At 39.4% G+C, this 57,671-nt stretch carries 46 protein-coding genes, 40 tRNA genes and 3 rRNA genes (2 of these 89 only partly in view); 68 read left to right on the top strand and 21 right to left on the bottom strand.

Annotated features, from left to right (window positions below):
- A protein-coding gene (locus MHI10_RS16765; RefSeq protein ID WP_340787375.1) for an NAD(P)/FAD-dependent oxidoreductase crosses the window boundary here: on the top strand, positions 1-427 show its end. The gene continues 641 nt to the left of window position 1, outside the view; only the last 427 of its 1,068 coding nucleotides appear in the window; its start codon lies off the left edge, out of view; the stop codon is at positions 425-427.
- A 517-nt stretch (positions 428-944) separates the two neighbouring features.
- The gene (locus tag MHI10_RS16760) at positions 945-2,654 is read left to right on the top strand and encodes a methyl-accepting chemotaxis protein (RefSeq protein ID WP_340787374.1); all 1,710 of its coding nucleotides are present in this window, start codon (positions 945-947) and stop codon (positions 2,652-2,654) included.
- A 136-nt stretch (positions 2,655-2,790) separates the two neighbouring features.
- Here the strand turns inward: MHI10_RS16760 and MHI10_RS16755 are convergent, their stop codons facing one another.
- Positions 2,791-3,120: a YuzD family protein gene (locus MHI10_RS16755; RefSeq protein ID WP_340787372.1), complete on the bottom strand. Its 330-nt coding sequence runs from the start codon at positions 3,118-3,120 to the stop codon at positions 2,791-2,793.
- Between the two features lie 84 nt (positions 3,121-3,204).
- Here MHI10_RS16755 and MHI10_RS16750 point away from each other — a divergent pair, with 84 nt between their 5' ends.
- Positions 3,205-3,432, top strand: a complete 228-nt coding sequence (locus MHI10_RS16750; protein ID WP_340787370.1) for a NifU family protein — start codon at positions 3,205-3,207, stop codon at positions 3,430-3,432.
- 90 nt (positions 3,433-3,522) lie between these two features.
- On the opposite strand, the gene MHI10_RS16745 is transcribed toward MHI10_RS16750, so the two are convergent.
- Positions 3,523-4,215 (bottom strand): DUF2225 domain-containing protein, encoded by a 693-nt coding sequence (locus MHI10_RS16745; protein WP_340787368.1) that lies wholly within the window; start codon positions 4,213-4,215, stop codon positions 3,523-3,525.
- Positions 4,216-4,427: 212 nt separating this feature from the next.
- On the opposite strand from MHI10_RS16745, the gene MHI10_RS16740 reads away from it, so the two are divergent.
- Positions 4,428-4,802 carry a HesB/IscA family protein gene (locus MHI10_RS16740; RefSeq protein WP_340787367.1) on the top strand — a complete coding sequence of 125 codons (375 nt, stop codon included), beginning with the start codon at positions 4,428-4,430 and terminating at the stop codon, positions 4,800-4,802.
- Positions 4,803-5,158: 356 nt separating this feature from the next.
- On the opposite strand, the gene MHI10_RS16735 is transcribed toward MHI10_RS16740, so the two are convergent.
- Positions 5,159-5,650: a CarD family transcriptional regulator gene (locus MHI10_RS16735; protein ID WP_340787365.1), complete on the bottom strand. Its 492-nt coding sequence runs from the start codon at positions 5,648-5,650 to the stop codon at positions 5,159-5,161.
- A 155-nt stretch (positions 5,651-5,805) separates the two neighbouring features.
- Here MHI10_RS16735 and MHI10_RS16730 point away from each other — a divergent pair, with 155 nt between their 5' ends.
- Complete coding sequence (locus MHI10_RS16730; protein ID WP_340787364.1) at positions 5,806-6,237, top strand: MarR family winged helix-turn-helix transcriptional regulator; 432 nt, start codon at positions 5,806-5,808, stop codon at positions 6,235-6,237.
- 100 nt (positions 6,238-6,337) lie between these two features.
- Here MHI10_RS16730 and MHI10_RS16725 read toward each other — a convergent pair whose 3' ends face one another.
- A complete protein-coding gene (locus tag MHI10_RS16725) occupies positions 6,338-6,577 on the bottom strand; it encodes a hypothetical protein (RefSeq protein WP_340787363.1) in 240 nt (79 codons plus the stop codon).
- A 196-nt stretch (positions 6,578-6,773) separates the two neighbouring features.
- Here MHI10_RS16725 and MHI10_RS16720 point away from each other — a divergent pair, with 196 nt between their 5' ends.
- Positions 6,774-7,979: an EAL-associated domain-containing protein gene (locus MHI10_RS16720; protein ID WP_340787362.1), complete on the top strand. Its 1,206-nt coding sequence runs from the start codon at positions 6,774-6,776 to the stop codon at positions 7,977-7,979.
- Between the two features lie 350 nt (positions 7,980-8,329).
- Complete coding sequence (locus tag MHI10_RS16715; protein WP_340787360.1) at positions 8,330-9,541, top strand: NAD(P)/FAD-dependent oxidoreductase; 1,212 nt, start codon at positions 8,330-8,332, stop codon at positions 9,539-9,541.
- Positions 9,542-9,748: 207 nt separating this feature from the next.
- Here MHI10_RS16715 and MHI10_RS16710 read toward each other — a convergent pair whose 3' ends face one another.
- From MHI10_RS16710 to MHI10_RS16700, 3 genes are read right to left on the bottom strand one after another with little or no spacing between them, the layout of a single operon-like run.
- On the bottom strand, positions 9,749-11,398 hold the full coding sequence (locus MHI10_RS16710; protein WP_340787358.1) for an acyl-CoA dehydrogenase family protein: 1,650 nt from the start codon (positions 11,396-11,398) through the stop codon (positions 9,749-9,751).
- Positions 11,382-12,893 carry a class I adenylate-forming enzyme family protein gene (locus MHI10_RS16705; RefSeq protein ID WP_340787357.1) on the bottom strand — a complete coding sequence of 504 codons (1,512 nt, stop codon included), beginning with the start codon at positions 12,891-12,893 and terminating at the stop codon, positions 11,382-11,384. Before MHI10_RS16705 ends, MHI10_RS16710 begins: the two co-directional genes overlap by 17 nt.
- Positions 12,890-13,270, bottom strand: coding sequence for a MerR family transcriptional regulator (locus MHI10_RS16700; protein ID WP_340787356.1), 381 nt, complete (start codon positions 13,268-13,270; stop codon positions 12,890-12,892). The genes MHI10_RS16705 and MHI10_RS16700 overlap by 4 nt, the downstream gene beginning before the upstream one ends.
- 225 nt (positions 13,271-13,495) lie before the next feature.
- Here MHI10_RS16700 and MHI10_RS16695 point away from each other — a divergent pair, with 225 nt between their 5' ends.
- Positions 13,496-13,993 (top strand): NUDIX hydrolase, encoded by a 498-nt coding sequence (locus tag MHI10_RS16695; RefSeq protein ID WP_340787354.1) that lies wholly within the window; start codon positions 13,496-13,498, stop codon positions 13,991-13,993.
- Positions 13,994-14,381: 388 nt separating this feature from the next.
- Complete coding sequence (locus tag MHI10_RS16690; protein ID WP_340787352.1) at positions 14,382-14,708, top strand: YuiB family protein; 327 nt, start codon at positions 14,382-14,384, stop codon at positions 14,706-14,708.
- A gap of 58 nt (positions 14,709-14,766) precedes the next feature.
- Here the strand turns inward: MHI10_RS16690 and MHI10_RS16685 are convergent, their stop codons facing one another.
- Positions 14,767-15,252, bottom strand: coding sequence for a divergent PAP2 family protein (locus MHI10_RS16685; RefSeq protein ID WP_340787350.1), 486 nt, complete (start codon positions 15,250-15,252; stop codon positions 14,767-14,769).
- A 177-nt stretch (positions 15,253-15,429) separates the two neighbouring features.
- Here MHI10_RS16685 and MHI10_RS16680 point away from each other — a divergent pair, with 177 nt between their 5' ends.
- From MHI10_RS16680 to MHI10_RS16670, 3 genes are all read left to right on the top strand, one after another.
- The gene (locus MHI10_RS16680) at positions 15,430-16,932 is read left to right on the top strand and encodes a leucyl aminopeptidase (RefSeq protein WP_340787349.1); all 1,503 of its coding nucleotides are present in this window, start codon (positions 15,430-15,432) and stop codon (positions 16,930-16,932) included.
- A gap of 157 nt (positions 16,933-17,089) precedes the next feature.
- Complete coding sequence (locus MHI10_RS16675) at positions 17,090-17,383, top strand: hypothetical protein (protein ID WP_340787347.1); 294 nt, start codon at positions 17,090-17,092, stop codon at positions 17,381-17,383.
- A 189-nt stretch (positions 17,384-17,572) separates the two neighbouring features.
- Positions 17,573-18,136 (top strand): DUF5366 family protein, encoded by a 564-nt coding sequence (locus tag MHI10_RS16670; RefSeq protein WP_340787344.1) that lies wholly within the window; start codon positions 17,573-17,575, stop codon positions 18,134-18,136.
- A gap of 40 nt (positions 18,137-18,176) precedes the next feature.
- Here the strand turns inward: MHI10_RS16670 and MHI10_RS16665 are convergent, their stop codons facing one another.
- Positions 18,177-20,027 carry a transglycosylase domain-containing protein gene (locus MHI10_RS16665; protein WP_340787342.1) on the bottom strand — a complete coding sequence of 617 codons (1,851 nt, stop codon included), beginning with the start codon at positions 20,025-20,027 and terminating at the stop codon, positions 18,177-18,179.
- A gap of 99 nt (positions 20,028-20,126) precedes the next feature.
- A complete protein-coding gene (locus MHI10_RS16660) occupies positions 20,127-21,356 on the bottom strand; it encodes an MFS transporter (protein WP_340787341.1) in 1,230 nt (409 codons plus the stop codon).
- 432 nt (positions 21,357-21,788) lie between these two features.
- Here MHI10_RS16660 and MHI10_RS16655 point away from each other — a divergent pair, with 432 nt between their 5' ends.
- Both MHI10_RS16655 and MHI10_RS16650 read left to right on the top strand, forming a co-directional pair.
- Positions 21,789-22,376, top strand: a complete 588-nt coding sequence (locus MHI10_RS16655; RefSeq protein ID WP_340787339.1) for a peptidylprolyl isomerase — start codon at positions 21,789-21,791, stop codon at positions 22,374-22,376.
- A 21-nt stretch (positions 22,377-22,397) separates the two neighbouring features.
- Positions 22,398-22,628: a hypothetical protein gene (locus MHI10_RS16650; protein ID WP_340787337.1), complete on the top strand. Its 231-nt coding sequence runs from the start codon at positions 22,398-22,400 to the stop codon at positions 22,626-22,628.
- A 61-nt stretch (positions 22,629-22,689) separates the two neighbouring features.
- On the opposite strand, the gene MHI10_RS16645 is transcribed toward MHI10_RS16650, so the two are convergent.
- From MHI10_RS16645 to MHI10_RS16615, 7 genes are all read right to left on the bottom strand, one after another.
- On the bottom strand, positions 22,690-23,961 hold the full coding sequence (locus tag MHI10_RS16645; RefSeq protein WP_445683193.1) for a TRAP transporter large permease: 1,272 nt from the start codon (positions 23,959-23,961) through the stop codon (positions 22,690-22,692).
- Positions 23,942-24,439, bottom strand: coding sequence for a TRAP transporter small permease (locus MHI10_RS16640; protein WP_340787333.1), 498 nt, complete (start codon positions 24,437-24,439; stop codon positions 23,942-23,944). Before MHI10_RS16640 ends, MHI10_RS16645 begins: the two co-directional genes overlap by 20 nt.
- 116 nt (positions 24,440-24,555) lie before the next feature.
- On the bottom strand, positions 24,556-25,584 hold the full coding sequence (locus MHI10_RS16635) for a DctP family TRAP transporter solute-binding subunit (protein WP_340787331.1): 1,029 nt from the start codon (positions 25,582-25,584) through the stop codon (positions 24,556-24,558).
- 286 nt (positions 25,585-25,870) lie between these two features.
- Positions 25,871-26,911, bottom strand: coding sequence for a DctP family TRAP transporter solute-binding subunit (locus MHI10_RS16630; protein WP_340787329.1), 1,041 nt, complete (start codon positions 26,909-26,911; stop codon positions 25,871-25,873).
- A gap of 184 nt (positions 26,912-27,095) precedes the next feature.
- Positions 27,096-27,764, bottom strand: coding sequence for a response regulator (locus MHI10_RS16625; RefSeq protein ID WP_340787327.1), 669 nt, complete (start codon positions 27,762-27,764; stop codon positions 27,096-27,098).
- Positions 27,761-29,329 carry a sensor histidine kinase gene (locus MHI10_RS16620; RefSeq protein WP_340787326.1) on the bottom strand — a complete coding sequence of 523 codons (1,569 nt, stop codon included), beginning with the start codon at positions 29,327-29,329 and terminating at the stop codon, positions 27,761-27,763. The genes MHI10_RS16625 and MHI10_RS16620 overlap by 4 nt, the downstream gene beginning before the upstream one ends.
- A gap of 80 nt (positions 29,330-29,409) precedes the next feature.
- Positions 29,410-30,582 (bottom strand): MalY/PatB family protein, encoded by a 1,173-nt coding sequence (locus MHI10_RS16615; RefSeq protein WP_340787324.1) that lies wholly within the window; start codon positions 30,580-30,582, stop codon positions 29,410-29,412.
- A gap of 80 nt (positions 30,583-30,662) precedes the next feature.
- Between MHI10_RS16615 and MHI10_RS16610 the strand changes: the two genes are divergently transcribed.
- The 4 genes from MHI10_RS16610 (at position 30,663) to MHI10_RS16595 (ending at position 34,601) form a co-directional block, all read left to right on the top strand.
- Positions 30,663-30,923, top strand: coding sequence for a DUF1871 family protein (locus MHI10_RS16610; protein ID WP_340787323.1), 261 nt, complete (start codon positions 30,663-30,665; stop codon positions 30,921-30,923).
- A 242-nt stretch (positions 30,924-31,165) separates the two neighbouring features.
- Positions 31,166-31,540 (top strand): S1 domain-containing post-transcriptional regulator GSP13, encoded by a 375-nt coding sequence (yugI, locus tag MHI10_RS16605; protein ID WP_340787321.1) that lies wholly within the window; start codon positions 31,166-31,168, stop codon positions 31,538-31,540.
- 227 nt (positions 31,541-31,767) lie between these two features.
- The gene (locus MHI10_RS16600) at positions 31,768-33,012 is read left to right on the top strand and encodes a Glu/Leu/Phe/Val family dehydrogenase (protein WP_340787320.1); all 1,245 of its coding nucleotides are present in this window, start codon (positions 31,768-31,770) and stop codon (positions 33,010-33,012) included.
- A gap of 425 nt (positions 33,013-33,437) precedes the next feature.
- Positions 33,438-34,601, top strand: a complete 1,164-nt coding sequence (locus tag MHI10_RS16595) for an iron-containing alcohol dehydrogenase (RefSeq protein WP_340787318.1) — start codon at positions 33,438-33,440, stop codon at positions 34,599-34,601.
- Between the two features lie 58 nt (positions 34,602-34,659).
- On the opposite strand, the gene MHI10_RS16590 is transcribed toward MHI10_RS16595, so the two are convergent.
- The gene (locus tag MHI10_RS16590; RefSeq protein WP_340787317.1) at positions 34,660-35,649 is read right to left on the bottom strand and encodes a cation diffusion facilitator family transporter; all 990 of its coding nucleotides are present in this window, start codon (positions 35,647-35,649) and stop codon (positions 34,660-34,662) included.
- 14 nt (positions 35,650-35,663) lie between these two features.
- Positions 35,664-36,383: an MgtC/SapB family protein gene (locus MHI10_RS16585; protein ID WP_340787315.1), complete on the bottom strand. Its 720-nt coding sequence runs from the start codon at positions 36,381-36,383 to the stop codon at positions 35,664-35,666.
- A gap of 269 nt (positions 36,384-36,652) precedes the next feature.
- Here MHI10_RS16585 and MHI10_RS16580 point away from each other — a divergent pair, with 269 nt between their 5' ends.
- From MHI10_RS16580 to MHI10_RS16460, 25 genes are all read left to right on the top strand, one after another.
- The gene (locus tag MHI10_RS16580) at positions 36,653-37,543 is read left to right on the top strand and encodes a DMT family transporter (protein WP_340787314.1); all 891 of its coding nucleotides are present in this window, start codon (positions 36,653-36,655) and stop codon (positions 37,541-37,543) included.
- A 335-nt stretch (positions 37,544-37,878) separates the two neighbouring features.
- Positions 37,879-39,434 (top strand): 16S ribosomal RNA (locus tag MHI10_RS16575).
- Positions 39,435-39,857: 423 nt separating this feature from the next.
- A 23S ribosomal RNA gene (locus MHI10_RS16570) occupies positions 39,858-42,784 on the top strand.
- A gap of 123 nt (positions 42,785-42,907) precedes the next feature.
- Positions 42,908-43,023: ribosomal RNA gene (gene rrf / locus MHI10_RS16565) — 5S ribosomal RNA — on the top strand.
- Together the 16S, 23S and 5S rRNA genes with 20 tRNA genes alongside form the textbook arrangement of a ribosomal RNA operon.
- A 10-nt stretch (positions 43,024-43,033) precedes the next feature.
- A tRNA-Val gene (locus MHI10_RS16560) sits at positions 43,034-43,109 on the top strand.
- Positions 43,110-43,119: 10 nt separating this feature from the next.
- Positions 43,120-43,195, top strand: a tRNA-Thr gene (locus MHI10_RS16555).
- Positions 43,196-43,201: 6 nt separating this feature from the next.
- Positions 43,202-43,277: transfer RNA gene (locus MHI10_RS16550), tRNA-Lys, on the top strand.
- 18 nt (positions 43,278-43,295) lie between these two features.
- A tRNA-Leu gene (locus tag MHI10_RS16545) sits at positions 43,296-43,380 on the top strand.
- Between the two features lie 42 nt (positions 43,381-43,422).
- Positions 43,423-43,497, top strand: a tRNA-Gly gene (locus MHI10_RS16540).
- Positions 43,498-43,503: 6 nt separating this feature from the next.
- A tRNA-Leu gene (locus MHI10_RS16535) sits at positions 43,504-43,592 on the top strand.
- A 23-nt stretch (positions 43,593-43,615) separates the two neighbouring features.
- Positions 43,616-43,692 (top strand) — tRNA-Arg (locus MHI10_RS16530).
- Positions 43,693-43,713: 21 nt separating this feature from the next.
- Positions 43,714-43,790 (top strand) — tRNA-Pro (locus tag MHI10_RS16525).
- A gap of 6 nt (positions 43,791-43,796) precedes the next feature.
- Positions 43,797-43,872: transfer RNA gene (locus MHI10_RS16520), tRNA-Ala, on the top strand.
- Between the two features lie 27 nt (positions 43,873-43,899).
- A tRNA-Met gene (locus MHI10_RS16515) sits at positions 43,900-43,973 on the top strand.
- A 7-nt stretch (positions 43,974-43,980) separates the two neighbouring features.
- A tRNA-Ile gene (locus MHI10_RS16510) sits at positions 43,981-44,057 on the top strand.
- A gap of 18 nt (positions 44,058-44,075) precedes the next feature.
- Positions 44,076-44,168, top strand: a tRNA-Ser gene (locus tag MHI10_RS16505).
- 44 nt (positions 44,169-44,212) lie between these two features.
- Positions 44,213-44,287, top strand: a tRNA-Met gene (locus tag MHI10_RS16500).
- A gap of 4 nt (positions 44,288-44,291) precedes the next feature.
- Positions 44,292-44,367: transfer RNA gene (locus tag MHI10_RS16495), tRNA-Asp, on the top strand.
- A 25-nt stretch (positions 44,368-44,392) separates the two neighbouring features.
- Positions 44,393-44,468: transfer RNA gene (locus tag MHI10_RS16490), tRNA-Phe, on the top strand.
- Between the two features lie 5 nt (positions 44,469-44,473).
- A tRNA-Gly gene (locus tag MHI10_RS16485) sits at positions 44,474-44,547 on the top strand.
- A gap of 10 nt (positions 44,548-44,557) precedes the next feature.
- Positions 44,558-44,634: transfer RNA gene (locus tag MHI10_RS16480), tRNA-Ile, on the top strand.
- Between the two features lie 18 nt (positions 44,635-44,652).
- Positions 44,653-44,727 (top strand) — tRNA-Asn (locus tag MHI10_RS16475).
- 12 nt (positions 44,728-44,739) lie between these two features.
- Positions 44,740-44,830, top strand: a tRNA-Ser gene (locus MHI10_RS16470).
- A gap of 8 nt (positions 44,831-44,838) precedes the next feature.
- Positions 44,839-44,910 (top strand) — tRNA-Glu (locus tag MHI10_RS16465).
- Between the two features lie 212 nt (positions 44,911-45,122).
- Complete coding sequence (locus MHI10_RS16460) at positions 45,123-45,485, top strand: SLAP domain-containing protein (RefSeq protein WP_340787312.1); 363 nt, start codon at positions 45,123-45,125, stop codon at positions 45,483-45,485.
- A gap of 48 nt (positions 45,486-45,533) precedes the next feature.
- On the opposite strand, the gene MHI10_RS16455 is transcribed toward MHI10_RS16460, so the two are convergent.
- Positions 45,534-46,949 (bottom strand): phospholipase D-like domain-containing protein, encoded by a 1,416-nt coding sequence (locus MHI10_RS16455; RefSeq protein WP_340787310.1) that lies wholly within the window; start codon positions 46,947-46,949, stop codon positions 45,534-45,536.
- A 360-nt stretch (positions 46,950-47,309) separates the two neighbouring features.
- Here MHI10_RS16455 and tnpB point away from each other — a divergent pair, with 360 nt between their 5' ends.
- The 23 genes from tnpB (at position 47,310) to MHI10_RS16340 (ending at position 53,353) form a co-directional block, all read left to right on the top strand.
- On the top strand, positions 47,310-48,485 hold the full coding sequence (gene tnpB, locus MHI10_RS16450; protein ID WP_340787308.1) for an IS200/IS605 family element RNA-guided endonuclease TnpB: 1,176 nt from the start codon (positions 47,310-47,312) through the stop codon (positions 48,483-48,485).
- A gap of 288 nt (positions 48,486-48,773) precedes the next feature.
- Positions 48,774-49,751 (top strand): MBL fold metallo-hydrolase, encoded by a 978-nt coding sequence (locus tag MHI10_RS16445; RefSeq protein ID WP_340787307.1) that lies wholly within the window; start codon positions 48,774-48,776, stop codon positions 49,749-49,751.
- A gap of 566 nt (positions 49,752-50,317) precedes the next feature.
- Positions 50,318-50,393, top strand: a tRNA-Val gene (locus tag MHI10_RS16440).
- Between the two features lie 9 nt (positions 50,394-50,402).
- Positions 50,403-50,478 (top strand) — tRNA-Thr (locus MHI10_RS16435).
- A 6-nt stretch (positions 50,479-50,484) separates the two neighbouring features.
- A tRNA-Lys gene (locus MHI10_RS16430) sits at positions 50,485-50,560 on the top strand.
- Positions 50,561-50,578: 18 nt separating this feature from the next.
- A tRNA-Leu gene (locus MHI10_RS16425) sits at positions 50,579-50,663 on the top strand.
- Positions 50,664-50,705: 42 nt separating this feature from the next.
- Positions 50,706-50,780 (top strand) — tRNA-Gly (locus MHI10_RS16420).
- Positions 50,781-50,786: 6 nt separating this feature from the next.
- A tRNA-Leu gene (locus tag MHI10_RS16415) sits at positions 50,787-50,875 on the top strand.
- 23 nt (positions 50,876-50,898) lie between these two features.
- Positions 50,899-50,975 (top strand) — tRNA-Arg (locus MHI10_RS16410).
- Positions 50,976-50,996: 21 nt separating this feature from the next.
- Positions 50,997-51,073 (top strand) — tRNA-Pro (locus MHI10_RS16405).
- A gap of 6 nt (positions 51,074-51,079) precedes the next feature.
- A tRNA-Ala gene (locus MHI10_RS16400) sits at positions 51,080-51,155 on the top strand.
- 27 nt (positions 51,156-51,182) lie between these two features.
- Positions 51,183-51,256 (top strand) — tRNA-Met (locus MHI10_RS16395).
- Positions 51,257-51,263: 7 nt separating this feature from the next.
- Positions 51,264-51,340, top strand: a tRNA-Ile gene (locus tag MHI10_RS16390).
- A gap of 18 nt (positions 51,341-51,358) precedes the next feature.
- Positions 51,359-51,451: transfer RNA gene (locus MHI10_RS16385), tRNA-Ser, on the top strand.
- A 44-nt stretch (positions 51,452-51,495) separates the two neighbouring features.
- A tRNA-Met gene (locus MHI10_RS16380) sits at positions 51,496-51,570 on the top strand.
- Between the two features lie 4 nt (positions 51,571-51,574).
- A tRNA-Asp gene (locus MHI10_RS16375) sits at positions 51,575-51,650 on the top strand.
- A gap of 26 nt (positions 51,651-51,676) precedes the next feature.
- Positions 51,677-51,752 (top strand) — tRNA-Phe (locus MHI10_RS16370).
- A 5-nt stretch (positions 51,753-51,757) separates the two neighbouring features.
- Positions 51,758-51,831, top strand: a tRNA-Gly gene (locus MHI10_RS16365).
- 10 nt (positions 51,832-51,841) lie between these two features.
- Positions 51,842-51,918, top strand: a tRNA-Ile gene (locus MHI10_RS16360).
- A gap of 18 nt (positions 51,919-51,936) precedes the next feature.
- Positions 51,937-52,011, top strand: a tRNA-Asn gene (locus tag MHI10_RS16355).
- 12 nt (positions 52,012-52,023) lie between these two features.
- A tRNA-Ser gene (locus MHI10_RS16350) sits at positions 52,024-52,114 on the top strand.
- 8 nt (positions 52,115-52,122) lie between these two features.
- A tRNA-Glu gene (locus MHI10_RS16345) sits at positions 52,123-52,194 on the top strand.
- 406 nt (positions 52,195-52,600) lie between these two features.
- Positions 52,601-53,353: a MerR family transcriptional regulator gene (locus MHI10_RS16340; RefSeq protein ID WP_340787304.1), complete on the top strand. Its 753-nt coding sequence runs from the start codon at positions 52,601-52,603 to the stop codon at positions 53,351-53,353.
- Positions 53,354-53,540: 187 nt separating this feature from the next.
- Here MHI10_RS16340 and MHI10_RS16335 read toward each other — a convergent pair whose 3' ends face one another.
- Positions 53,541-54,458, bottom strand: a complete 918-nt coding sequence (locus tag MHI10_RS16335) for a 1,4-dihydroxy-2-naphthoate polyprenyltransferase (protein WP_340787303.1) — start codon at positions 54,456-54,458, stop codon at positions 53,541-53,543.
- A gap of 215 nt (positions 54,459-54,673) precedes the next feature.
- Here MHI10_RS16335 and MHI10_RS16330 point away from each other — a divergent pair, with 215 nt between their 5' ends.
- Both MHI10_RS16330 and menD read left to right on the top strand, forming a co-directional pair.
- Positions 54,674-56,056, top strand: a complete 1,383-nt coding sequence (locus tag MHI10_RS16330) for an isochorismate synthase (protein WP_340787301.1) — start codon at positions 54,674-54,676, stop codon at positions 56,054-56,056.
- Positions 56,049-57,671, top strand: the 5' portion of a protein-coding gene (gene menD, locus MHI10_RS16325; RefSeq protein ID WP_340787299.1) for a 2-succinyl-5-enolpyruvyl-6-hydroxy-3-cyclohexene-1-carboxylic-acid synthase. It continues 111 nt past the right edge of the window; 1,623 of the gene's 1,734 nt are visible here — the first part of the coding sequence; it begins with the start codon at positions 56,049-56,051; its stop codon lies off the right edge, out of view. Before MHI10_RS16330 ends, menD begins: the two co-directional genes overlap by 8 nt.

Below are 57,671 nucleotides of genomic sequence, written 5' to 3'. Positions count from 1 at the left end.
TTACAATCATGACGAAGTGATTGAAGCAGATGTGATTGTTTGGACTGCCGGTGTTCAACCTGTACCAATTGTTCGAGAATTAGATGTTGAAAAAGATAAATTTAATCGTCCGATTTTAACAGAGCATTATCATGTGATTGGCGACGAAAATGTATATGTTGTAGGAGATTCAGCTTCTTCACATTTACCACCAACAGCACAACTTGCAGAGGAGCAAGGGGAACGTATTGTAAAAGTATTACGTCACCGCTGGAATGGTGAGCAATTACCTGAAAAGCTAGCAGAAATTAAAATGAAGGGCTTTATGGGCTCGCTAGGTAAAAAACAAGGATTCGTTCATTTAGCAGATACGACGGTAACAGGACGTATTGCACGATTAATGAAATCCGGCTTACTTTGGATGTACAAACGTCAAAATGATAATTAAATAAATTGAAGTAAAAAGGAAAATCCCTCTACAAAGTAAATGATGCTTTGTGGCGGGATTTTTTTATATCTGCACTTTAAGTCGTTAATTTTATTTGAACTCTATTATATTTATAGTAATGTGTGAATACCGTATGACTTTAAAAAATATTAAATGAAACTTTGTTATAAGGTGTATATAAAATACTTCTTTTTTATAGTATGCTATGAGGCATAGATTGATATTAAACTTGATTCAGCAAATGTATTTGTACCGAAAGCGAAGCGGCAGGTACAGAAATCCCTATTTCTATAAGCGGGGGATGAATGCCAAATAGGTAATTCTATTCAGTGGGGGTTCAATCCAGGCTGAATCAAGTTAAGCTCCGGCGGATGTCACAGATTTTTTAAGGGTGCAGGAAGTCAGCCTAAAAACGTCACATCGTGTGACAACGGCTGACTGACCAACGTCCTGTGGGCCCTCGAAAAAATCTGGACTAAAGTTAGCCGGTGCGTAATTGATAAGGGGGAAATACACTATGAATCCTAAAAATTCACTAACATTTCAATTGGGGACAATTATTGCTGGGATATTAGTAGTAATGTTATGTATTAGCTCTTTTGCTACTTATTTCACGGCTTATAATAAAATATATGAAGCGGCAGGGATAGAGGCTTACGGCTGTGCTAATATTACAACTGGCCTAATTTCGTCAGTTGATTTAGAACGAGCAATGAATGGAGATGTAGAAAAGCAACAACAAGTAGGCGAAACGCTGAATTGGACAATTGCTCATAAAGATATTTTTCAAACGCAATATATTTTAACGCTTGATGGAAATCTTGCAGCTCTTGATGAAAATCTATCAAAAGATGGTTATCAAGTAGGGGATCGTTTTCACATGGATGAAAAAGCGATAGCAACATTGCTACGTGATAAACATCCAACATATTCAGAGATTTATACATTCGGTGGGATGGAACGCCTTTCAGGATATGCGCCGATTTACAAAGACCATGACCCTAATAATGAGATTATCGCGATTAGTGTCATTGATTTTGATGCGAATATTGTAAAAGAACGTACATGGGATGTCGTGCGTGATGGCATTTTATTAAGCATTTTACCGATGTTAATAGCATCAATGATTACGGGCTTTTTAATTCGCCGCAAAGTACGACCAATCAGTGTATTAATCAATCAAGCAAGAGAGATTGCTAATGGTAATCTAGCAGTGGAGAAGACGGTTGTCAAAAGTCATGATGAAGTAGGAGATTTAGCGCGAACGTTAAATCAAATGACAGAAAACTTGCAAAAGATGATTTTAACGATGCGCCAAACATCGCAAACATTAAATAATAATGCGGGGAAATCTGCACAAACATTAAATACAATGACGAATACGATGCACAGTGTCGCAAATAGCGTTGGCGAAGTATCATGTTCTGTTACAGATGGTATGCATCATGCCGAGAAAGCGAATGATGCCTTAGTGGATTTAGCGAAGCAACTACAAACGATGAAAGTAAGGGCAGATCATACCGCACAAAATTCACAGCAAACATTACAAATTGCGCGTGAAGGGGAACAAAATGCACAACATATTAAAAATGACATTATCCTTATTCAAAAAGGCTCCGACGAAGTAAGTCAAACGGTTGAGAATTTAGTTTCTTCGGCAACAAAAATTCAAATGTTTACAACAACTATCGCTGAAATTGCTGCACAAACGAACCTATTGGCGCTTAATGCATCGATAGAAGCGGCACGTGCTGGAGAGCATGGGAAAGGTTTTGCGGTCGTTGCAGAGGAAGTACGTAAGCTTGCAGAGCAATCGAATCATGAAGTATTAGAAGTTGAAAAATTAGTACAAGATATTATGAATCATATCGATCATGTTCGCACTTCCACAAAAGATAATACAAGATATATTGAAAAAGGAACGGCAACTGTACAACTGACTGTACAATCATTAAATACGATTGCATATGCGGTTACGGAAACGGTCGATCAAATTGTAGATATATCTACGGCAATGACAATCGAAGTAGAAAAGTCCGATCAAGTTGTAGAAATGATTCAACAACTAACTTTAACGATTCGCGAAATTGAAGAAACGATGAATCACTTAACATCTGCGGCGCTACAAACGACCGATTTTATCGATGACGTAGCACATACCGTGAATGAGACGAATGATATGGCACTTACTTTGAATGAGCATGTGAAGGAATTTAAGTTAAGTTAAATTAAATGATTTATTCAAGTTAAGTTGTAGTGGAATTTATAAGGCAATTTAAATAAAAGTAAAAGAGAGTGAAATCATACAATTGATTTCACTCTCTTCATTAATAAAGATGACCTTTTACTTTTAGGACAGGATACTATTCAGCGGCAGTAAAACCTAAATTTTCAAGTGTAGAGAAAACAGGTTTCAATTGAATATAGCCTTCTCCTACAACTTCATCATTAATGAGTACAAGTGGATAAAAAAATTCGTCCTCTTGAATGCGGCTAGCGTACTCTGCATCGCGGTCATTATCAATTACGCCCTCTATATCAATATAGCGAATTGAAAAGGCTTGGTCTGGGTATTTACGCGTAATGGCAGCTTGTAACCATTCGTATGTATCCTTTGATGATGGGGCGTTAACACAGCTAGCGCAAATAATATTTGCACCGAAAATTTCGATAATAGGTTTTACGTTAGACATACAATTTCCGACCTTTCGTAATACAATATTGGATTTTTTCACTTCTTCACATTATAATGACTTTAATGAAGGGAGTCGAGTAAAATGACAGAAACAGAACAAGTACAAGAAGTACTAGATAAATTACGTCCGTTCTTATTACGTGACGGCGGTGACTGTGAATTAGTAGATATAGAGGATGGTATCGTAAAGTTACGTTTATTAGGTGCATGCGGTAGTTGCCCAAGTTCAACGATTACGTTAAAAGCGGGTATCGAACGTGCGCTTTTAGAAGAAGTACCAGGTATTATCGAAGTAGAGCAAGTTTTCTAAGTATAAAGCATAAAATGGAGCGAGGGATTTATTTCCTGCGCTCCATTTTTTATGATTCAATAATCGATAAGTTGTATGAAATCAAAGTTGCTAGCTCTTAGATTGTTCACGTGTCTCTCTTAATAGCTCCCATTGCTCTTTTGCCATTTCTACAAGTTGTCCTTCGCCACCAGTACGTTGGCTTTCGATGACGCGTGAGAAAAAGCGTGTTGCATTTTCATAATCTTCTAAACGACGAGAAAGTTCTGCGATTAAATACATGACACGCACACTAGACATTTGCGTACTTGCGTAATCTTCTGTCGAGAAGCTTTCCATGTAATGGTCGCGGGCTAGCTTTAAAAAGCGCTTTTCTTGCCCGGAATTTTTTAATGAGCGATACAGCCAAGCTAAGCGCAGAGAAAGACCTGAAGTGATGACGTACTTCTCTTTTTTTATTGTGGCGCAAAGAAAGGCTAGTTTATATGCTTGAATGGCATCAAATATATTACGCTCGTTTTTAAAGCTATGGGGAATCCATTTTGCACAAACTTGTTCATCTAAATCTTCTTTTACACCCGGTGCGAAATATTTGGAGAAGTCTTCTGTGAATGAAAAACCGCAATGCTGACAAACAAAAACATTATAATACAGTGCATTAACGTTTTCATCTGCATATATTGGCTGAAAGTCAGATTCGGTTTGCGCTATTTTAATGAATTTTGAGCGCACCTTTAATGTAGGGAAACTTTTTTTGCAATGCATACAATCTATATCTTTTTCGTAAAAAGGTGAGATTTCCATTTAATTCATACCCCTCGCTATTTAATTATGTATCTATTATAGCAATAATCCGATACATGCAGTAATCGTTTAGTAATTCAAATATGAAATATTTAGGTATATTTCCCTTTCAATTAAATTTGAACTATAGGAATAATTGACTTGCAAAGCACATTTGTTGTCAGAAATGAACTGCAATTGATATGATAAATATAAGAAAGTAGGTGACTGAAATGACAAGTGAAAAACAAGTAATTATTTTAACAGAAGCGGCCGCATTTCAAGTCAAAGAAATGATGGTTCATAATGAAGAAGAACATGCAATTTTACGTATTGCCGTGAAAGGCGGCGGCTGTAGTGGTCTTTCATATGGAATGACATTTGATCAAGTTGTGAATGACGATGATTTTACCGACGAACAACATGGCATTAAAATAATCGTATCTACAGAAGATGCAGCTATATTACAAAATACGAAAATTGACTTCAAACAATCGCTTATGGGTGGCGGATTCACAATCGACAATCCAAACGCACTCGCTTCATGTGGTTGTGGTACGAGCTTTAAAGCAGCAGCACGTGAAAGTACACCTGAAGTTTGCGAGTAATTTACTTTTTATAAAAAGTAAACGAGATTTGTAAAAAAGATGTAAGATGCTGGTGTGTCTGCAAAACTTAAAATATGTAAACAGAACACTATAATGATGTATATACGAAGCCTTTTTGATTTGTATGTTGCGAAAGCAATGCAAATTGAAGAGGCTTTTTTTATTTTTGAAAAAGAAGGGTTGAACAACAGGGACGAGAAATGAATGACGATGACTTTGCTAGAAGGTGACTATAAACTAAACGACATAATGAAAGGCACTCTTAAATACTAGCTTAAGAGTGCCTTTTATATTTGCCCCAAAAAATAAATGTTTTATTAATGTGAAAAATGAGTTCAATATGATATGAGCGAATTTTAGTTCAGTTGTGCTAACACTTCGTCATAAATTTCCTCAGAAGATTTATTGAGTACGATAGAAAACTCTGAAAATATAAGTTCTTGTAAAGTTAGAAGTAACTTTTCTTCTTGCATTGGAAATTTCTTTTCGAGAGCTTCATAATCCATTTTTTTACGTAATAGTGTGTTTAGGAGGTGGGCTTGTTTTTGTCTATCATCCGTTTTGATAATTTCTGTGTGAAGTCTCATACGATGTGTGCTTTGTTCAACCCATTCGATACCAGGAGAAGTAAATGAGTGTAATATTTTAATTGCTTCTTCCTTTTTCATAATATCTCTTATTTGTGTATTTGAATTATCAACAGGGGTACGAATCGTTAAATTTGGATCATTTAGTGGTTTTAAGACGTAATAATTTTTTGTAATTTCGCTAAAAGTTTGTTCGCAAATTTCTTCTATAGAACAAAGTCCGTGTGATGAATAAATGACTGTATCACCAACATTGTACATGTATTTCCCTCCACAAAAAATATTGTCAACTTGGTTGACTAAATTAATTGTAATAAATTAATTGATTTTTGTCAACTTAGTTGACGATAGGTGTTTTGTTTTGTATAGTAGGTACAAAAAAATATGGGATGAAGGTGAACTAGTTGAAGGACGAATTGCAAAATCAAGATATCATTGATTTGTTGAGCGAACGTTATGAAATACTTCGACGGCTTGCTGAAGAAAAATGGAATAATAATAATGATATATATATTTCCAATTCGGAATGGCGTATTATGAGTAAAATTTATAATAAACAACTGACGATTTCGGATGTAGCAAAAGACGTTGATTTTTCTAGACAAGCCACTCATAAATTTGTGAAAAGTTTAGAGGCAAAAGAATTGGTAGAAGTAAGTAGTGCTGAGCATAGTAAAAAACATAAAGTGATTAACATAACTGAATTTGGTAAGACGTGCTATGAAAAAAATGCGCATTACAAAGAAGAAATTGAACAACAATTGATTAATACACTTGGTGAGATTGAAGTGACAAAGTTAAAAAGCATATTAACTTTGGATTGGGATATCGAGCATTTAAATGTGTAGAATCGGATTGCTTTGCTGTACACATAACCTAAATGAAAAATAGATAACCCAAAAAGCCACTTTAAACCCGAGAAAAGTGGCTTTCATTATTTTCAAAACATTATTTATTGCCAAAGCTCCCAGAGAACTGTTTTGCGATAGCTTGTACCTCATCTAACTTTTCCGGTTTTAAAAGGTTCATCATCTTAGGGAAAAACGCTTGAATATCGTTTTGTGAAAAAGTACCCTCATCTTGTTTCTTGAAGTTTTCTAAAAGTATCGCTTTTGCTTCGTCTTCCTTGCCTTCTTGAACTCTTTGTAAAATAAAACTTAAAAACTTTTCTTGTCCTTGTTTATCCATACCTATTGCCTCCTTAAGAATAAAATATAATATATTACGTGTCACTTTTTATTTTAGAAACTTAATTCTAAATCGAGCTTGAAAAGTTGTAAAGCAAATTACTCAAGCTATTTCGAATAAATAGGTTCAGTCTTTTGTCATCTTTCTAAAGATGCACTATGATAAAGAGGGCACATTTGATTGAGGAGGGTTTCGAATGGGTGTTTTAGAAATGTTAGATAAGTTAGATCAAATTGAAACATTATACGAACCAATTTATAGTGCGGATGGTCATTGTGTAGTTGCCTATGAAGTGATTGGGCAATTAGATGATAATGAAACAATAATTAATATTGAACAATTTACATATGAAGAAGATGTACCAGAGGACATTCGATTTGAAATTGAGCTGTTATTTGTACGCAAGACGATTACAGCGGTGAAGCATTTATTGAAGGATGTAAACCTATATATTCCATGCAATCCCAACTTATTAATGTTGGATTTTGGGGAAAGCTATTTTACAATGCTGAAGGATATTTTAAGTGAAGAAGATTTACCGAATATTACACTTGTTATGGCGGAGCATAAGTATGAAGGGAGTATTGAAAAACTGCAGCATGTGACTCGTTATATTCAAACATACGGTGTAAAAATTGCGCTTGCAGATGTAGGCTCCCAAACACAATTAGAACATGTGCTTATGTTAGAACCTGCTGTACTTAAAATAAATGTCGAGCAGCTTGGGTATAATTTATGGGGCGCTCAAAATCATGTGTTTGCAACAATCCGTTCACTAGCTGTGAAGATGGGGACACTTCTTTTAATTGAAAATATTGAAACGGTGTATCAATTACAACAAGGGTGGAAAAATGGAGCGAGATTTTATAAAGGCGCTTATTTACAACAACCGCATAAAGAATTCTTTGCGCGGGATTCATTAAAAGAGCGTTTTCGAAATGAATGCGAGCAATTTATCGTGACGGAAAAAAAGCAGCTTTTACAAAAGTATGAGGAAATGAAGCAGCTTGAAAAAATGATTTGGACGATTGTTGAGCAATTACAGCCAACTGGTAAGGATGAAATGAAGTTAAAAAAACTTGCCACAGCTTTACAAGATTGCGCTTTTCGAATTTATATTTGTGATAATAATGGTTTCCAAACATCGCCTAATATTATTTGGAGAAATGATGAATGGCATATACAGCAAGAGGCAAAGGGGAGAAACTGGAGTTGGCGACCATACTTCCTTTTGAACATTATTAAGATGACAAAGGACCATAAAGGTGAATTGTCGGAAGTATATAGCGATATAGAGTCAGGTGAGCTGACAAGAACCTATTCAATGGCGTTGACGAATGCAGAATTTTTATTTATCGATATTATGTATGATTATTTGTATGAACACAATATTGTGAATTAATTAAAGAGGAAATTTTAACTTTTGAAATAGTAGGATAATTTAAATAGTAATCCGAGCTATGTTATTAAATTTCCATTTGTGAAAATGTTCATAATCTTTACTTAAAGTGTAAGCTATATTTGATATAGCCTCATTTTCATTTCATTTACTATTATTCAATCAATTTGAAGCTATCGAGAGAATTCTATTGAAATTCGAGCTGAAAAGGTCTAATATAAAAGGTAGGAAATATTTGTCGAAATTAAGTCGACCTAGCGTATAGTAGTTAGGGAAGTATATGCGTGTACTTCTTTTTTTCTTTGTCTTTCGCTAGTACAATATACAATAAAATTAAAGGGGTTCTGATTTAAGTGAAAAGACCAACAATTTTAGTATTAGGCGCGGGTTATGGTGGCTTAACAACTGTTGTGAATTTACAAAAAATGATCAATGTTAATGAAGCAGAAATCATTTTAGTAAACAAAAATGATTACCATTACGAAACAACATGGTTACATGAAGTAGGAGCAGGTACAATTTCACCAGATAAAGCACGTTACCCAATTTCTAGCGTTATTAATAGTGGGGTAAAATTTGTACAAGCTACTGTTGAAAGTGTTGATGTTAACACGAAAAAAGTAGGTACATCTGCTGGCGAATTCACTTATGATTATTTAGTATTTGGTTTAGGTTTTGAAGGGGAAACATTTGGTATCCCTGGCTTAAAAGAATATGCATTAGCATTATCAAACATCAATACAGCTCGTCAAGTACGTGAGCATATTGAATACCAATTTGCATCTTGGTCACTAGATGAAGTAAAAGATGACAGCAAGCTTACAATTATCGTAGGTGGTGCTGGTTTCACAGGTATCGAATTCTTAGGTGAATTAGGTAACCGTGTTCCAGAACTATGTAAAGAGTTTGATATTCCACAAGAAAAAGTACGTGTACTTTGTGTAGAAGCTGCACCAATGGTATTACCAGGCTTCGATCCACAACTTGTAGAATATGCAAAAACACAATTATCGAAAAAAGGTATCGAATTCTCAATCGGTACACCACTTGTTGAAGCAACTCCAGAAGGCGTTAACATCAAAAAAGGTGAAGATGAGTTCGAGTTTGTTAAAGCCGGTACAGTTGTATGGGCTGCAGGTGTTCGTGGTAACGCATTAGTTGAAACTTCAGGTATCGAATCGAACCGTGCGCGTATTGCAGTACGTAAAGATATGCGTGCTCCAGGATTTGACGATGTGTTCGTAGTAGGTGACTGTGCATTCTTATTAAACGAAGAAGCAGGCCGTCCATATCCACCAACAGCACAAATTGCGATGCAACAAGCAGTAAACATTGCGAAAAACATTAAGCACTTAATGAATGGTCAAGAAACAGAAACATTCGTATATGATGACAAGGGAGCAGTATGTTCTTTAGGTCATGATGATGCGATTGGTAGTGCAATGGGTCGCAAATTTACTGGTAAAACAGCATCAGCTCTTAAAAAAGTTGTTGATGACCGCGCATTATACTTAGTAGGTGGCGTAGGCTTAACACTTAAAAAAGGTAAATTTAAATTCTTTTAATTAAATTAATCAATTACGCCTTGGCGTAATTGTGTCCAGATTTTTTTCGAGCTTGCTCGAAAAGCTTCCCTAAAAAAATCTGTGACATCCGCCGGGGCTTAACTTAATTTAGCTGGGGTTTGAAATCCCAGCTGAATTAAGTTAAAAAACTTGCAACGATTGGGTTTCTGCCCTTTTCGTTGCAAGTTTTTTGTTTTGCGGAAGATTTTATGAATACTGTACCGCCAATGGTATTTCACCAAATGCGATCGTTTTCCAAGTTTGCTGAATGTAAATTTGTGCGAGTTGCTGTTCATGCGTGCCATGTTTTTCTGCATGTTCTAAAACAACTACACTTTCATACAAATCGCTTAATTTTTTCATTAATCCTTTCGCTTCTAATGTTTGAACGGGTGCCGGTAATTTTGTAAATTGCTCCAATTGGCTCGTGATTTCCTGCAATTTTTCTTGAATAAATTGCACCTCGGCTCCTTGTAATGGTGCTAACCGTTGCTCCAATAAAACGAGCAATAGCTGATGACCGCCTTGCTTTATAATCCGAATTAATTCATGCGCTAATATATTCGCTGTGCCCTCCCAAACCGTTAATACTTGTGCATCACGCAGTAGCCGCGGTGTGACAAAATCCTCAATATAGCCATTGCCACCATGCACTTCAATTGCTTCATGTGCAAAATGAATGGCTTGCTCAGCTGTTTCTTTTTTAACGAGTGCAATCAATAAACGAACAATGAGTTGCTGCTCTTGACCGACGCGACCCGCAGAAACATCATCATATAATTGAACTAAATCAAATAATGTGACGAGTGAGGCATGATGCTTAGCTTTAAGTGTCCCGATCGTTTGTTGAACCATTGGATAATCCAATAGGCGATGTCCAAATGCATGACGCGCTGTCGCATAGGTTATCGCTTCATCTAGGGCGCGCTTCATAATACCTAAAGACGCGGCAGCATTGCAAATACGTGATAAATTCAGCGCTTCTAGCATGTAGTAAATACCCTTTGATGGATCACCTACAACAAATGCTTGTGCACCATCAAATACAACCTCACCTGAAGGCACTGCACGCACACCTAATTTATCCTTTAAACGGCGTATCGTAATACCATTCAATGTACCATCTTCACGTTTCCAAGGCACTGCAAATAATGTCAGCCCCTTTGATCCACCAGGTGCATCTTCCATTCGGGCGAGCACCATCGCCACACCGCACATCCCCGCATTCGAGGCGAAGTATTTCTCGCCAAATAATCGATAGTGCTCGCCATCTTTGACTGCACGTACAACATTGGCTCCTACATCTGAACCACCTTGACGTTCGGTTAAAAATGTTGCCCCTTCAAAAAGTTCTACATCGCCCGTCGCCGCAACATGTGGTAAAAAGCGCTGTTTCACGTCCTCATCCGCGAAATGGTCCAATAAATAAGCAGTTGCCATCGTCAATGTTACCGGGCAATAAAAACCAGGTTCTGCTTGTGCTAAAATATAACCTTGTGCAAAGCTATACACATAGTTTCCTTTTTGATTAAGCTCAGGAATTTTTTTGTGCACATAGCCAACAATCCCTGTTTCATATGTTTCTTTCACCGTATTTTTATAGCCTTCATTAACGATGACTTGACTAACTTCTTCACCATATTCATCATATCGCTGTAATCGTGGTTCGCCTTCGCGGTCCGTTACTTTTGCTCGTGCATCGATTACCGTTGCAACATGTTCGCCAAATGTCGTCAGTTCTCTGTTTGCATAGTGATAAAAAGGTTCACTCAGCATATCCTGCAAAATTTGCTGTAACGTCGTATCGTGGATGTAAAAGTTTTGAGTACGCTCCTGCTGCTCAGTTAATACTTGCATGTCTGTCATCTCCTTTTAACGTATGTTTTAAAATTTTTCCTGACGCATTTCGTGGGAGCCCGTCTACTTGCTCATACAGTCGCGGGATTTTATAGCTTGCTAAATGCTTGCTTAAATACTCTCGAATTTCTGTTTCTGATACTGCTTGCTTTGCTGCATAAACAACTTTTACCGTTTCGCCCCATTCAACATGTGGCACACCAATTACCGCTACTTCAAAAATAGGTTCAATTTGTAAAAGGACATCTTCAATCTCTTTCGGATAAATCGTAATTCCACCTGAAAAAATAACATCCTTTTTACGATCTACAATATATACGTAGCCGTCTTCATCTATTTTTGCTAAATCCCCAGAGCGAATCCAACCATATTGCATCGTTGCTTGTGTTGCTTCTGGGTTTTTATAATATTCCTTCATATTGCCTTCACCATGGAGGACGATTTCTCCGACTTCACCTGCTGCTACATCTTCAAATTGATCATTGACGATGCGCAGTTCTGTCCCGTATGGTGCCCGTTTACCAATGGATCCAGCGCGCTGTGGATGGTCTTCTGCGAGTAAAATTGAACCACTTGGCCCAGCTTCCGTTAAACCGTATACACAAACGAGACGGTCTGTTGAGAATTTATTTTGTACAAATAAAATTTCCTGTTCTGATAATGGAGCACCTCCATATACCCACCACTTCATGGAGGATAAATCGAAATCTTGAATTTTAGGAGAGCTTGCCGTTAATAAATAGGCTACTGGTGCGCCGAAAAAGTGCGTTGTTTTATAAGTTTGAACGGATTCCAACAATAAATCGGGTGTGAAAGTTGGCGTTAATACAGCGGTTGCCCCAACAAGAATCGATGTAATTAAAAATAAATTAAGCGGTGCGGAATGGCTAAGCGGCATCATTAATAGTAGCTTACTTTCTGGTTTTACTTCCATTTCAATGGCGATCATCGTCGATACAGCAAGTACGCTCCGATGTGTTAAGAGGACGCCTTTAGGATTACCTGTTGTACCTGATGTGTATAGTAAGGTAGAATCATCTTCTTCATTTAGCGCGGTATTAATATTTCCACCAGAGCCCGTTAACAAACTACTAAAGCTTTGCCATTGTTCGACGGCATCACCCGTTTTGATTTTCAATCCATTAAAATCAATCGTTTTAGCTGATTCAAAAATCAATGCATGTGCAAGTATTGCTTTTGCATCTGCATGATTTAACACAAACTCAATTTCTGTCGCGGTAAATTTTGCGTTCATCGGTACAACAATTGCTCCAAGCTTTGCAATGGCAAAATAACTGACAACAAATTCTGATACATTTGGCATGAAAATGGCTACATTGTCACCTTTCGTGATTCCTTGCTGCTGCAAAGAGTGAGCGAGCTGATTTGCTTGATGATTAAGTGTTGCATAACTAACTGCATGTCCCATACTTTGAATGGCTATGTGCTGTGGATATTTCCGTGCCGCTCTTGTTAATAATTCCGCTGTGTTCATGAAGAATCCCCCTTTAAGCTTAGTAATTTTAGTTGAAAATCATATTTCATTTGTTCCAGTTCTGTGCGAATTTTCATCAGCTCAACAATTTGCTCATCAATGAGTGCTATTTTTTCATCGCCAAATTGAATCGTGCGCTCCAACTGCTTTATTCCTGTTTGATCCGCATTAAAAAGATGCACCATTTCCTTAATTTCATCGAGGGTAAAACCAAATTTCTTCCCTCGAACAATTAATTTCATTTTTGCTTCCTCGCGTTGTGAATAAAGCCTTGTATTCCCTTGGCGATTCGGTGATAAAATGCCAAGTTCTTCGTAATAACGCAATGTTCGTGCTGTCACTCGATATTGTTTGCTCATTTGTTGAATCGATTTCACGATCCGCACCTCCTGTATTTATTAACTTACCATTTACGTTAACGTCAACTTCAAGGGAAAACAATATTATTGTAGTGTAATAGATGTATTAAACAGTGTATTTTGCGTTGCGTAATTTTTTAGGGAAATTTGCAATGCGAGTTATGCGACAATAAAGTTGGGAAAATTTCCATATAAAAGTGCAATTTTTTGCTATGATAGATAAAAGAAGGAAGGTGTGGGGGAATGGCGACAGATCGTGGGAAAGTATGGCTTGGTGTAGCAGCAATTATTGAAAATACAAAAGGTGAATGGCTTCTCGTCAAAAAAACATATGGTGGCTTGAAAGGCGCATGGTCATTACCAGCAGGCTTTGTACAACAAGCTGAAACCGTCACAACAGCGGTCATTCGTGAGGTGAAGGAAGAGACGGGTGTGTCATGCGAAGTGAAGGGACTTATCGGATTTCGCTCGGGCGTTATTTTAAATGATATAAGTGATAATATGGCGATATTTTATTGCCAGCCTATCGAGGAAAATCCAATGATTCACATTCAAGAACGGGAAATTGCAGAAGCGTGTTGGCTTGTTCCTTCATTGATTCTAGAAAATGAACATGCTTCGATTATGCTAAAAGAAATGGCGCAGGAGCATGTAAAACAGCATATTCATCCCATAATCGAAGGGGTTAACCCAGGCGATGTTTTTGGGTATAGTGAATATCACTTATTTTTCAAGAAATAATAATTATAAAATTGCATAAATTTTTTACATTATGGAGAAGTTTTGACAATTCATTGCTTCTCTTTTTAACTTGATTCAGCAAGAGTCCTTATTTCTAAAAGTGGAGGATGAATGCTGAAAATGCAATTTTATTCAGTGAGTTCTAAAAACCAGCTGATTTGGGGAACAAAGGCTAAAACCGTCACGTCCTGTGACAACGCCTTTATGACCAACATCGTGTTGACCTAAGCCCTGGCGGATGTCACAGATTTTTAAGGGGAGATTTTCGAGCGAGCTCGAAAAAATCTGGACACAATTACGCCGAGGCGTAATTGATTTATAAGTATGGAATTGAAAGCATCCTCTTAATCATGTAAACTTATGAGAGGTAAATGGAGGTATACATAATATGAATGACGTTTCATTAGTACAAGTAATCATTTCAGTTGTTCTCTTTTTTGTTATGTTTTTTGGAATCGGTTTCCTTCTCAATATGTTACTGCGAATGACTTGGTTAATGGCGATTATTTATCCAATTGTTGTCGTATTTATCATTGATGAGGTAAGCTTCCTCGATTACATCTTTAAGCCTGGCTCAGCTTTCCCAGCGCTTATGGATAAGTTTCAATCGTTACATTTAGTCGATATTGTTATTTTATCGGGTGGATTAGGCGGAGCGATTGTCGCAGGATTTGTGATGATTGCATTGCGTAAAGCCGGATATCGCATGTTCTAATTTTGGATAATAAATAGGAATGACCACAACCTTTTATATGAGTTGTGGTCTTTTCAATTTAAAGCAAGTTATATACAACAATTGCTAAAAGAATCCCTGACAATCCCCCGATGAAAACTTCACTTTTTTTATGACCGAGTAAAGTTTTTAAGTCTTCAATTTTTTCTTGTTCATTTAATTCAGGCCAACGTTTAATTTCTTTAAAAAATGATTGCAGTTCATGGCGTATTTCATTGAGCACAGCGGCATGTCGTCCAGCTTGGAAACGCACATGACTTGCATCGTACATAACAATTCCAGCGAGCATGGCAGCCACCGCAAAAATGGGGGAGTTAAAACCAACTTCGAAACCAACAGCTGTTGCAACACTTGTTACCGCAGCTGAATGAGAACTCGGCATCCCACCAGTCGAGGTAAGTAAGCTCCAATCGAGTTTTCGTGTAATGATAAAATTAATAGGCACTTTTAAGAGCTGTGCAAAAATAATAGCGAAAATACCGAGCCAAAGTGGCGTATTTTGTAATAGTTCGATAAGTACACCCACCCTCAATTAATAATCTTTTAATTACGAATAGTATAGCATTATTATTGGGAAGATAACGTATTTAACCGATTCAAATACTACTTTACCGTAGAGGAATGGAGGAAATGGATTATTTCGTTGTTCGGAGTAATGAAAGTTGTATATAATGAATTTATCAATTTAAGGGGGAATTTAACAATGAATATTGAAAAAAACGTGAAAACATTTGAAACAGTTACTTCTGAAACATTAATTATCGGTATACAAAAACACCGAGAGCAGATGAAAAGTTGGTCATTAGTCAGTGACTTTTTTGGTGAAACAATCGATGTTTGGTTGCGCAGTGGAGATATCAATACAGAAGCGCAAAAATTGACGAAAATCCCATACACAGGTGTAAATGCTCAGCTAAAACGCATTATTTTTGTTGGCCTAGGTGAACAAAAAAATAATACAACAGATAATTTACGTGAAGCATTTGCGGCAGTTGGGAAAGAAATGAAAGCATCTAAAATAAAGGATGTTGCTATATGGATGGATTCATTTGCGACAGATCGAATAGATGAGGAAGAAGTTGCATTTTTAGCGGGAGAAGGTTTGCACTTAGGTTATTACACAATGTCAAATTATAAAACATCTTCCAATGAAGCAGACGCGTACTTCGATGCAGTGCAATTTGTTACAACAGCAACAATTGAGGAAGTCGCATCAAACTTTGAAGTTGGGAAAATTTATGCAGACGCAGTAAATGAGGCGCGTACATTAATTAATTTACCTCCCAATATGTTAACGGCGACAGATTTAGCAAATTATGCAGTGGAAATGGCTGCGAAATATGATTTTGAAATTGAAGTGTTAAACAAAGCACAACTTGAAGAAATCGGGATGGGCGGTATTTTAGCAGTTAACCGTGGATCCGTAGAAGAGCCTCGCCTGATTACGATGAAATATAAAGCGACGCCACACTTTGAAAATGCAATCGGTCTTGTAGGAAAAGGGGTAACGTATGATACAGGTGGTTATTCGTTAAAGCCAAAAGACGGTATGGTTGGCATGAAAGGGGATATGGGCGGTGCAGCTGCAGTATTAGGCGCGATGCAAATTATCGGTGCTACACGTCCAAATCAAAATGTACTTGCCGTTATTGGGGCAACAGATAACATGGTTTCAGGTAACGCAATTAAGCCGGATGATGTTATTACGATGTATAACGGCAAAACGGTTGAAGTATTGAATACAGATGCTGAAGGGCGTCTTGTGTTAGCGGATGCAACAACTTATGCAAAACAGCAAGGAGCAAATTATTTAATTGATGTGGCCACATTAACAGGTGGCGTGATTGTTGCACTTGGTCATGATAAAACGGGTGCTTTAACGAATGACGAGGAATTCTTCGAGGAATTTATGGGAGCAGCAATTGAGACTGGCGAATTTGTATGGCGTTTACCATTAACGAATAATGATAAAAAACGCATTCGAAAATCAGATGTAGCAGATTTAAATAATTCACCGGGACGCGATGGTCATATGATTTTTGGTGGAGGCTTTGTTGGTGAATTTGCAGAGGAGACACCGTGGATTCATTTAGATATCGCAGGAACATCCGATGCATCTGCTCCCCATGTACTCGGACCAAAAGGTGGAACAGGTGTCATGGTGCGTACATTAGCAACATTCGTAGAACAACGAGCAAACGATTAACACTTGATTCAGCAGAGGTTAACCTTTGCTGAATTAAGTTCCTCCCGGGGGATGTCATCATTATAAATGACATCCTTTTTTTAGTTTAGCAATAGGCAAGGGACTAAATAGAAGTAAAAATAAGCATAAACTATTGAAGAAGGAGGGCGATGGATTAATGACAAGACACGGTAGAGGTGGCGGAGGTTTCGGTAGAGGTGGCTTCGGTAGGGGAGGTTTTGGTAGAGGAGGCTTTGGTAGAGGAGGCTTCGATGGAGGTGGATTTGGCTTCGGTGGACCATTTTTCGGCGGATTCGGCGGACCATTTCTAGGTGGACTTTTAGGCGGCTTTCTAGGTGACTCAATTGGCGGAGGTGGAGGCTACCAATCACCACCACCATACTATTATCCACCACCATACTATTACCCACCATATTACGGATCACCATACTATAACCAGTATTATCGTTAAAAATCTTGGTAATCTAAATAACCAAATGACATTCAATATGTTAAAATAAATGGAGATTCGTTTAACTTAATTCAGCAAATTCATTTGTACCGATAGCAACAGGTACTGAAGTCCCCTGCTTCTATAAGTGGGGGAAACTTGCCTGCAATTAAATATAAAAGAAATATAAATTTTGAGGTACGAATATTTATGAGAAATCCATATGTTTATGGTTACTTACCACTATTTACTATTATTTTATTTAGTCTTTCATTCGGCATATTTGCTGTATCGGAGTCGTTGGAATTATTCAATGCGATTGGTGTTTATAGCGGTATGCGGGAATTTTTATCTGATTTAGAATTACGCTTTGTGTTGCTTATTGTGTTTGCGCTAATATTTTTCATGTTATTTTCAGCTTTGAAATTAATCGGCGAAACGATTCATGAGCTTGGCATGCTATTTTTTTCAAAAGATCAGGCGGGCGAAACAATGAGCGTCGCGCGTGGCGGCTATGTTATTTTCTTCTTTGGGTCATTTGCATCTGTTATTGGCATTCAATCAATCCTTATATTAATAATTGTCTTTATTGCGACTGTTTTTAGTTATTTCATTTATACGATTTATAAAACGAGCCAATTTATGACGGTTAGTGGTATGATAGGGCTTATCTTTTTTGAAATCATAACATGGTTTATTTTTATTACATTAATCGTGTATGCACTTCTAAAATTATATAATGGCATACTTGCAAGTTTACCATTTGCTACATAGGAAAAGGGACGATCTCATCATTACGAGGAGATCGTCCCTTTTAGTCTGTAATCGCATTAAAAATAGAAAAATGAATTTTGGCATTTTCGATTTTTTCCATAGAGCGGGGGATGTCATAGCCAATCCAAACCGCTGCTGTGTAATCTTTTGTTAAGCCTGCTACCCAATAGTCTTTAAACTGATTTGTTGTTCCAGTTTTGGCCCCTATATAACCCGATGAGCTGGATAAGCCTTTACCCGTACCGCTTTTCACTACGTCAGTCAGGATATCACGCATCGTATTGACCGTATAGGCAGACCAAATTTCTTGTCGTTCCTTTGGCCAGCTGTAAAGCAAGTTTCCTTCTAAATCCGTGACTTTCCGAATGCTATGGGCAGGGGAAAAATAGCCGTCCACAAAGCTTGAATAAGCATTAGCCATTTCGAGCGTCGTTACACCGTAAGTTAAGCCTCCTAAAGCTGCCGCGTAAGTTCGATCTTTATCGACGATGGAGTCGAACTGGAAACGGTCGATAAATTGGAAGGCGGTATTCACGCCAATCATTTCAAATAATCGGAGGGCACTCGTATTAATACTATGCTTAAAGGCTGTTGCAAGTGTTACTTTGCCATAAATACTTCTTCCATAGTTTTCTGGACAGAATTTGCCAACACAATAAGCCCCACCATTGACGAGCGCATTTTTAGATGCATTTGTCGTTTCAAAATAAGGTGCATAAACACTTATAGGCTTAAAAGCAGATCCAGGTTGTCTAGGTGACTGGAAAGCTCGATGCAAATCAAACTTTTTATAATCTTTCCCACCGTAAATACTAACGATTTCCCTCGTTGTATTATGAATTACAGTTGCACTCGCCTGTAGGTCTGGCTCCGTTAAAATGGCATTAACAGCAATTTCATCTTGTGCCTGTTTATCTGGCTGAAGCGCAGTATAAATATTGATTCCGTTACTTAAAACATCATTGACAATCTTTTTTAATTCCAACTGTAAATATTCTTTTTCCATTTTATCATCTGTCTGAGCGATTTTTTGTGCATAGCCTGTCTGTTCAGCAATTAACCATTTTAGCTCTTGTAATACATATGTACTATAGCTTGGATGCTGTTGAATTTTGCTTTTTACATCTAATTCAATGACTTCATTTTTATGCATGAATGCCTCAGCAGAAGAAATAATTTGATGCTCCGTTAACTTATCAATTAACCGTTCTTGCCGACTTTTCGTATTGCTAAAGTTTTTAATCGGGTCATATAAAGACGGATTATTTGGAATTGCCGCAATTAAGGCGATTTCCGCGAGTGTCAGTTTGGCAAGGGGTTTATTGTAATAATAGCTAGCCGCCGCACCGATACCATACACTTGATTGCTAAAATACATTTCATTTAAGTACATTTCTAAAATTTGCTCTTTTGAATAAAGTTTCTCAAGTTCATAAGCGTAAAATAATTCCATCAGCTTTCGTTCATACGTTTTTTGTTCTGTTAAATAACGCATGCGCACGAGTTGCTGTGTAATCGTACTTCCGCCTTGTTGGATCGATTGGTCGGATGTATTGGCGACAAAAGCGCGGGTAATGGCACTCACATCAAAACCAATATGAGAAAAGAAGTCTTCATCCTCACTTAGTATAAATAATTGCTTGACGAGTTCAGGCATATCATTCAATGACATGGGTTGTGACCACTCGGTATATTCTTCACTAAAAATTTGACCGTTCGCATCATAAAGCGTCACGGGTAATGAAGAAACGACTTCGGGTAACTCAATGGACTGTTCAATTAGCTGCCCATGTTGTTTGGCTTTCGTAATTTCTTTCCAAACTTCACTCCCGACTAACAGGAGTATTGGAATGCTACAAACAATAAGTAAGTAGCCAAAAAATTGTTTCATTATAATATCCTCCAAACACTTCACTAAATGAAGCGTAACACAAATGGATGCGTGTATTAAGTAAAAATATTTCTTAATCATAAGAAAAAACAGCTCACATTATTTTTGTGCGAGCTGATTTTCTCGTAATAAATCATTCATCTCCTGATCAGGCAATTTTCGGAGCAAGTACATAACGATAAACGCGAGGGCAAATAGCATGCCGGTCGTATAGAAAACCGAATGAATCCCGCCAGCACTTGCTACAATCCCCCCTAATACAGGACCTAAAATATTCCCTAAAAAGCGGAAACTTTGGTTGTATCCCATCATTTCCCCTTGCACTTCAATCGGTGCTTCCCGTCGTATTAAGGCCGTCGTAATCGGAATTAATCCACCAGAAACAATTCCAAATAAGAACCGTAAAATAATCAATTGCCATAGTTCTGTGACAAAAGCTTGTGGAATAATAAAAAGAACGGAAACAATGAGCAGGAATGACAGCACTTTCTCATATCCATGATGGTCGCTTAATTTTCCCCAAAAGCGTGCGAATGCAATATTGCCAAGACCCGCTGCACTAAAGGTGATCCCGGCAAGTAGCGCCACTTCTTGAGAAGTTGTTAACTGGGACACATAAAGCGACAGTAAAGGTTGAATACTAAAGTTCCCGATTTGAATTAACGTTGTAACGAGCATAATATTTAAAATTAAACGATGTTGGAAAATCGCGCGTAATACATTTTTCCTTGAATAAATGGAGCTTTTCTTTTTTTGAATAATGGCCGGCTCATGAATGCCGAAAATAATAATAATGGCCGCTACCGTAATGGCGGTGGCAGTAATCGTAAATGTATATTGAAAGCCAACCGCATCAGCCATCATACCGCCGATAACAGGACCAAACAGTGTACCACCAACACTCCCCATTTGAAGCGTGCCAAGCGTTTTGCCGGCCATTTTTTTAGGGGTGTGCTTACTTATAAATGCCATAGAAGTAGGGATAAAACCTGTTACCACGCCCATACCTAAACGCAAAATGAAAAATTGCTCAACGTTTTGAACATAGCCCATTAAAAAAATACTGATGGCAATGCCGAAACAGTTAATGATCATAATCGGTTTATAGCCGTATTTATCCGCAATTCTTCCCCAAATAGGCGACATGAGTAAGGCAGAAATGAAAGTAGCAGCAAAGATTAACCCTGCCCATGTTTGTACATAGTCTTCTGAAAAATGTCCTAATGTACCAATATAAAGAGAAAGGAAGGGCATAATCATCGTTGCAGAAGCTGCAACGATAAAGTTGGCAATTAAAATAATGGCGAAATTACTTTTCATATTTTGCAAATAGAATCACATTCCTCCAAATAGTAGTTAACTTGATTTAGCTGTATACCTCCATCCCCATAGGTGGGTTTGAACGCCAAAAAGTGCAATCCTATTCAATAGGGGTTCAAACCCCAGCTGAATCAAGTTATGCTCCAGCGGATGTCACAGATTTTCAAGGGGATAGGAAGTCAGCCTAAAAACGTCACATCGTGTGACAACGGCTGACTAACCCACGTCCTGTGGGCCCGAGCTCGAAAAAATCTGGACGCAATTACGCCGAGGCGTAATTGATACTCTATTATAACTTATTTCGGGACACGAAGAAAGTCGTTGGCAAGTTATTAGCGGACATTGTTAGATTTATGGTAAAATGGAACATGGTAAAAAGGAATTGTCGGTTTACTTATGTATACCCATTCAACAACTATTTAACTAAAAGGAGAGACAAAAATGTTACCACAATTAACGAAAGAACTAAATCCTGGTGAAGTATTAGTCGAAATGAACACAACGATGGGTGCAATTAAAATTAAATTATTCCCAGAACAAGCACCAAAAACAGTTGAAAACTTTTTAGGACATGCTAAATCAGGCTATTATAACGGTATTATTTTCCACCGTGTTATTCCAAACTTCATGGTTCAAGGTGGCGACCCGACAGGTACTGGTATGGGCGGCGAATCAATTTGGGGCGGAACATTTGAAGATGAGTGTGTGCCAGAATTATTAAATATTCGTGGTGCATTATCAATGGCTAATGCAGGCCCTGGTACAAACGGATCTCAATTCTTTATTGTACAAGCACCTAAAGTAGAAGTTTCGATGCTGAAGCAAATGGAAGTTCGTGGATGGGCTAAAGAAGAAGTAGAGTTATACAAGAAAAACGGTGGTACACCATGGTTAGATGGTAAACACACTGTATTTGGTCAAGTTGTAGAAGGTATGGATATTGTTGACAAAATTACGAACGTTGACCGTAATATGCACGATAAACCTAAAGAAGATGTTAAAATTGAATCAATCACTGTAATCGACTAATTATAAAGGACGTGTGAGCGAGTGAATCAATTTTTACTAAACTTCTCGGGAGGTTTTTTTTACATCCCAGAGGATAAGTCATCTTATATTCCAGCAGCGATCGAATTCGTTATTTTAATCATTATCGTATTTGCTACGTATCGCTGGATTCGCCGTATTGCAGCTCGTCAAGCCGATAAAGCACAGCATTTAGAAAAACGTGCTTTACAAGAACGGGATGAACGTATTGCACGTGAAAAAAATGCTAAGTGAAATTCAAAAGTAACAAAAAAGGCAGAAGCGCATTTGCGTTTCTGCCTTTTACTATTTATATTTATTTCATCATAATTTCGGGTAGCCATAGAGAAAGTTGTGGCATAAAAATTACTACGAATAAGAAAAGAACCATAATGATAATAAATGGAATAACTCCTTTTACAACTTCACCAAGCTTTTCTTTCGCAATCCCACTTACTACGAATAAGTTTAGACCAACTGGAGGTGTAATCATACCAAGCTCCATGTTGATTGTCATAATAATCGCAAAGTGAATTAAGTTAATATCAAAGTGAGCAAGCATTGGTAATAAAATTGGCAGCGTAATTAAAATAATTGAAACGGCTTCTAAGAACATCCCCATTACGAAGAAGATAATGTTAATAAGGAACATGAATATCCATTTATTCATATCACTGTCGGCAATCCATTGACCTACTAAGTGTGGAACTTGAGCATTCGTTAAATATAAACCGAATAATGAGGCGGCCGCAATAATTAGGAAAATCATCGCTGTAATATTGATTGATTCTACAATGATTGGACGAATATCACGCCAGTGTAGTTCACGGTAAATGAATATGGATACAATAAGACCGTAGAATACTGCAATAACCGCTGATTCTGTTGGTGTTACGGCACCAGAATAAATACTTCCTAAAATTAAAATTGGTAAAAATGCACCCCAAATTGCTTTTAAAGATTTTCTACCGCGCTCGCCCCAAGTAGCAGGCGTATCTCCTTTAAAACCATTACGTTTTGCATAAATAATTGCCATGACGATTAATAAACCTGTTAAACCAAGACCAGGAATAACCCCAGCCATGAATAATTCACCGATTGATTCTTCAGAAGTAATCCCGTAAATGATTAACGGAATACTAGGTGGAATTAAAATACCTAACGTACCACCAGCGGCAATTAGCCCCATTGAATAACGTTTGCCATAACCAGCAGCTAACATTGCAGGAATCATGATTGACCCGATTGCCGCAGCTGTTGCAGGTGAAGAACCTGAAATGGCAGCGAAAATCGCACATGCTAAAATCGTTACAACTGCTAAACCACCAGGTAGATGACCAACCCATGTGCGCAGGGCTTCAATTAAATATTTAGAAATACCACCGCGAGCCATGATAATTCCAGCTAATACGAAACCAGGAATTGCCATCATCGGGAATGAATCGAGCGCTGTAAACATACGCTGTGGCATCATCGTCATATTAAAATCCGCTTGGAATAAAACGAACACTGTCGACATTGCTAAACTAACAGCAACGGGAACACGTAAAAAGACTAAAACGAAAAAACTAATTAAGAGGATTAGCATAGTTTTCATCCTTTCCTGCAAGGATATTTACTAATCGCTCAATAAAGCGTAGTAAGAATAAAATTCCTGAAATCGGTAAAATTAAGTAAACAATCCACATTGGAATTCCTACGTCTAATGAAACCATTCCTGAATGGAAACGAGATTCTACTAAAATAACCCCGTAATATGTATAAATAACACAAAAGAGAATACTAATTCCTGTTGCTAAAATATCGAGTATACGTTTCATCCCAGGCTTTAATTTATCGTATAAAATATCCACCTGAATATGTTGGTTGTGGCGTAGTGCTAAGCCAAAGCCTAAAAATACACCCCAAATTAATGAATAACGGGCAACTTCCTCAACCCATGCTTGTGGTGAGTTGAAAATATATCGCATAACAACTCCGTAAAAAATAAGTACAATTCCAGCTGAGAAAAATGTTCCAGCAGAAATTTCTTCAATAAATGCCCAAACCTTTTTTGCTATTTGCATAATGTTCACTCCTTAAAAAATACTTGGTCGTAGGGAAATCGAAGTGATCCGAAAACTACGTTGATTATATGAAAGAAAGGAGAGTGCCGATTTTTCATCGACACTCGGGTAAGGAATTATTTTAATGAGTTAATACCTTCAATAAGCTCAGGTGTGATAACACTTTCAAACTTATCGTATACCGGTTGTAATGCAGCTTTTAACGTTTCTTTATCTGCATCTGTCATTTCGTGAATTTCAACTTTCCCTGTTGCTTTAATGTTCTCGAATGATTTTGCATTTTCATCTTTTGCTAAAGTGTTTGCTAATTCTGTAGCTTCCGTTAAAGCTTCATTAATTGGTGTTGCTAAATCAGCAGGAATCTTATCCCAGAATGATTTATTTACGAAAATTGCATAATCAAGACGACCGTGTGCAGAAGTAGATAAGTATTTTTGCACTTCATGATATTTTTGTGTGTCGAAGTTGTTGAATGGATTTTCAGCACCATCTACTGTACCTTGTTGTAACGCTGCGTATGTTTCACCGAATGCGATTGTAGCTGAGCCAGCATCTAAAGCGTGGAACTGTGCTTCTAATACTTTCCCTGCTTGCGCGCGGAATTTTAAACCTTTATAGTCTTCCACTGCAACAAGTGGGCGTTTATTGTTAGAGAAATGTTTGAAACCGTTCCCCCAGAAAGAAAGACCTTGAATATCATTTGCTGCTAATTGATCAGAGTTTAAAAGCGTTTTTGCTACGTCTGAAGTGAAGAATTTTTGAACATGCTCGTCATCTTGGAATAAGAAAGGCATGTCTACATATTGCCAACGTGGGTCAAGCTTCACCATTTTTGTTACAGATGGCGCAATCATATGTACGTTACCAGACATAAGTGCGTCTAACTCATCATTATCTCCGTATAATTGAGAAGAAGGGTAAACTTCTACTTTAACTTTTCCTTCCGTCTTTTCAGCTACTAATTTGGCAAATTCATCTGCCGCTTTTCCTTTAACTGATTCGATTGAAGTTACGTGTGAAAATTTGATTACAAGTGGATTTTCTTTTGTATATTCTGTGCCTGATGCCTTATCATCCTCGCCACCACATGCTGCTAATGCAAGCACTAGTACGCTAAGAATCGATACTAAAAGCCATTTTTTCATGTTTTTTGTTCCCCCTATATCTTTTCTATATGTTTAAAAGAAAGAAGTCTTTCTCTAAAACCAATCAATCAATTACGCCTCGGCGTAATTGCGTCCAGATTTTTTTCGAGCTTGGGGCCACAGGACGTGGGTCAGTCAGCCGTTGTCACACGATGTGACGCTTTTAGGCTGACTTCCTTCTCCTCTTAAAATCTGTTACATCCGCCGGGGCCTAGGTCAACACGATGTTGCCTATTTGACATTCATCCCTCACTTATTGATGTAGGGGGATGAATGCTGAATTAAGTTAATTCTTGAATTTAGGTAACGAGTTCAAATAATAGTTGCTGTATTTAGCGCGGTAATAATCATAAACAGGGAGCATTTCTTTTTCCCATTCTTCCATACTGGCTTCATCTAAGTATTCAATGTCGATACACTGGCACTTTTCGATTTCATTTAGTTTTTCTATATTCAATTTTTCTGCCACTTCCCATTCCCATTGTTCAACTTCTTCTAAAACTTCATAAATAAGAAGCTTTACATCCGTAGGGAGTGAGTTCCAAAACTCTAAATTGAATAATACAAAATAGCCTAAATAGCCATGATTACTTATCGTTAAATGATTTTGAAGTGTATACATACTTTTACTAGTGAAATTGGATAACGTATTTTCCTGTCCATCAATGGAACTATTTTGTAGTTCATTAAAAACGTTATTAAAATCAATAAGCTTTGTACTGCCACCAACCGTTGTAAATTGTTTATGTAAAATATCGCTTGGCATAATGCGCATTTGTAAGCCTTTTAAATCGGAATAATGCGTAATGGGTCTTACATTATTACTGAGTTGTTTAAAACCACTATCCCAAATGGAAAAGGCGATCAAATTATGGACTTCTAATTTTTCGACTAATCTATGACCAGCTGGACTTTTTGAATAGTTATGAATGTCATCAAAACTACGAAAAGCAAAAGGTAAATCATAAATCGAAATTTCTGGTACGAGTTTTGTAAGCTTTGATGTAGCTGGGGCAATCATTTGGACATCGCCACGTTGGAGCGCATCCATCTCTTCGCCATCTTTATAAAGTTTCCCGTTTGAAAAAATTTGTACTTCTATAAAGCCGTTGCTCCGTTGTTTTATAAGCTCCGCAAATTTTCGGGCAGCCATTCCTTTTGGTGTATCTTCTCCAACGACATGAGAGAACCGGATAACAATGCGTTCATTTTCACCCAATTGTTCATAATCAATCGGATAACTTTCAGCATTTGTTTGACAGGCGTTAAGAATTAATAAAATGACAAACAATATTGAAAGTTTCGAAATAATCTTTATTTTTTTCATACACATTCTACCTTTCTTATAAAAGATAAGAATAACTATATATTAAATATATTTAAAAAATAAACAATATTATGGTATTAATGGACATTATGGTCTTTATGGTATATAACAGATTGTTCTATGTGCTTGTTGTTATACTACAAAAGTAAAAACCTGTAAACGGTATGTTTACAGGCTTTTAACGTTATTTTAAAGAATAATATTTCGTGGGACGACCAACTGTTCCATATTTTAAATCAATTTGAACTTTACCTTTACCTGCTAAGAAGTCTAAATACTTTCGCACAGTTACTCTCGCCATCCCAACATTTTGCGCGAGCTGTTCCGAAGTAATAGGGTCTCGAATGTTTTTGAGTTCATTTCCAATTTGTTTCATTGTAATATCATTCAAACCTTTTGGCAGATGGAGTTCCTCTGATTCATAGCCCAACCACTGATCAATATCTTCTTGTTTTAGAGAATTTGAATTAGGTAAATTCTTATTTTGTCGATGATAATTTTGCAGTGCTTGTTGAAATCGCTCAAAACGGAAAGGCTTGATTAAATAATCAATCGCCCCTAATCGGATAAACTCTTGTACGGTGGGACTATCTCTGGCAGCCGTAATCATAATAATGTCAGATGGGATACGTTCTGACCGTAATTTTAAGAAAAGTTGTAGCCCAGACATATCAGGTAAGAACATATCCAATAATATTAAATTGGGCTTTATTTTTTTGATTTTTGATAAAGCTTCTTCACCTGTCATAGCTTCTCCAACTAATTCGAAACCAGATAGTCTTTGTAAAAAACTTTTATTTACATCAAGTACCATTGGATCGTCTTCTACAATAAAAACAGTTAAATTTGTCATGATTTGTCCTCCCCAGCTTGCACGATTACGGTAGTACCAATATGAAGAATCGAAGAAATTTCAATCGTCCCCTTATTTGAGTCAATTAATTGTTTGACAAGAGCTAACCCGATCCCATGTCCTTCTGAATTTTTTGTTGTAAAGCCATATTCCAATATGCGATTGGGACTATCATCGATACCAACACCGTTATCTTGCACTTCTATATAAAGAGAATCGCGAGTTCCTTGTAATAATAAACTAACATCTCTTTCTTCCTTCGTTAAACAAGCTTCCATTGCATTATCAATTAAGTTCCCGAGAATTGTTACTAAATCGCCACTTGAGAAACCAGGCATAAAATCTTCTAAGTAGGAATCTTCATCTAATATAAAAGTAATGGCTAATTCTTTTGCGCGTGCAGATTTTCCGAGCAACAAACCTTGAACTGAATAATCCAAAATATGGTCGCGTAATTTCTGTAATAATTCTTCCTCATCAGAAATTTCACTAATGATTAAACTGAGCGCCTCTTCATTGCGCTCAAGTTGAATTAAACCGGCAATGCTATGTAAACGGTTCATATATTCGTGCTGTTGTGCACGTAATGAATCGACAAGTGTCCGAATCCCCGTTAATTCTTCTGCTAAAATATGAGCCTCTTTCCGGTTGGTCATCATAATTACATAGCCTACATTTCGACTGGCAACAAGAATTGGGAAAGTTCGGATTAAGTACATTTGATCGAATAATAGTAGCGGATGGTAATGTTCATTCGTACCTGCGAGCTCTTCTGATATCCAATTATAATCAAAAATATCATTTAAATTAGCTGTTTCATCAAAAAAGTGTAAATATTTTCGAGCTAAATGATTAATGAATGTAATATTTCCTTTTTCATCTACTGCTAATAATCCAACATCCATTGCCTGCATAATACTCGATCTTTCTTGTACGATTCGAGCAATTTCATAGGGCTCTAAGTTCAAGGTTTGTCTTTTTAAATGATTGGCAACAAGGATAGATCCCATTAGAGCAATAAAAATTCCGGATAATAGCGCAATTAAAAAGTCGTATTGGTAAGCGGAAATTAGTTGATACCACTTTGGGGAAATAATTCCGACGTTAATCACACCAACTTGTTTTGTTGCATCTTCGTTAAGAATCGGAACAAATGCGCGAATTGAGAAGCCTTGCACACCAAATGCTTTTGAAATCGATTCATTTTGAGCTATTGCCTCGGATTGCTTGCTTCCTTCAAAAGTGGTACCAATTTTAGACTCGGATGGATGTGTATAACGAATATTATCCATATCAAAAACAACAATATAATCGACATCTGTTGCTAGCCGTATCCGCTCCACAATAGGTTGAATGACTTCAAAGCCTTCTTCCGTTCCGACAGTGTGCTGAATATCCGAGAGTTGAGCAACTGAACGCGCGATTGCCATAGCACGAGCGCCATATTCTTGTTCGAATGCATCTGAAATATTATGAATCATCATCGTACTACTCGTAATAATGGAGAAAAGGGCGATGACAAATGAAAAAAGAAACATTTTCAATCTTAAAGATAAGTTTTTCATAAAAGTTAACACCTATTAAATAAAATTTGGAAGAAACTAAAAAAATAAAAGCAGCCAGTGAGACTGCTTTTGAAAATATATTATTGTGATTGTAATGCGTGCTTAAATCGTGCTATGCCATCTTTTAATGTATCAAGTGGACATGCGACATTAATACGTAAGAAGCCTCTTCCTGCTTCCCCATATTTTGTACCTGGATCCAGTGCAAGTTGTCCTTTTGATAACAACAGTTGCATCATGTCCTGCTCTGATAACCCAGTTCCACGATAGTCAATCCACATTAAATATGTAGCTTCTGGAATTACGACACGTATTCCGTCCATTGCATTTAACTCATCCGAAACATATTGCATATTTACTTTTAAATATGAAAGTAGCTCATCTAACCATTGTGCACCTTCTGTATACACGGCTTTAACAGCAGCACAAGCAAAAATATTAAGTGACAGCTGTCCGTGTGCTTGTCCGGTTAAGTTAAGCGCATTAAATAACTCTTCGTTCGGTGCGACAATCATCGCTGCATGAATACCGGCAATGTTAAATGTTTTCGTCGGGGCAATACAAGATATAATTTTTGCTTGTTCCGCACCATTTACTGTAAGGGCAGGTGTATAGTTTTTTGTAATTAAAATATCAGCATGAATTTCATCCGCTAATAAATAGACATCATATTGAATACACAGTTGGATTAATTTTTCCAAATCATCATGGCTCCATACAATACCCGCAGGATTATGAGGATTACATAAAATATATAATTTTATGCCGGATTGGAAAAGCTCTCCAAGTACATTAAAATCAAATGTATAGGATCCATCTTTTTCTGTTAAATCAGCTGTCACAATTTCACGTTGTTGTGCGATTGGTACATTAAAAAATGGAGGGTATGCTGGAGTCGACATCCCGATTTTATCTCCGACTTTTGTGAATGTTTCAATAATTGTTGCGATAGCAGGTACGACACCTTGTTGAAAAAGAATCGTTGAAGGGTCAATTTTCCATTGATGACGCACTTCATACCAATCTGTAATCGCTTTTTTTACTTCATCATTTGGAAAAGTATATCCAAAAACAGGGTGTTTCAGTCGTTCATTGATCGCATCTGCTAAAGCAGGTGGTGCAGGAAAATCCATATCAGCAATCCACATTGGTAGTATAGAAGATGTATCTGAGATGTTATAAATTTCGCTCATATTATCCCATTTAATGGAATTTGAATTTCTACGTTCGTGAATTTTGCTAAACTTCGACATAATTAACCTCTTTTCTTTTTGATCTTTTCTAACTTATGTTATCATACTAACTATTAAAAAGAGTAGTAGGGTGTGCAAAAATGGAAAATATCGAAATGAATCGTAAGTCGGTTCAATTGTTACAAGAGTGGGATCCTTTTAAATTTGGTGCTGAAAGCTATGATACAGAAGCGGCCGATGTAGTGGCAGCTTTACAAGGGATTGATGATCCATCAGAGCTTGCGAAAGTGATTCAAATCGTATACGAACATTCATTTGAGCAGTGGATTCCATTTGAAAACTGTGTCGCCATAGCATATAAGTTGATTGCGGTAAAATTTGAAGCGAAGTGTATTATTTAACTTATTTCAGCTAAATCGATAAAGTATCTTACTTCTATGTGCTATGTTTTCTAAAATAAAAAATGTATGGATGCTTTTAAAAATACGAATCAAATGAACCGTATGTAAGGTTTGACGTCGCCTAATATTCTATTTGGTAGCTATAATGGCTAGTTTAAAGCGTTTCTTTGTTCCTGCCGTTTTCATATGTTATAATTTAACATGAAAATTACGTATATAAGAAGAGAAGGTAGGAACAAAGTATGGCGAAAAAAATCGAAGTGGGTGACGTATTAACCGGTACAGTAACAGGGATTCAACCATACGGTGCTTTTGTTTCGCTCGATGAACAAACGCAAGGACTTGTTCACATATCCGAAATAACGTATGGTTTTGTAAAAGATGTTGCGGAGCACTTAGCAGTCGGTGATGATATTGAGGTGAAAGTGTTAGAAGTCGACGAGGAGCAAAGAAAAATTAGTCTTTCCATTCGTGAATTACAGGTCGTGCCTCATTACCGTAAAAAAGATATACACCCCCGAAAGTCATTGCAAGATCGTGTTGATGAAGTGGATGCAGATGGTTTTAAATTACTAAAAGACAAATTACAAGATTGGATCGAACAATCAGGACACTAATTAATGGAAGAGACATCGATGGGAAATAAATCGATGTCTTTTTTATGTGGCGTTTCAATTGGAATATTTATTTTAATGCTGGAAAATGGCGATTTATCAATAAAAATAGTTACTTAACAATAAAAGTGTTCAAAATGTGACAGAAAATATAACAAAGTCGGGTAGAAGTGTGTTACAATGTTGGCGGAAAGACACTAAAACATTAAATTTTAAAGAGGCGAATAACAATGGCTGAAAATTTAAACCTGTTCACATCAACTCAAGAAGTAATTCATGAAGCATTAAATAAGCTTGGTTATGATGAAGCAATGTACGAATTATTAAAAGAACCAATTCGTATGCTTACGGTTCGTATTCCTGTAAAAATGGATGATGGTACGACAAAAGTATTCACTGGGTACCGTGCTCAACATAATGATGCAGTAGGACCGACAAAGGGCGGGGTGCGTTTCCATCCGATGGTTACCGAAGAGGAAATGAAAGCGCTATCAATGTGGATGACACTCAAGGCTGGTATCGTAGACCTTCCATACGGCGGTGGTAAAGGTGGCGTTGTTTGTGACCCGAGAGAAATGTCGATGGGTGAGCTTGAACGTTTAAGTCGTGGTTATGTTCGTGCTACAAAATCGGTTGTAGGACCTACAAAGGATATTCCGGCACCAGATGTATTTACGAACGCGCAAATTATGGCATGGATGATGGATGAGTATAGCCAAATGGATGACTTTAACTCACCAGGGTTCATTACAGGTAAGCCAATTGTGCTAGGTGGTTCACAAGGACGTGACCGTGCAACAGCTGAAGGGGTAACGATTGTTATTGGAGAAGCTGCTAAAAAACGCAATATCGATATTAAAGGGGCACGTGTTGTTATTCAAGGTTTTGGTAACGCAGGTAGTTTCCTAGCGAAGTTTATGAGCGACTTAGGTGCAAAAGTTATCGGTATTTCAGATGCGCATGGTGCATTACATGATCCAAACGGTTTAGATATCGACTATTTATTAGATCGTCGTGATTCATTCGGTACAGTTACAACGTTATTTGAAAATACAATTTCTAATACAGAATTGCTTGAATTAGATTGTGATATTTTAGTGCCTGCTGCAATCGAAAATCAAATTACAGCAGACAACGCGCATAAGATTAAAGCGAACATCGTAGTAGAAGCGGCGAATGGTCCGACTACTGCAGAAGCAACAAAAATCTTAACAGAGCGCGGCATTCTTTTAGTGCCGGACGTATTAGCATCAGCTGGTGGTGTTACCGTATCTTATTTCGAATGGGTACAAAACAACCAAGGCTACTACTGGACAGAAGAAGAAGTGCGTGAAAAATTATATGCGAAAATGATCGCAGCATTTGACAATATTTACACAACTGCACAAAATCGTAATATCGACATGCGATTAGCAGCATACATGGTTGGCGTACGCCGCACAGCGGAAGCATCTCGTTTCCGTGGATGGGTGTAAAACCTTCTATATTAATATACCTCACTCAGATTTATATTCTGAGTGAGGTTTTTGTTTTATATATATGTTGCACTTATGAAACAATCATCCAATTAGAATGAAAATCTAATTAAGAAAACGTCGCCTCCCACGGCAGCGACGCACCATGTGCAAAAAGTTTCAGATTGCCGACTTTTAAATGGAGGCTGGCCTTGCTACATGCGCACAAAGATGAGTCGTACAGATTTGTGCAACAAACCTGTGCGCCTCATGTGCTTAGACAGCCTAAACTAGCTAATACTTTATTAGAAGTTTTATGAGAACACTTACATGATAAGGATAGATTCTTTTGTTAAACCTATATAGAAGAAAAAAATAGCAATTTAATGGGAATAGTGGGAAAATGGAATTGTATAGCGTGTTTTTAAATAAGGGGAGGGCTAAGGATGAATGCATTTTCATTTTACAATCCAGTAAAAATTCATTTCGGTAAAGGGAGCATTGAAAAATTACGTAAAGAGTTACCCCAGTATGGTAATAATATTTTACTTGTCTATGGTGGTGGGAGTATTAAATCAAATGGTGTTTACGATAACATCATGACTCTATTAAATGAGCTTTCAATGGAAGTTTTCGAGTTATCAGGCGTTGAACCAAACCCTCGAGTAGAAACAGCACGTAAAGGAATAGCGATTTGTAAAGAACAAAAAATCGATCTTGTTTTAGCAATTGGTGGTGGTTCGGTTATTGATTGTGCAAAATTGATTGTAGCGGGGGCAAAAATAGAAGAAGATGCATGGGGTATTGTAACGAAAAAAGTATTTCCAAAAGAAGCATTGCCATTAGCTACCGTACTTACATTGGCAGCAACAGCATCTGAAATGAACTCAGGCTCAGTTATTACGAATTTAGCGACGAAAGAAAAATTTAGCTGGGGAAGTCCACTTGTCTTTCCGAAGTTTTCAATTTTAGATCCGACTTATACGTATACAGTCCCGACGAATCAAACTGTCAATGGGATTGTTGATACGATGACGCATATTTTCGAACAATATTTTAATAATGCGGCAAGTACACCTTTGATGGATGAGATGAGCGAAGGAGTGTTACGTACAATTATTGATGTAACACCAAAAGTTTTGAAAGATCCAACGAATTATGAGTATAGAGAGACATTGATGCTAGCAGCGACGTTAGGTTTGAATGGCTATTTATCTCTAGGAGCACGTGGAGATTGGGCGACACATAATATCGAGCATGCGGTTTCTGCGTACTATGATATTGCTCATGCAGGAGGACTAGCTATTCTTTTCCCGAACTGGATGCGTCATAATGTACATGTAAACCCTACGAAATTTGCAAGGCTCGCAGAAAAAGTCTTCGGCATTGAAGTAGCTGATAAATCAGATGAACAAATTGCATTAGAAGGAATCGAAGCACTTTCAGCATTTTGGACTTCAATTGGAGCACCAAACAAATTAGCCGATTACGAGATTGATTCTACGTATTTTGATGAAATGGTCCAACATTGTATGGTCAATGGTCCATTTGGTAACTTTAATAAACTACAACCGGAAGATGTGCGGAAGATTTTAGAAATGTCATTATAAAATAAAAAAGAGACTAGAACTTCGATAAGCGGAAGTTCTAGTCTCTTTATTTGATGGGTTAAATTTTCCCTTTATTTCCCTCTGCGATCGTTGCGGTATGGTTCCATGCACGCTCGCCATCATCTTCGTCAAACGCCATGGTCACCTTTGTCACTCCTTTTTGATTTAATAATAAATCTGTTAAATGATCGCGAACATCATCTAAGTAGGCTAATGATAATTTGGGGTCCGTCTCTGCAACGAGTTCTACATGTAAAAATTCGCCTTCTTTAATCACTTCGAGACGAGCAATATCTGTTACGTTCGGATCTTGCATGACTAAATTGCCGATATGAACTAACATTTCTTCATCTGTTTCACCAATCGCTCCACGTGCGTTATCCAGGAATACACGACCGACAACATAAAACATCATTAAACCAATGATCATCGATACTAAACCTTCCAAACGATAAAATCCTGTAAAATGAGCAATAATAATTGCTAAAAATGCTAGAACATTACCACCCGTTGCAACTAAATCTTCCATCCACACTAATTTTGTAGCAGGTTTCGCACGCTTTAAATAGCGAACAGATTGGAAAATTGCTAGACCTTTACTTTCAACCCCCACTTCATGGAGTATTTCTTTCGCCGCTTTATTTAAAACAAGCAACTCTAAAAAAGCTCCAATTGCTAAAACACTGAGTGCAATGTACATACCATTTGATTCAGTAGCAGGATTCAAAAAGTGATGCAAACCTTCTTTAATGGTTTCATAAGATAAAATTGCAACAACTAATACGGCACCAAGGCACACTAAGTTAACAACGCGACCATATCCATTAGGAAAACGGGAAGTGGGTGCCTTTTTGGATAAGGCAGAACCAATAAAAACAAAAAACTGGTTCGCTGCATCACCTAATGAATGCATCATCTCAGCAAACATGGCGACATTTCCTGTGAAAAAGAAGGCGACCCCTTTAAGGATTCCTAAAAATGTATTAACGAGTGCTGCAAGTAAGGATGGCTTATTACCGCCCTTTAACAAACTAATTAGTTCTTTCATTGTGTACGCCTCCGCTAATCTAAATATTCGATTTTAATTTTTTTTACATAACTAAGTTCATGGAATCGATTGTACAAATCTAACGTATTATTTGTTCGTACAGTTGAGAAACGTACATCGACTTCGTGCAATGTAGCTTCGGCATCCAGCACATCACGGATACAAAGGTTTTCAATATGCATATCATTTTGCTCCATATAATCCAATAAGTTTTTGATGTTTGTCGCATGCTCTGCCAAGATGGTTAAGGATACTTCTCTCATTCGTAACCGTTTTGGTCCGATTTTAAACAATAAAGGCGCTAAAACTTCAATTCCTATAACGACGATTAGTACCGTCATGAAAGCTTGAATATAAAAACCAGCACCAACCGCAATTCCAATAGCGGCAGCGCCCCAAATCATAGCGGCAGTTGTGAGCCCAGTAATGGTATTGTTTTCCTTTCTCAAAATAACACCCGCACCTAAAAATCCGATACCACTAACGATTTGCGCGGCAAGTCGTAAAGGGTCCATTGTTATGTTAATATCATCTCTCGCGGGTGTGGTATAGGCAGTTTCTATGGAAATAATGGTTAACAAACAGCTAAATGTCGCAATAACTAAACTTGTTTTTAATCCAACGGGTTTCTTTTTTAGTTCTCTTTCAATACCAATTATCAAACTTAAAGTTGCAGCAACTAAAAGTCTGAAAAAAATCTCGAGTGAAAAGTCATCCACCAAGAGCCACTCCAATTTATTCAACTCCTTAGAAATACCGTTTGGATATAAGTGCGTGATTTAGAGTGAAAATAGAAAACTTCTTATAATGAAGGATGTGTCAAATAATTTTTCCCTAGTCTTATTGAGGAAGAGCAAGTAAAATGTATAGATGTTGTTTGAACTTTAACGTTGATATTGCGTTTAATAAACGGCGAAGAATTTTTTCGTGCATTTATATAGGAAGAAATACCAAGAAAGAGTCATGTAATTAAAGAATAATAGTAGAAAGTTGGGATATAGTAATGAACAAACCACCTATTCATCCGTATATTCCGATTTTTATCGGGGTGATATCTGTATCACTGTCGGCAATATTTGTTAAACTGACGAATGCCGAATCGGGTGTTATTGCTTTTTATCGGATGTTATTTTCAGTATTGATCATGATGCCTTTATTTATTATGAAGTATCAGCATGAGCTAAAGCACTTAACGAAACGTGATTGGCTGTTTTCTTCAATCGCAGGAATCTTTTTAGCATTCCATTTTATTTTATGGTTTGAATCGCTTAACTATACTTCGGTTGCGAGTTCTACTGTATTAGTTACGATGCAACCATTATTCGCATTTATCGGGACCTATCTCTTTTTTAAGGAAAAAGTTACGCTCAAAACAATTGTTGCAGGTGTTATAGCCATTGCAGGTAGCGTATTAATTGGCTGGGGAGATTTTCAAGTCAGTGGAAATGCACTATATGGCGACATTTTAGCGCTCATAGCTTGTGCACTTGTCACGGGATATTTGTTATTTGGTCAAGATGTTCGACAAAGATTATCATTAATTACATATACAATGGTTGTTTATTCAATTAGTACGATTACATTATTCTTCTATGTATTAATAAAGGGTGAGTCATTTGGTCCTTACCCAGCAATCGATTGGTTTTGGTTTTTACTATTAGCAATCATACCTAATTTGCTTGGTCATAATTTATTTAATTGGTCTTTAAAGTGGGTAAGTACGAATGTAATTTCGATTGCTATTTTATTTGAGCCAATAGGAGCAGCGATATTGGCGATCTTTATATTTAATGAGTACTTAACGGGCACGCAAATATTAGGTGGAATTATCGTGTTATTGGGAATTATGTTATTTGTGGTAGATGTTAAAAAAGTTTTTTCCAAAAATGCTTGATTTAATATTCCTCTTAGGGTATATTATTACTTGTCCCTAAGAAGAATATTAATTTTGAAAAAGTATTTCAAAATAATGATTGACTTTGAATGGATGATGCTTTATATTAATGAAGTGCCTGGAACACTATCGGATATCTTTTAAAAAAGTTATTGACACGATAATGTAAGGGTGATAATATGAGGAAGTTGTTCTTCTAACATAACAACATGAACCTTGAAAACTGAACAAGCAAACGTTAATGATTTAAACGTTTAAGTGATGAACTTAAACAAAAAATAGATATCAACTTTATGTTGATACGCTAGCAAAGCAAATGAGCTTTCAAACTAACTTTTATGGAGAGTTTGATCCTGGCTCAGGACGAACGCTGGCGGCGTGCCTAATACATGCAAGTCGAGCGGACTTTCATTGGTGCTTGCACCTTTGAAAGTTAGCGGCGGACGGGTGAGTAACACGTGGGTAACCTACCCTGTAGATTGGGATAACTCCGGGAAACCGGGGCTAATACCGAATAACACTTTTGAACTCATGTTCGAATGTTAAAAGACGGCATCTCGCTGTCACTACAGGATGGGCCCGCGGCGCATTAGCTAGTTGGTGAGGTAACGGCTCACCAAGGCAACGATGCGTAGCCGACCTGAGAGGGTGATCGGCCACACTGGGACTGAGACACGGCCCAGACTCCTACGGGAGGCAGCAGTAGGGAATCTTCCACAATGGACGAAAGTCTGATGGAGCAACGCCGCGTGAGTGAAGAAGGATTTCGGTTCGTAAAACTCTGTTGCAAGGGAAGAACAAGTAGCGTAGTAACTGGCGCTACCTTGACGGTACCTTGTTAGAAAGCCACGGCTAACTACGTGCCAGCAGCCGCGGTAATACGTAGGTGGCAAGCGTTGTCCGGAATTATTGGGCGTAAAGCGCGCGCAGGTGGTTTCTTAAGTCTGATGTGAAAGCCCACGGCTCAACCGTGGAGGGTCATTGGAAACTGGGAAACTTGAGTGCAGAAGAGGATAGTGGAATTCCAAGTGTAGCGGTGAAATGCGTAGAGATTTGGAGGAACACCAGTGGCGAAGGCGACTATCTGGTCTGTAACTGACACTGAGGCGCGAAAGCGTGGGGAGCAAACAGGATTAGATACCCTGGTAGTCCACGCCGTAAACGATGAGTGCTAAGTGTTGGGGGGTTTCCGCCCCTCAGTGCTGCAGCTAACGCATTAAGCACTCCGCCTGGGGAGTACGGTCGCAAGACTGAAACTCAAAGGAATTGACGGGGGCCCGCACAAGCGGTGGAGCATGTGGTTTAATTCGAAGCAACGCGAAGAACCTTACCAGGTCTTGACATCCCATTGACCACTGTAGAGATACAGTTTTCCCTTCGGGGACAACGGTGACAGGTGGTGCATGGTTGTCGTCAGCTCGTGTCGTGAGATGTTGGGTTAAGTCCCGCAACGAGCGCAACCCTTATTCTTAGTTGCCATCATTTAGTTGGGCACTCTAAGGAGACTGCCGGTGACAAACCGGAGGAAGGTGGGGATGACGTCAAATCATCATGCCCCTTATGACCTGGGCTACACACGTGCTACAATGGACGGTACAAACGGTTGCCAACCCGCGAGGGGGAGCTAATCCGATAAAACCGTTCTCAGTTCGGATTGTAGGCTGCAACTCGCCTACATGAAGCCGGAATCGCTAGTAATCGCGGATCAGCATGCCGCGGTGAATACGTTCCCGGGCCTTGTACACACCGCCCGTCACACCACGAGAGTTTGTAACACCCGAAGTCGGTGGGGTAACCTTTATGGAGCCAGCCGCCGAAGGTGGGATAGATGATTGGGGTGAAGTCGTAACAAGGTAGCCGTATCGGAAGGTGCGGCTGGATCACCTCCTTTCTAAGGATATTTTCGGAATCATTCCTTCGGGAATGAAACATTAACGTTTGCTGTTCAGTTTTGAAGGTTCATCTTTTTGATGAAACACTTCATATATACTTGCTCCTGACGCTAGCGCTTACGTCGCAAAGCTTCATGTAGCAAAAACAGCGAAGTCATTCACGATGTGATTGAAGTCAGCTGCTTTGTTCTTTGAAAACTGGATAAAACGACATTGAAAGCAATAAACAAACAAATGATCAAGAAATTGATCGTGCAAGTTCTTAAATCTTATCTTTTATAGGATAAGTAGTAACTAATTAAAGGTTTCAAGACACAAGTAGTTCTAGGAAGCAATGGAGTGAAGGAAGGAGCGTACCTATGTACGTGACTGACAGAACGAAAGTAGCTGACGACGAAATACGCCGTGTATTGGAAGCTGTAGGTTAAGTTAATAAGGGCGCACGGTGGATGCCTTGGCACTAGGAGTCGATGAAGGACGGCACTAACACCGATATGCTTTGGGGAGCTGTAAGTAAGCTTTGATCCAGAGATTTCCGAATGGGGGAACCCACTATGTTTAATCGCATAGTATCTTCACGTGAATACATAGCGTGTTGAGGACAGACGCAGAGAACTGAAACATCTAAGTACCTGCAGGAACAGAAAGAAAATTCGATTCCCTGAGTAGCGGCGAGCGAAACGGGAAGAGCCCAAACCAAAGAGCTTGCTCTTTGGGGTTGTAGGACATTCTATACGGAGTTACAAAAGAATGAGATAGTTGAAGCGGCTTGGAAAGGCCCGCCATAGAAGGTAAAAGCCCTGTAAGTGAAACCTCATTCCCTCTTGAATGTATCCTGAGTACGGCGGAACACGTGAAATTCCGTCGGAATCTGGGAGGACCATCTCCCAAGGCTAAATACTACCTAGTGACCGATAGTGAACCAGTACCGTGAGGGAAAGGTGAAAAGCACCCCGGAAGGGGAGTGAAATAGATCCTGAAACCGTGTGCCTACAAGTAGTTAGAGCCCGTTAATGGGTGATAGCGTGCCTTTTGTAGAATGAACCGGCGAGTTACGATTACGTGCGAGGTTAAGTTGATGAGACGGAGCCGCAGCGAAAGCGAGTCTGAATAGGGCGAATTAGTACGTGGTCGTAGACCCGAAACCAGGTGATCTACCCATGTCCAGGGTGAAGGTGAGGTAACACTTACTGGAGGCCCGAACCCACGTACGTTGAAAAGTGCGGGGATGAGGTGTGGGTAGCGGAGAAATTCCAATCGAACCTGGAGATAGCTGGTTCTCTCCGAAATAGCTTTAGGGCTAGCCTCGTGATTGAGAATACTGGAGGTAGAGCACTGTTTGGACTAGGGGGGCATCTCGCTTTACCGAATTCAGACAAACTCCGAATGCCAGATATTTATACACGGGAGTCAGACTGCGAGTGATAAGATCCGTAGTCAAGAGGGAAACAGCCCAGACCACCAGCTAAGGTCCCAAAGTAATCGTTAAGTGGAAAAGGATGTGGCGTTGCTTAGACAACCAGGATGTTGGCTCAGAAGCAGCCATCATTTAAAGAGTGCGTAATAGCTCACTGGTCGAGTGACGCTGCGCCGAAAATTTATCGGGGCTAAACGATTCACCGAAGCTGTGGATGCATCCGTATGGATGCGTGGTAGGAGAGCGTTCTAAGGGCGTTGAAGTCAGACCGGAAGGACTGGTGGAGCGCTTAGAAGTGAGAATGCCGGTATGAGTAGCGAAAGACGGGTGAGAATCCCGTCCACCGTATGACTAAGGTTTCCTGAGGAAGGCTCGTCCGCTCAGGGTTAGTCGGGACCTAAGCCGAGGCCGATAGGCGTAGGCGATGGACAACAGGTTGATATTCCTGTACCACCTCCTCACCGTTTGAGAAATGGGGGGACGCAGTAGGATAGGGTAAGCAGAGCGTTGGTTGTCTCTGTTCAAGCAGTAAGGCGTGTGTGTAGGCAAATCCGCACACTAATACGTTGAGCTGTGATGACGAGTCCGTATGGACGAAGTTCCTGATTTCACACTGCCAAGAAAAGCCTCTATCGAGGTGAGAGGTGCCCGTACCGCAAACCGACACAGGTAGTCGAGGAGAGAATCCTAAGGTGTGCGAGAGAACTCTCGTTAAGGAACTCGGCAAAATGACCCCGTAACTTCGGGAGAAGGGGTGCTCTTGAGCGTGCAAGCGCATGAGAGCCGCAGTGAATAGGCCCAGGCGACTGTTTAGCAAAAACACAGGTCTCTGCAAAACCGTAAGGTGAAGTATAGGGGCTGACGCCTGCCCGGTGCTGGAAGGTTAAGAGGAGTGGTTAGCGCAAGCGAAGCTACGAATTGAAGCCCCAGTAAACGGCGGCCGTAACTATAACGGTCCTAAGGTAGCGAAATTCCTTGTCGGGTAAGTTCCGACCCGCACGAAAGGCGTAACGATCTGGGCACTGTCTCAACGAGAGACTCGGTGAAATTATAGTACCTGTGAAGATGCAGGTTACCCGCGACAGGACGGAAAGACCCCGTGGAGCTTTACTGTAGCCTGATATTGAATTTTGGTACAACTTGTACAGGATAGGTAGGAGCCAGAGATCTCGGAGCGCCAGCTTCGAAGGAGGCGTCAGTGGGATACTACCCTGGTTGTATTGAACTTCTAACCCATGCCCCTTAGCGGGGTAGGAGACAGTGTCAGGCGGACAGTTTGACTGGGGCGGTCGCCTCCTAAAGAGTAACGGAGGCGCCCAAAGGTTCCCTCAGAATGGTTGGAAATCATTCGTAGAGTGTAAAGGCATAAGGGAGCTTGACTGCGAGACCTACAAGTCGAGCAGGGTCGAAAGACGGGCTTAGTGATCCGGTGGTTCCGCATGGAAGGGCCATCGCTCAACGGATAAAAGCTACCCCGGGGATAACAGGCTTATCTCCCCCAAGAGTCCACATCGACGGGGAGGTTTGGCACCTCGATGTCGGCTCATCGCATCCTGGGGCTGTAGTCGGTCCCAAGGGTTGGGCTGTTCGCCCATTAAAGCGGTACGCGAGCTGGGTTCAGAACGTCGTGAGACAGTTCGGTCCCTATCCGTCGTGGGCGTAGGAAATTTGAGAGGAGCTGTCCTTAGTACGAGAGGACCGGGATGGACACACCGCTGGTGTACCAGTTGTTCTGCCAAGAGCATCGCTGGGTAGCTATGTGTGGACGGGATAAGTGCTGAAAGCATCTAAGCATGAAGCCCCCCTCAAGATGAGATTTCCCATTACGCAAGTAAGTAAGACCCCTGAAAGACGATCAGGTAGATAGGTTCGAGGTGGAAGTGTGGCGACATATGGAGCTGACGAATACTAATCGGTCGAGGACTTAACCACAATTTATTGCACAATTCAATGAAACGTTTATCCAGTTTTGAAAGAATAAAATTTATTTTTTCACTAAAAATCACTTGATTTTATTAGTGAAAATGATATAATAAATCTTGTCTTTTAAAATAGTCTAGTGATGATGGCAAAGAGGTCACACCCGTTCCCATACCGAACACGGAAGTTAAGCTCTTTAGCGCCGATGGTAGTTGGGGGCTTCCCCCTGTGAGAGTAGGACATCGCTAGGCATATTACCCAGGAGGATTAGCTCAGCTGGGAGAGCATCTGCCTTACAAGCAGAGGGTCGGCGGTTCGAGCCCGTCATCCTCCACCATTTCTAAAATGCCGGTGTAGCTCAGTTGGTAGAGCAACTGACTTGTAATCAGTAGGTCGAGGGTTCGACTCCTTTCGCCGGCACCATTAAGAGAGCCATTAGCTCAGTTGGTAGAGCATCTGACTTTTAATCAGAGGGTCGTAGGTTCGAATCCTGCATGGCTCACCAGTTTTATATATGTCTGCTGCGGGTGTGGCGGAACTGGCAGACGCACTAGACTTAGGATCTAGCGCCGCGAGGCGTGGGGGTTCGACTCCCTTCACCCGCACCATTAAATTAAATAACTTGTCAGAATAAAAATTCTTAAGCATATGCGGAAGTAGTTCAGTGGTAGAACACCACCTTGCCAAGGTGGGGGTCGCGAGTTCGAACCTCGTCTTCCGCTCCAACATATGCCGGGGTGGCGGAACTGGCAGACGCACAGGACTTAAAATCCTGCGGTGAGTGATCATCGTGCCGGTTCGATTCCGGCCCTCGGCACCATTTTCTTTTAAACAAATATTTATGCGCCCGTAGCTCAATTGGATAGAGCGTCTGACTACGGATCAGAAGGTTGTGGGTTCGACTCCTGCCGGGCGCGCCATATAATTTAAATGATATTTTTCGGAATGTAGCTCAGCTTGGTAGAGCACTTGGTTTGGGACCAAGGGGTCGTAGGTTCGAATCCTGTCATTCCGACCATTTTATGGGGCCTTAGCTCAGCTGGGAGAGCGCCTGCCTTGCACGCAGGAGGTCAGCGGTTCGATCCCGCTAGGCTCCACCAAAACAATTTTAACCATATAAAGATCCTGGCGGTGTAGCTCAGCTGGCTAGAGCATTCGGTTCATACCCGAAAGGTCGTGGGTTCGACTCCCTCCGCCGCCATCTTAAAGGACCTTTAGCTCAGTTGGTTAGAGCAGACGGCTCATAACCGTCCGGTCACAGGTTCGAGTCCTGTAAGGTCCACCAGTAAATTGAATGTAACATGGAGGTATACCCAAGTTCGGCTGAAGGGATCGGTCTTGAAAACCGACAGGCGGGTAACACCGCGCGGGGGTTCGAATCCCTCTACCTCCTCCATTTTTAAATATTGGTGTACAAAAGACTGAAAAAAATAGTATTATCGCGGGGTGGAGCAGTGGTAGCTCGTCGGGCTCATAACCCGAAGGTCACAGGTTCAAGTCCTGTCCCCGCAACCAAAATGGTCCCGTGGTGTAGCGGTTAACATGCCTGCCTGTCACGCAGGAGATCGCCGGTTCGATCCCGGTCGGGACCGCCATTATATATTTATGGAAAAGCATTATGGGTCAGTAGCTCAGTTGGTAGAGCATTAGATTGAAGCTCTAAGTGTCGGCGGTTCGATTCCGTCCTGACCCACCATAATTGCGGGTGTAGTTTAGTGGTAAAACCTCAGCCTTCCAAGCTGATGATGAGAGTTCGATTCTCTTCACCCGCTCCATTTATTTAAAGGGCCTATAGCTCAGCTGGTTAGAGCGCACGCCTGATAAGCGTGAGGTCGATGGTTCGAGTCCATTTAGGCCCACCATTAAAACATCATAATTATTCCGAAGTAGCTCAGTGGTAGAGCAACCGGCTGTTAACCGGTTGGTCGTAGGTTCGAGTCCTACCTTCGGAGCCATTTTTATTCTATGGGGAAGTACCCAAGTGGCTCAAGGGGCGCCCCTGCTAAGGGTGTAGATCGCGTAAGCGGTGCGAGGGTTCGAATCCCTCCTTCTCCGCCATAGAATTAGGCCCGTTGGTCAAGCGGTTAAGACACCGCCCTTTCACGGCGGTAACACGGGTTCGAATCCCGTACGGGTCATCATACATATTCAAAAAAATGCTAGATACGTTACATACGTGTTTAGCATTTTTTTAGATGTACACAGCATGCACAACAACTTGATGGTGAAGAACTGATCAATCTTTAATTTTAAAAGAAATAAGAAGATGAAGGTTATATTAGGCAAAGAACGAGATACACTTATAAGCAATATAATCGAATTTTTACAACAGTTGTGAGGTGAATTGCACATGCAGAAATTACTATTTGAAGCAACATGGGATAAAGCCCTTTCAGGCACAGATCGAGAGTTAATCAAGCAAATTTTCAACAAACACACGGTGCAACTAGACACAGTGAGTTGTTATTTGATTCGCAGTGCACGCAATCATCATAATCACTTCCTTGTCACGGTGTTGATTCACAATGAGACTGCAATCGAGCAAATATTTATAGAACGAGACGTCAGTTTACAAATGGAGTATGGGCAATATACGCAGAAATTTACCCAGCCTAAGCTTGTTATTCCAAGTCATATAAGTATGCCATGGACATTTATTTTCGAACATGTCGCCCAAAATACTGGCGAAGTTTTAACTATCACAATTCATTAAAAAAACGCGAATTTCGTAATTTTTCATACGAAATTCGCGTTTTTATTATTAGAAAGTAGATAATCCAGTGGCTTCTTGAATGTGATATATGAGCTTTTTCCAAAGCGCTTGATCTTCATATACTTCAAAATCTACTGTATATTGCCCTTCTTCATTGTTCCAGAGTTGATTAAAATAGTGTTCGATTTGTTGTGCAAATTCATGCGAACTCGGCATTTCTATATAGAGGTTACTTTCTAAGTTGTAATCAGCCAAATTCCGGCGTGTAAAGTTTGCCGATCCACCGATTAATGCTGCATGTTCTGCTGATTTCACATACAAAAATTTACTGTGGAATTGCTCCCCATTCGTGTCATAAAAGCGCACATCTATTTTATTTTTTCTAAGCTCAGCGGCAACTTGTCGGTTTGGAATTCCGTTTTTCTCCAGACCGAATGCATCTTTATTCGGATCAACAATAATTTGTACATTGGCCCCGCGATTTGCGGCTGCTTTTATTGCTTTTACAATGTCACGGTCCGAAATATAAAAGACGCCAATTCTCACATCACTACCGTGATCGGCCCCATTTAATAGCGCCAACATCGCCTTTTTAATTTTGCCTTCAGTCACTAGCTTCGTTTTGACATCAGAAGTTTTTGATAGGTATCTCCAATCAACATCAGCCAATTGCTTATTAGATAATGCAGCGACCGCTTGCTCGGATTGATACAGGTCTTGTAAAATTGCACCCGTTACAATGAAACCAATATTGGAATGATTGCTGCTTCCATCATGTGTCACATTGGCTGAAGTTAATAATGCTTCCTGTTCATTCATCACAACTTTGCGGTGATTGGCTTTGAAATTAAGTAAGTCTAAGTACGTGCCAACAGATGATTTGGCGCCATCAGGATTAAAGGCATTCGGTAAAAAGCCATTTTGTGATACAGGCCACCATTGTAGGTACGTACGCCAAATACTAGAGTATATCGGATTTGAGTCTTGCAGAGGCTTCATATTTGTGAAAATCACGGTAGCCCCGGCTTGCTCCAAATGTAAGAAGGTTTCAGGTGTTGCCGAGCCGTAAAGATTATTAATGGCATCGGTAATGATTGTGACATTTAATCCAGGGTTGGCTTCCATTGCCTGTAAAATATTATTTGTGATGTCAATTGCACGTGTTGGGTACTCACCCTTAGAACGGTCATACTCATCATTATATAGAAACATGTCGATTAATAATGTGTGCTCCGCTTCGTTAATAATGCGAATTGCTTCATCGTATAGTTGCTGTTCCATTACGCGCCCGTTCTTTTCATATGTAAGATCATAAACGAAGCGAACTTGGCTATCCTCATGGAACGCACCATCCATTGATATTCCTATTGGTAAAGGTTTAAATGAATGTATAGCTCCAACAATAAGTGGAATTAGTAAAAGAATCGTGAATATAATGAATCGTTTTTTTCGTAGCTTTTTCACAGTATCCCCCCATTTCAAATTAAGTAATAGCTAATAGTAGTAACGATTAATACTTACTACTAAAATACGTTTTACATCAAAAAAGGTTCCGTTATTTGTAAAAAAGGTTAAGTGCAATTGAAATGGAGGATTTCTAGGGAAACAAGTAAATAGACAAAGTAGCCATCTCCCTTCCTCTATTTTTCCATTCGGGGTAAAAATAATAGGTCCATTTTATCATTATCCGACAGAAGACTTCCACTTCAAGGAATGTGTAGGGCATAGCCCAATAAGTAAGTGGGAGATGAATGTCGGTAGGCGGTAGCCTAAAGTTTTTTCTTACACTTGCGAACGTATATTCTGTTTGATAGAATGTAAGAAATGGAGGTGAACCGATTGTTGACGTATAAAGCGTATAAATTCCGTCTCTATCCGACAAAGGAACAGACGACATTGATTAATAAAACAATAGGCTGTTGTCGCTACATTTTCAACCATTGTCTTGCTGAGTGGCAAGCCACATACAAGGAAACAGGTAAAGGCTTGTCGTATGGAAAATGCTCCGCGATGCTGCCAACATTAAAAAAACAAGAAAAAACAAGCTGGCTAAAAGAAGTAGATAGCATTGCCCTTCAAACAACAGTACGACATTTAGCGGATAGCTATGACCGTTTTTTCAAACAGCAAAACGAAGCACCGCGTTTTAAATCGAAGAAAAACCCCACACAAAGCTATACGACAAAAATGACGAATGATAATATCAAAATAATCAAAGGTCGCATCCAACTCCCGAAACTAGGTCATGTGAAATTCGCAAAATCCAAAGAAATTACCGGAAAAATCATGAGCGTAACCATTAGAAGAAGCCCCACAGGCAAGTATTTCATCGCAGTTTTAGTTGAAACGGACATCCAAGCCTACCCAAAAACAATGAAAAATGTCGGCATTGATGTTGGTCTCAAAGAATTCGCAAAGTTATCTGACGGTACAACCTATGCCAACCCTCAGTTTTTCCGTAAGCTAGAGGCAAAATTAGCAGAAGAACAACGCATTTTAGCCTGTAAAAAAGAGGGGGCCATCAAACGAAACTGTCCATTAGATGAAGCGAAAAACTATCAAAAACAGCGCATAAAAGTAGCAAAAATTCATGAGAAAATCTGCAATGCACGGCACGATTACTTACACAAAATATCCACTGAAATTGTCAAAAATCACGACATCATTGGAATTGAAGATTTGCGTGTTAGTAAGATGCAAAAGAATCCCCAACTTGCCAAGGTCATTAGTGATGCGAGCTGGTCAGAATTCGCGTATATGCTCGAGTACAAAGCACAATGGCACGGCAAACAGGTGATTCGAGTAGGTAAAACATTTGCCTCCAGCCAGCTCTGTTCACATTGTGGCTATCAACATAAAGACGTAAAGAATCTCGCTATCCGAACATGGACGTGTCCAAACTGTCATACGCAACATGACCGAGATCTTAACGCAAGCATCAATATTCTACAAGAAGCATTAAGGCTTCAAACCGTAGGGACTACGGGGCTAGCTCGGTGAATTCTCCATCTAATAGAGATTTCAGCCAAGAATCTCCCTTCTCTAAGCGATAGCGTAGGTGGGAGTAGTTCAATTGGTTATTATTGAGTACAAATAACTTGGCTCTATCTTTGTATGACGGCAGATTAACTAAGAAATGTATCAATTAATACCGTGCATTGTTAAATACGAAATTCTACTGACTTAATTCCGATGAATAGTATGAATAAAGATTTTGGAATATACTTGTAATTGTGTTGAGGAAATGGTCTCTGATAGATAACTAAAACTAAGAAAGTAGGTTTGAATATGCAAACGGTTTACATAAGTGAGGAAAAGCAAGTATATCCGATTATTTTTGAAATGAATTATGGTCAGTTGAGTAGTATAAATTGTTATTTGTATAAGCACGGATCTAAGCTTACATTGATCGATGCAGGGCTGGATATACCGGAATACCGTAATTTTTTTGAGGCGCAATTAGCTGCTTACGGGTTTCAAATTGGAGATATCGATCAAATTTTATTAACCCATCATCATGAGGATCACATTGGCTTAGTTAATTATATAATTCAACAACATCAAATTCCTGTTTATGCATATACGCTAGCACTGCCACGCCTTTATTTTACGGAAGAATATCAGATTCAGAAGAAAACGTTTTTTGAACGGTTATATAAGCAATATGGATGTGAAGAAGTAGCACAGCAAAGACTTCTAAAAATGCAGCAAACAATGAAAAATAGTAATCAGTTAAAAATTAAAGGAACAATTACGGCACTTGATCATCATGATATGCTCGATGATTTACAAGTCATCGCTGTGCCTGGGCATTCACCAGACTCGATTATGTTTTATGATCAACAGGCGAAATGGTTATTTGTAGGGGATTTAGTGATGTATAAAGGAACGACCAATGCATTAATCGACCATGACGACGAAGGGCAACTATTGCCGACTGTTATGCAATACAAAAATTCACTTGAACTTTGTTTGAAGTATGATGTTCGCACTGTTTTTGCAGGGCATCAGCAAGTTTTTTCAGATTTACCTGAAATTATACAAAAAAATTTGGCGCGTATTGAATATAAATTAAATCGTTTAACGAAAAAAGTTACAGAAGGAAATGAAACGATCCTTCAATTGGCATCGGCTATTTATGGAGAACGCATAAATAAAGAGATGACACTTATTTTATCTGAAATCATTGGTTATACGATGTATGCGGAAAGGATGGGGGAAGTGAAACGTGTTGTGGAAAAAACGGGACTGCATTTTTACAGATAAATTTTAGTTGATTATTTAATGGTAAACCTTAACAAGAATGCAAGTTGATTGGAATGAAGAGGAGGCGACTCCAACGAGTAAGGAACATAGGGTAAAACCACCATGTCTTGTGGCAACGCCTTTGTTCCCCAATTAAGCCGGGGTTTGACTCCCCACTGAATAGAATTTCCTATTGGGCATTTATTCCCCACTTAGAGAAGTGGGGGATAAATGCTGGATTAAGTTAAAAAACTTAAGAAATTTATGACGAATAAAAATGGTGATTAAAGTTGCGAAATAAACATGATTCATACAATAATATGTAAATTTCGGATGGAAATAGATTAATAAGTAAAATATTTGTAAACAGTAGTTGAAAAATAATTGTAATCGTATTAAACTTTCGTTATGCTTAATAAATCACTTTTAGTAAATAGTTCCGCTATTAATTAGTAGTTTTAGAAAAAAATAAACTTTTTTTAAAAAAGTTCTAAAAAACTATTGCATTTCAGTTAAAAGCTTGATATTATAAGTCTTGTCCTTAACAAATAGGACATAACGTTAATAAGTAATTATTAATGTCCCATGGAGGATTAGCTCAGCTGGGAGAGCATCTGCCTTACAAGCAGAGGGTCGGCGGTTCGAGCCCGTCATCCTCCACCATTTCTAAATGCCGGTGTAGCTCAGTTGGTAGAGCAACTGACTTGTAATCAGTAGGTCGAGGGTTCGACTCCTTTCGCCGGCACCATTAAGAGAGCCATTAGCTCAGTTGGTAGAGCATCTGACTTTTAATCAGAGGGTCGTAGGTTCGAATCCTGCATGGCTCACCAGTTTTATATATGTCTGCTGCGGGTGTGGCGGAACTGGCAGACGCACTAGACTTAGGATCTAGCGCCGCGAGGCGTGGGGGTTCGACTCCCTTCACCCGCACCATTAAATTAAATAACTTGTCAGAATAAAAATTCTTAAGCATATGCGGAAGTAGTTCAGTGGTAGAACACCACCTTGCCAAGGTGGGGGTCGCGAGTTCGAACCTCGTCTTCCGCTCCAACATATGCCGGGGTGGCGGAACTGGCAGACGCACAGGACTTAAAATCCTGCGGTGAGTGATCATCGTGCCGGTTCGATTCCGGCCCTCGGCACCATTTTCTTTTAAACAAATATTTATGCGCCCGTAGCTCAATTGGATAGAGCGTCTGACTACGGATCAGAAGGTTGTGGGTTCGACTCCTGCCGGGCGCGCCATATAATTTAAATGATATTTTTCGGAATGTAGCTCAGCTTGGTAGAGCACTTGGTTTGGGACCAAGGGGTCGTAGGTTCGAATCCTGTCATTCCGACCATTTTATGGGGCCTTAGCTCAGCTGGGAGAGCGCCTGCCTTGCACGCAGGAGGTCAGCGGTTCGATCCCGCTAGGCTCCACCAAAACAATTTTAACCATATAAAGATCCTGGCGGTGTAGCTCAGCTGGCTAGAGCATTCGGTTCATACCCGAAAGGTCGTGGGTTCGACTCCCTCCGCCGCCATCTTAAAGGACCTTTAGCTCAGTTGGTTAGAGCAGACGGCTCATAACCGTCCGGTCACAGGTTCGAGTCCTGTAAGGTCCACCAGTAAATTGAATGTAACATGGAGGTATACCCAAGTTCGGCTGAAGGGATCGGTCTTGAAAACCGACAGGCGGGTAACACCGCGCGGGGGTTCGAATCCCTCTACCTCCTCCATTTTTAAATATTGGTGTACAAAAGACTGAAAAAAATAGTATTATCGCGGGGTGGAGCAGTGGTAGCTCGTCGGGCTCATAACCCGAAGGTCACAGGTTCAAGTCCTGTCCCCGCAACCAAAATGGTCCCGTGGTGTAGCGGTTAACATGCCTGCCTGTCACGCAGGAGATCGCCGGTTCGATCCCGGTCGGGACCGCCATTTATATATTTATGGAAAAGCATTATGGGTCAGTAGCTCAGTTGGTAGAGCATTAGATTGAAGCTCTAAGTGTCGGCGGTTCGATTCCGTCCTGACCCACCATAATTGCGGGTGTAGTTTAGTGGTAAAACCTCAGCCTTCCAAGCTGATGATGAGAGTTCGATTCTCTTCACCCGCTCCATTTATTTAAAGGGCCTATAGCTCAGCTGGTTAGAGCGCACGCCTGATAAGCGTGAGGTCGATGGTTCGAGTCCATTTAGGCCCACCATTAAAACATCATAATTATTCCGAAGTAGCTCAGTGGTAGAGCAACCGGCTGTTAACCGGTTGGTCGTAGGTTCGAGTCCTACCTTCGGAGCCATTTTTATTCTATGGGGAAGTACCCAAGTGGCTCAAGGGGCGCCCCTGCTAAGGGTGTAGATCGCGTAAGCGGTGCGAGGGTTCGAATCCCTCCTTCTCCGCCATAGAATTAGGCCCGTTGGTCAAGCGGTTAAGACACCGCCCTTTCACGGCGGTAACACGGGTTCGAATCCCGTACGGGTCATCATACATAATCGAAAAGCGCTAGATACGTTACATACGTGTCTAGCGCTTTTTGCGAATTTTATAGAAATAGCTTAGTGCGTATTGGAAGTAAATCGCTCAGTTCTATTTGGAATAAAATGAGGTAGTGCTTCTAAACGAAGGAGTCGCTTAGTTAGTAACTGTATCATTTCGGCTATAAAGGCCCCAGATCGGCTAGTAACGACCGCAATAGGGCTATATACTACGTAAGCTTGGCTAGTAAAGCAGATTAAATGGCTAATAACCTAAAATCGTTGCAAAGTATGTCCCAAATGATAGCGGCATGCTGGGAGTAGGCGTGATTTGGTGAAAAAATAATTTACATTCACCCATTGACCTTCTCGTTACGTTATCCTTTATAGTACAACATAGAGAGAGGTGATGAAATGCTGATTAATGAATTAGCAAAGCTGTCTGGGGTAAGTAAGCGGGCACTCCGATACTATGATGAAATTGGCTTGTTGACACCTTCTGATACTAGGGACAATGGCTATCGTCAATATAGCGTGACCGATATTGACCGACTGCAACAAATTTTATTTTATCGAGAGCTTGATTTTAAATTAGAGGAAATTAAAAGGATATTAGATGCACCAGAATTTAATGTGAATCAAGCACTTCGGAAACAACATGAAATGCTTGAAAAAAAGCGCGATTATTTAGATGGTTTAATTACAACAATACAAAATACGATTCAAGTAATGGAAGGGGAAAAAATGATGACAAACGAACAAAAGTTTGAGGCGTTTAAAAATAAGTTAATTGAAGACAATGACAAGCAATACGGGGAAGAAATCCGTGGAAAATATGGGGAAGAGCAAGTTTTGGCGAACTACGGTAAGTTGAAAAATATGACAGAGGAGCAATACGAATCCGTTAACCAATTGGAGAAAATGCTATTTGAACGCTTAAAGGAAGCAAAGGCGAATGGGGATGCGAGCGCTGAAGTGGCGATGGAGGCAGCGGAATTGCATAAACGTTGGTTAAGCTTTTATTGGGCAAAGTATACGCCACAAGCTCATGCAGGCTTAGCCCAAATGTATATACATGATGAGCGCTTTACCGCATATTATGATGATAAGGTTGGTAAAGGAGCAACGCAATTTTTACATGATGCGATTTTGGAATATGTAAAGTAACGATGCCTAAAAATATTTGGATGCAAATCAATTAAAAGAAGTGATTCCGACAGTTCTTATATGTGTGGATCATTCGGATGAAGTGTGACAATCGGAACTATATAAAAATCCAGCCAAACGTGCTAAATTTGCACAAATGGCTGGATTTTTTTCTGAATAAAAGTAGAGACTATTCTTACTTGTTTTATTATAGGAAGTAAGAAATAATGATGCCAATGCCGAGGAGAAAACCGAAAAATGTATTCGTTTGTGCGGTAAATTTCATAGCAGGCATTACTTCAAGTGGTTGCTCTTTCGCACGGAATAATTGAATCGCATCGAGTGGTTTTTTTATACTTAAAAATACGAGTAAAGACCATGGTGTTAATCCATCAAAAAGAATTAAGCCGATAATCCATGAATACGAAACGATGAAAAATAAAGCTAAAATAGTAATCGCATGATGACGCCCGACTAAAATCGCCATCGTTTTACGGCCACCTTCTGTATCCCCAACGATATCTCGAATATTATTAGAAAGCATTATTGCGCCGACTAAAATCATACTTGGTACGGATAGGAGTACTGCATTAAGAGTAACCGTTTTTGTTTGGATGAAAAAAGAGATTAACACAATCCCCATCCCCATAACCGCACCTGATACAAGTTCTCCAAACGGTGAGTAAGCGATTGGATAGGGTCCACCTGTATATAAAAAGCCGATTAGCATGCAAACTAAACCGACTACTACGAGCCACCAAGAGGAAGCGATACAAATATATATCCCTAATAGCATGGCGATACCGTAAAAGCTTAGTGCAATCATCATGATCGTTTTTGGGGCAACTCCGTGACGGACAATTGTTCCACCAATGCCAACAGAGTTTTCGTTATCAAGCCCGAGTTTAAAATCATAATATTCGTTAAACATGTTCGTTGCGGCTTGTATTAACATACTTGCTGCAAGCATCGCAAAAAAGAGTAAATAATTAATTGCTTGATTTTCAACAGCTAAAGCAATCGCTGTTCCTAGAAATACGGGTACAAAAGAAGCTGTTAATGTATGAGGCCGTGTTAAATGCCACCATACTTTAAAGCTAGTATCCGCTTCAATAACTTTGGTCATAAACTATTACGCTCCTTAAATAATCAATATCTATACTATCTTAAACGAAAGTAAACAAAATGAATAGGGCAATAGCTTATACATACAACCTTTGATTGAAAAATGGTATGATAAGAAGGACATTATTTACAGGGAAAATGTAAATAAGTAAACAAATTAATATAATAATGAACAAATAAACTTAGTGAACTTACAACGTGACGGAGGGAATTTTCATGCAACACAAGTGGTACAATGCCACTGAGATAGAAGTAGGCTTAAATTCGAAGCGAAGTTTTTATATAGAAACAATAGAGGTGAGCCATTTATCAGCATTGGCTTTTTTTGCGGCGGGTGAATCGCTTTATGGGAAACGGAGATTTTATTGGCAAAATCGTGAAAAAACGTTTACATTGGTTGGTTTAGGGCATGCCTATGTAATCGAAAATAACGATGGTGAAAATCGTTTCGACAAAGTAGAGCGTGAATGGAAAAAATTGACGAACCAAATTGTTCAAGAAGAACAAGAATTACAGCCGATTTTATTTGGTGGCTTTACGTTTGATCCAAAAAACGAAGTATCCGGGGAATGGTCAAATTTCCCTCAAAGCTATTTTACAGTGGCGACACATCAATTAGTCATTCGTAATGAAAAAGCGTATGTTACGATTCATTTAATTACGGATAATGAAAATAGTGTAGCGATTTTTGATGATTTACGAAAAGAACGGGATGCATTCATTCATGCTGCACAGGCAACGGATGCAAAAACGTACGCAAAACCATCGATGATTAGCTATGAGGAACCACATAAAGAAGCATATTTACAATCCATTGATCAAGTTACGGATTTAATTAAAGCAAATGAGGCCCAAAAGGTTGTCATTGCACGTTCATTAGCGTTGCAATTTGAGCAAGCCATTACATCCCCTCAAATTTTATCACATGTTGAAAATGAACAGCCTGATAGCTATTTATTTGGATTAGAGCACAAAGACATGCTGTTTTACGGGGCATCACCTGAACGCTTAGTGAAAGTCGAAAATGGTCTAGCTTTTTCTTCATGTGTCGCAGGTTCGATTAAGCGCGGTAAAACAGCAGAAGATGATGAGGTGCTTGGTCAAAGCTTATTAAATGATACAAAAAATCGCGGAGAGCACCATTATGTAGTGGAAATGATTACAGAAACATTCGAAAAAAATTGCTCAGATGTTAAAGTGCCAAACAATCCAAAATTGCTGAAAATAAGAGATATCCAGCATTTATATACACCGGTAGAAGGAAAGTTACGTGAGGATGCGACGATTTTACAATTCGTAAAGCATTTGCACCCTACTCCTGCTCTCGGTGGTGTTCCAAGAATGCAGGCACTCGAAATGATTCGAAAATATGAGCCAATGAATCGCGGACTTTATGCGGCGCCAATTGGTTGGTTGGACGCAGATGGTAATGGAGAGTTTGCCGTAGCAATTCGTTCGGCTGCTTTAGTGAAGGACAAGGCTTATTTATATGCAGGAGGCGGCATTGTAGCGGATTCTGACGCAGCTTCAGAGTATGACGAAACGCTGGTGAAGTTCCGTCCAATGTTACGCGCTCTAGGGGGGCAATTAGATGAATGAACGTGAAACTTTAACAAATTATGTGTATAAAATTGTCGCAACGCTTGTGCAAAATGGTGTTAAAAATGTGGTCGTTAGTCCTGGATCACGCTCAACACCACTTGCTTATGCGTTTGCGTCAACAGAAGCGTTACAAATGCATCGACAAGTAGATGAACGTGCGGCAGCCTTTTATGCGTTAGGTTTAGCAAAAGCAACAGGGAAGCCAGTCGTGCTTTTATGTACGTCTGGCACAGCAGCAGCCAATTACTATCCAGCCATTATCGAGGCAAAATATGCACGTGTTCCACTCATCGTTTTAACGGCGGATCGTCCACATGAATTGCGTGAAGTTGGCGCGCCGCAAACGATTAATCAAGTGCGCATTTACGGTGAAAATGTAAAATGGTCGGTAGAATTTCCGATTCCAGATGACGCACCGCGAACATTACCGTTTATCGAGCGACATACAGTGCGCGCGGTTAATATTGCGATGACTGCCCCGTATGGACCGGTTCATCTGAATATTCCGTTCCGTGAGCCATTATTAATCGACTTTCAAGAAACTTTACCGAAATCAACTTTTGCTAGCAGCTATATAAGTGAGTTAGCTCCTTCAAAAGCAGCGATTTCTGAATTAGCGCAATTGATTAATCAAACGCGTACAGGGTTAATTATTGTAGGGGAATTACCACTTGGTACGGACACGACTTATTTATGGGATTTCATTCGCAAAGTACAATGGCCTGTCATGATTGAAAGCTTATCGAATTTACGCACAGAAGTACCTGAAGACTGCCAGCTTTACGCGATTTCTACATATGATGCATTAATGAAAAACGACCGATTTAAACGCAATGTCGCACCACAAACCGTTATTCGCTTTGGCGCCCAGCCTGTATCGAAGTTTTTAATGCAATTTATTGAGCGTGCTCAGCCGCAAAGCTATGTCATAATTGATGAAGACCCAATGTATCGTGATTCAACACATGTATCTACTCATTTTATTCAAGCGCTTATTGGACAATGGTTAGCGGACATGCCAATTGATAATCGATTAACAGAGGCTCCGTTTGCGCAATTTTGGAAAATGGCTGATTTACTTGCATTAGATGTCATTGAAAAATATGCAGATGATGCTATAGATGAAGGAGCCATGGTGCAAGCCATGCTCGAAAATTTACCGAATGAAGCGGATTTATTCGTAAGCAGTAGTATGCCAATTCGTGATTTAGATACGTTTTTGACTACTTCTAAAAAAGATTTACAAGTGTTTGCGAATCGAGGGGCGAATGGTATTGACGGGGTCATGTCAACGGCGCTTGGATTTAGCAAAGGGCGACCACAGCGTCAAACGTATATCTTAATCGGGGATTTAGCTTTTTTACATGATGTAAATGCCTTTATTGCTACGCGTTATCAACCATGTGACGTGACGGTAGTTATCATGAATAATGATGGTGGGGGCATCTTCTCCTATTTACCACAAGCATCGGTGGAAGCGCATTATGAGGATTTATTCGGTACGCCAACAGCACTTACTTTCGAACAAGTTGCAACGATGTATGAATTTGACTATAGCAAGGCATCGAATGTCGAAGAACTAGTTACAGCCTTACAACAACCGAAACAAAGT

The sequence above is a fragment of the Solibacillus sp. FSL K6-1523 genome (genome assembly GCF_038005225.1).
In the GTDB taxonomy this organism is placed as follows: domain Bacteria; phylum Bacillota; class Bacilli; order Bacillales_A; family Planococcaceae; genus Solibacillus.
This window is presented reverse-complemented; position numbering and strand designations above follow the sequence as displayed.

What these genes read in the sequence shown, in the direction of transcription:
- MHI10_RS16740 (WP_340787367.1), top strand. Translation starts at nt 4,428, where the DNA reads ATGACAAGTGAAAAACAAGTAATTATTTTAACAGAAGCGGCCGCATTT.
- MHI10_RS16720 (WP_340787362.1), top strand. Translation starts at nt 6,774, where the DNA reads ATGGGTGTTTTAGAAATGTTAGATAAGTTAGATCAAATTGAAACATTA.
- MHI10_RS16735 (WP_340787365.1), bottom strand. Translation starts at nt 5,650, where the DNA reads ATGTACAATGTTGGTGATACAGTCATTTATTCATCACACGGACTTTGT.
- MHI10_RS16590 (WP_340787317.1), bottom strand. Translation starts at nt 35,649, where the DNA reads ATGAAAGAACTAATTAGTTTGTTAAAGGGCGGTAATAAGCCATCCTTA.
- MHI10_RS16460 (WP_340787312.1), top strand. Translation starts at nt 45,123, where the DNA reads ATGCAGAAATTACTATTTGAAGCAACATGGGATAAAGCCCTTTCAGGC.
- MHI10_RS16705 (WP_340787357.1), bottom strand. Translation starts at nt 12,893, where the DNA reads ATGAACACAGCGGAATTATTAACAAGAGCGGCACGGAAATATCCACAG.
- MHI10_RS16630 (WP_340787329.1), bottom strand. Translation starts at nt 26,911, where the DNA reads ATGAAAAAAATAAAGATTATTTCGAAACTTTCAATATTGTTTGTCATT.
- yugI (WP_340787321.1), top strand. Translation starts at nt 31,166, where the DNA reads ATGGCGAAAAAAATCGAAGTGGGTGACGTATTAACCGGTACAGTAACA.
- MHI10_RS16615 (WP_340787324.1), bottom strand. Translation starts at nt 30,582, where the DNA reads ATGTCGAAGTTTAGCAAAATTCACGAACGTAGAAATTCAAATTCCATT.
- MHI10_RS16690 (WP_340787352.1), top strand. Translation starts at nt 14,382, where the DNA reads ATGAATGACGTTTCATTAGTACAAGTAATCATTTCAGTTGTTCTCTTT.
- MHI10_RS16675 (WP_340787347.1), top strand. Translation starts at nt 17,090, where the DNA reads ATGACAAGACACGGTAGAGGTGGCGGAGGTTTCGGTAGAGGTGGCTTC.
- MHI10_RS16600 (WP_340787320.1), top strand. Translation starts at nt 31,768, where the DNA reads ATGGCTGAAAATTTAAACCTGTTCACATCAACTCAAGAAGTAATTCAT.
- MHI10_RS16655 (WP_340787339.1), top strand. Translation starts at nt 21,789, where the DNA reads ATGTTACCACAATTAACGAAAGAACTAAATCCTGGTGAAGTATTAGTC.
- MHI10_RS16620 (WP_340787326.1), bottom strand. Translation starts at nt 29,329, where the DNA reads ATGAAAAACTTATCTTTAAGATTGAAAATGTTTCTTTTTTCATTTGTC.
- MHI10_RS16745 (WP_340787368.1), bottom strand. Translation starts at nt 4,215, where the DNA reads ATGGAAATCTCACCTTTTTACGAAAAAGATATAGATTGTATGCATTGC.
- MHI10_RS16610 (WP_340787323.1), top strand. Translation starts at nt 30,663, where the DNA reads ATGGAAAATATCGAAATGAATCGTAAGTCGGTTCAATTGTTACAAGAG.
- MHI10_RS16750 (WP_340787370.1), top strand. Translation starts at nt 3,205, where the DNA reads ATGACAGAAACAGAACAAGTACAAGAAGTACTAGATAAATTACGTCCG.
- tnpB (WP_340787308.1), top strand. Translation starts at nt 47,310, where the DNA reads ATGGAGGTGAACCGATTGTTGACGTATAAAGCGTATAAATTCCGTCTC.
- MHI10_RS16760 (WP_340787374.1), top strand. Translation starts at nt 945, where the DNA reads ATGAATCCTAAAAATTCACTAACATTTCAATTGGGGACAATTATTGCT.
- MHI10_RS16710 (WP_340787358.1), bottom strand. Translation starts at nt 11,398, where the DNA reads ATGCAAGTATTAACTGAGCAGCAGGAGCGTACTCAAAACTTTTACATC.
- MHI10_RS16445 (WP_340787307.1), top strand. Translation starts at nt 48,774, where the DNA reads ATGCAAACGGTTTACATAAGTGAGGAAAAGCAAGTATATCCGATTATT.
- MHI10_RS16625 (WP_340787327.1), bottom strand. Translation starts at nt 27,764, where the DNA reads ATGACAAATTTAACTGTTTTTATTGTAGAAGACGATCCAATGGTACTT.
- MHI10_RS16595 (WP_340787318.1), top strand. Translation starts at nt 33,438, where the DNA reads ATGAATGCATTTTCATTTTACAATCCAGTAAAAATTCATTTCGGTAAA.
- MHI10_RS16670 (WP_340787344.1), top strand. Translation starts at nt 17,573, where the DNA reads ATGAGAAATCCATATGTTTATGGTTACTTACCACTATTTACTATTATT.
- MHI10_RS16640 (WP_340787333.1), bottom strand. Translation starts at nt 24,439, where the DNA reads ATGCAAATAGCAAAAAAGGTTTGGGCATTTATTGAAGAAATTTCTGCT.
- MHI10_RS16645 (WP_445683193.1), bottom strand. Translation starts at nt 23,961, where the DNA reads ATGCTAATCCTCTTAATTAGTTTTTTCGTTTTAGTCTTTTTACGTGTT.
- MHI10_RS16725 (WP_340787363.1), bottom strand. Translation starts at nt 6,577, where the DNA reads ATGGATAAACAAGGACAAGAAAAGTTTTTAAGTTTTATTTTACAAAGA.
- MHI10_RS16340 (WP_340787304.1), top strand. Translation starts at nt 52,601, where the DNA reads ATGCTGATTAATGAATTAGCAAAGCTGTCTGGGGTAAGTAAGCGGGCA.
- MHI10_RS16580 (WP_340787314.1), top strand. Translation starts at nt 36,653, where the DNA reads ATGAACAAACCACCTATTCATCCGTATATTCCGATTTTTATCGGGGTG.
- MHI10_RS16665 (WP_340787342.1), bottom strand. Translation starts at nt 20,027, where the DNA reads ATGAAACAATTTTTTGGCTACTTACTTATTGTTTGTAGCATTCCAATA.
- MHI10_RS16635 (WP_340787331.1), bottom strand. Translation starts at nt 25,584, where the DNA reads ATGAAAAAATGGCTTTTAGTATCGATTCTTAGCGTACTAGTGCTTGCA.
- MHI10_RS16695 (WP_340787354.1), top strand. Translation starts at nt 13,496, where the DNA reads ATGGCGACAGATCGTGGGAAAGTATGGCTTGGTGTAGCAGCAATTATT.
- MHI10_RS16330 (WP_340787301.1), top strand. Translation starts at nt 54,674, where the DNA reads ATGCAACACAAGTGGTACAATGCCACTGAGATAGAAGTAGGCTTAAAT.
- MHI10_RS16755 (WP_340787372.1), bottom strand. Translation starts at nt 3,120, where the DNA reads ATGTCTAACGTAAAACCTATTATCGAAATTTTCGGTGCAAATATTATT.
- MHI10_RS16680 (WP_340787349.1), top strand. Translation starts at nt 15,430, where the DNA reads ATGAATATTGAAAAAAACGTGAAAACATTTGAAACAGTTACTTCTGAA.
- MHI10_RS16335 (WP_340787303.1), bottom strand. Translation starts at nt 54,458, where the DNA reads ATGACCAAAGTTATTGAAGCGGATACTAGCTTTAAAGTATGGTGGCAT.